This window comes from Novosphingobium pokkalii (assembly GCF_014652855.1).
GTDB classification, from domain to species: Bacteria; Pseudomonadota; Alphaproteobacteria; order Sphingomonadales; family Sphingomonadaceae; genus Novosphingobium; species Novosphingobium pokkalii.
In genome coordinates this window covers 1-56785 of sequence record NZ_BMZP01000020.1, presented here as the reverse complement: position 1 = coordinate 56785, position 56785 = coordinate 1, and the positions used below count along the sequence as shown (strand labels likewise).

The 56785-nt window shown below is 65.0% G+C and carries 51 protein-coding genes, 1 tRNA gene, 3 pseudogenes and 1 other annotated feature; of the genes and pseudogenes, 26 read left to right on the top strand and 29 right to left on the bottom strand.

The window, feature by feature from the left end; translation table 11 throughout:
* Positions 1-300: 300 nt before the first annotated feature.
* The 10 genes from IE191_RS17485 to IE191_RS17440 form a co-directional block, all read right to left on the bottom strand.
* Positions 301-1502 (bottom strand): IS3 family transposase gene (locus IE191_RS17485; RefSeq protein WP_373299328.1). Its coding sequence is split into 2 segments (ribosomal slippage): positions 301-1214 and positions 1214-1502, totalling 1203 coding nucleotides; the frame shifts between segments, so codons are not numbered across the junction.
* Positions 1099-1221: a sequence feature (AL1L pseudoknot), on the bottom strand. Its footprint overlaps the gene before it by 123 nt.
* Before the next feature lie 227 nt (positions 1503-1729).
* Entirely contained in the window at positions 1730-2281 is a 552-nt protein-coding gene (locus IE191_RS17480; protein WP_191325665.1) for a GNAT family N-acetyltransferase, read from the bottom strand.
* Positions 2271-2579 carry a type II toxin -antitoxin system TacA 1-like antitoxin gene (locus tag IE191_RS17475; protein ID WP_191325664.1) on the bottom strand — a complete coding sequence of 103 codons (309 nt, stop codon included), beginning with the start codon at positions 2577-2579 and terminating at the stop codon, positions 2271-2273. Before IE191_RS17475 ends, IE191_RS17480 begins: the two co-directional genes overlap by 11 nt.
* Before the next feature lie 184 nt (positions 2580-2763).
* Positions 2764-3504 carry a Qat anti-phage system TatD family nuclease QatD gene (qatD, locus tag IE191_RS17470; RefSeq protein ID WP_191325663.1) on the bottom strand — a complete coding sequence of 247 codons (741 nt, stop codon included), beginning with the start codon at positions 3502-3504 and terminating at the stop codon, positions 2764-2766.
* Complete coding sequence (qatC, locus tag IE191_RS17465; RefSeq protein ID WP_191325662.1) at positions 3501-4790, bottom strand: Qat anti-phage system QueC-like protein QatC; 1290 nt, start codon at positions 4788-4790, stop codon at positions 3501-3503. The genes qatD and qatC overlap by 4 nt, the downstream gene beginning before the upstream one ends.
* Positions 4787-5392, bottom strand: coding sequence for a Qat anti-phage system associated protein QatB (gene qatB / locus IE191_RS21155; protein WP_308432939.1), 606 nt, complete (start codon positions 5390-5392; stop codon positions 4787-4789). Before qatB ends, qatC begins: the two co-directional genes overlap by 4 nt.
* A gap of 223 nt (positions 5393-5615) precedes the next feature.
* Positions 5616-7484 carry a KAP family P-loop NTPase fold protein gene (locus tag IE191_RS17455; protein ID WP_191325660.1) on the bottom strand — a complete coding sequence of 623 codons (1869 nt, stop codon included), beginning with the start codon at positions 7482-7484 and terminating at the stop codon, positions 5616-5618.
* 151 nt (positions 7485-7635) lie between these two features.
* Positions 7636-8037 (bottom strand): hypothetical protein, encoded by a 402-nt coding sequence (locus tag IE191_RS17450; protein WP_191325659.1) that lies wholly within the window; start codon positions 8035-8037, stop codon positions 7636-7638.
* 1 nt (position 8038) lies between these two features.
* Positions 8039-8428, bottom strand: coding sequence for a helix-turn-helix domain-containing protein (locus IE191_RS17445; RefSeq protein WP_191325658.1), 390 nt, complete (start codon positions 8426-8428; stop codon positions 8039-8041).
* A gap of 381 nt (positions 8429-8809) precedes the next feature.
* Positions 8810-8974, bottom strand: coding sequence for a hypothetical protein (locus IE191_RS17440; RefSeq protein WP_191325657.1), 165 nt, complete (start codon positions 8972-8974; stop codon positions 8810-8812).
* A 20-nt stretch (positions 8975-8994) separates the two neighbouring features.
* Between IE191_RS17440 and IE191_RS17435 the strand changes: the two genes are divergently transcribed.
* Positions 8995-10125 (top strand): tyrosine-type recombinase/integrase, encoded by a 1131-nt coding sequence (locus IE191_RS17435; protein ID WP_191325656.1) that lies wholly within the window; start codon positions 8995-8997, stop codon positions 10123-10125.
* A 125-nt stretch (positions 10126-10250) separates the two neighbouring features.
* Here the strand turns inward: IE191_RS17435 and IE191_RS17430 are convergent.
* Positions 10251-10325 (bottom strand) — tRNA-Val (locus IE191_RS17430).
* A 112-nt stretch (positions 10326-10437) separates the two neighbouring features.
* On the opposite strand from IE191_RS17430, the gene IE191_RS17425 reads away from it, so the two are divergent.
* Complete coding sequence (locus IE191_RS17425; RefSeq protein WP_191325655.1) at positions 10438-10776, top strand: DUF3297 family protein; 339 nt, start codon at positions 10438-10440, stop codon at positions 10774-10776.
* A gap of 32 nt (positions 10777-10808) precedes the next feature.
* Here IE191_RS17425 and IE191_RS17420 read toward each other — a convergent pair whose 3' ends face one another.
* The gene (locus tag IE191_RS17420; protein ID WP_308432938.1) at positions 10809-11720 is read right to left on the bottom strand and encodes a CHAP domain-containing protein; all 912 of its coding nucleotides are present in this window, start codon (positions 11718-11720) and stop codon (positions 10809-10811) included.
* A 118-nt stretch (positions 11721-11838) separates the two neighbouring features.
* Between IE191_RS17420 and der the strand changes: the two genes are divergently transcribed.
* From der to IE191_RS17385, 7 genes are all read left to right on the top strand, one after another.
* Complete coding sequence (gene der / locus IE191_RS17415) at positions 11839-13215, top strand: ribosome biogenesis GTPase Der (protein WP_191325654.1); 1377 nt, start codon at positions 11839-11841, stop codon at positions 13213-13215.
* On the top strand, positions 13212-13646 hold the full coding sequence (locus IE191_RS17410; protein ID WP_191325653.1) for a DUF983 domain-containing protein: 435 nt from the start codon (positions 13212-13214) through the stop codon (positions 13644-13646). Before der ends, IE191_RS17410 begins: the two co-directional genes overlap by 4 nt.
* A 208-nt stretch (positions 13647-13854) precedes the next feature.
* A complete protein-coding gene (locus IE191_RS17405) occupies positions 13855-14127 on the top strand; it encodes a hypothetical protein (protein WP_191325652.1) in 273 nt (90 codons plus the stop codon).
* 55 nt (positions 14128-14182) lie between these two features.
* On the top strand, positions 14183-14920 hold the full coding sequence (locus tag IE191_RS17400) for a response regulator (protein ID WP_191325696.1): 738 nt from the start codon (positions 14183-14185) through the stop codon (positions 14918-14920).
* Positions 14921-14948: 28 nt separating this feature from the next.
* On the top strand, positions 14949-16322 hold the full coding sequence (locus IE191_RS17395) for an ATP-binding protein (protein WP_229815579.1): 1374 nt from the start codon (positions 14949-14951) through the stop codon (positions 16320-16322).
* A gap of 107 nt (positions 16323-16429) precedes the next feature.
* Entirely contained in the window at positions 16430-17125 is a 696-nt protein-coding gene (locus IE191_RS17390) for a carbonic anhydrase (protein WP_191325651.1), read from the top strand.
* Positions 17122-18663 carry a SulP family inorganic anion transporter gene (locus IE191_RS17385; protein ID WP_191325650.1) on the top strand — a complete coding sequence of 514 codons (1542 nt, stop codon included), beginning with the start codon at positions 17122-17124 and terminating at the stop codon, positions 18661-18663. Before IE191_RS17390 ends, IE191_RS17385 begins: the two co-directional genes overlap by 4 nt.
* 196 nt (positions 18664-18859) lie before the next feature.
* On the opposite strand, the gene IE191_RS17380 is transcribed toward IE191_RS17385, so the two are convergent.
* The 3 genes from IE191_RS17380 to IE191_RS17370 all read right to left on the bottom strand — a co-directional run bounded on the left by IE191_RS17380 (position 18860) and on the right by IE191_RS17370 (position 22298).
* A complete protein-coding gene (locus IE191_RS17380) occupies positions 18860-19738 on the bottom strand; it encodes a TorF family putative porin (RefSeq protein ID WP_191325649.1) in 879 nt (292 codons plus the stop codon).
* Positions 19739-19964: 226 nt separating this feature from the next.
* Positions 19965-20861 (bottom strand): pirin family protein, encoded by an 897-nt coding sequence (locus IE191_RS17375; RefSeq protein ID WP_191325648.1) that lies wholly within the window; start codon positions 20859-20861, stop codon positions 19965-19967.
* Between the two features lie 99 nt (positions 20862-20960).
* Complete coding sequence (locus IE191_RS17370; protein ID WP_229815577.1) at positions 20961-22298, bottom strand: APC family permease; 1338 nt, start codon at positions 22296-22298, stop codon at positions 20961-20963.
* 162 nt (positions 22299-22460) lie between these two features.
* On the opposite strand from IE191_RS17370, the gene IE191_RS17365 reads away from it, so the two are divergent.
* Positions 22461-24872, top strand: coding sequence for a TonB-dependent receptor plug domain-containing protein (locus tag IE191_RS17365; protein ID WP_191325647.1), 2412 nt, complete (start codon positions 22461-22463; stop codon positions 24870-24872).
* On the top strand, positions 24869-25756 hold the full coding sequence (locus IE191_RS17360) for a homocysteine S-methyltransferase family protein (protein WP_191325646.1): 888 nt from the start codon (positions 24869-24871) through the stop codon (positions 25754-25756). The genes IE191_RS17365 and IE191_RS17360 overlap by 4 nt, the downstream gene beginning before the upstream one ends.
* Positions 25757-25773: 17 nt before the next feature.
* Here IE191_RS17360 and IE191_RS17355 read toward each other — a convergent pair whose 3' ends face one another.
* The 5 genes from IE191_RS17355 to IE191_RS17335 form a co-directional block, all read right to left on the bottom strand.
* Entirely contained in the window at positions 25774-26973 is a 1200-nt protein-coding gene (locus IE191_RS17355) for a histidine-type phosphatase (RefSeq protein WP_191325645.1), read from the bottom strand.
* Positions 26973-29765 (bottom strand): TonB-dependent receptor, encoded by a 2793-nt coding sequence (locus IE191_RS17350; RefSeq protein WP_229815575.1) that lies wholly within the window; start codon positions 29763-29765, stop codon positions 26973-26975. The genes IE191_RS17355 and IE191_RS17350 overlap by 1 nt, the downstream gene beginning before the upstream one ends.
* A 113-nt stretch (positions 29766-29878) precedes the next feature.
* Positions 29879-30847 (bottom strand): FecR family protein, encoded by a 969-nt coding sequence (locus IE191_RS17345; RefSeq protein ID WP_191325644.1) that lies wholly within the window; start codon positions 30845-30847, stop codon positions 29879-29881.
* On the bottom strand, positions 30816-31427 hold the full coding sequence (locus IE191_RS17340; protein WP_229815574.1) for an RNA polymerase sigma factor: 612 nt from the start codon (positions 31425-31427) through the stop codon (positions 30816-30818). Before IE191_RS17340 ends, IE191_RS17345 begins: the two co-directional genes overlap by 32 nt.
* Before the next feature lie 65 nt (positions 31428-31492).
* Entirely contained in the window at positions 31493-32164 is a 672-nt protein-coding gene (locus IE191_RS17335; RefSeq protein WP_191325643.1) for a helix-turn-helix domain-containing protein, read from the bottom strand.
* Between the two features lie 128 nt (positions 32165-32292).
* Here IE191_RS17335 and IE191_RS17330 point away from each other — a divergent pair, with 128 nt between their 5' ends.
* Together IE191_RS17330 and IE191_RS17325 are read left to right on the top strand one after the other, a co-directional pair.
* Positions 32293-33486: a cupin domain-containing protein gene (locus tag IE191_RS17330; protein ID WP_191325642.1), complete on the top strand. Its 1194-nt coding sequence runs from the start codon at positions 32293-32295 to the stop codon at positions 33484-33486.
* Positions 33487-33495: 9 nt separating this feature from the next.
* Positions 33496-34035, top strand: a complete 540-nt coding sequence (locus IE191_RS17325) for a pseudouridine synthase (protein ID WP_191325641.1) — start codon at positions 33496-33498, stop codon at positions 34033-34035.
* Positions 34036-34218: 183 nt separating this feature from the next.
* Here IE191_RS17325 and IE191_RS17320 read toward each other — a convergent pair whose 3' ends face one another.
* The gene (locus IE191_RS17320) at positions 34219-37503 is read right to left on the bottom strand and encodes a DUF3857 domain-containing protein (RefSeq protein WP_191325640.1); all 3285 of its coding nucleotides are present in this window, start codon (positions 37501-37503) and stop codon (positions 34219-34221) included.
* A 215-nt stretch (positions 37504-37718) separates the two neighbouring features.
* On the opposite strand from IE191_RS17320, the gene IE191_RS17315 reads away from it, so the two are divergent.
* The 3 genes from IE191_RS17315 to IE191_RS17305 all read left to right on the top strand — a co-directional run bounded on the left by IE191_RS17315 (position 37719) and on the right by IE191_RS17305 (position 41440).
* Positions 37719-38354, top strand: a complete 636-nt coding sequence (locus IE191_RS17315) for a hypothetical protein (RefSeq protein WP_191325639.1) — start codon at positions 37719-37721, stop codon at positions 38352-38354.
* 364 nt (positions 38355-38718) lie between these two features.
* Complete coding sequence (locus IE191_RS17310; protein WP_191325638.1) at positions 38719-40710, top strand: SPFH domain-containing protein; 1992 nt, start codon at positions 38719-38721, stop codon at positions 40708-40710.
* 70 nt (positions 40711-40780) lie between these two features.
* On the top strand, positions 40781-41440 hold the full coding sequence (locus IE191_RS17305) for a TonB-dependent receptor domain-containing protein (RefSeq protein ID WP_191325637.1): 660 nt from the start codon (positions 40781-40783) through the stop codon (positions 41438-41440).
* Here the strand turns inward: IE191_RS17305 and IE191_RS21150 are convergent.
* The 3 genes from IE191_RS21150 to IE191_RS21325 form a co-directional block, all read right to left on the bottom strand.
* On the bottom strand, positions 41427-41639 hold the full coding sequence (locus tag IE191_RS21150; RefSeq protein WP_229815573.1) for a beta-xylosidase family glycoside hydrolase: 213 nt from the start codon (positions 41637-41639) through the stop codon (positions 41427-41429). The genes IE191_RS17305 and IE191_RS21150 overlap by 14 nt on opposite strands.
* A 174-nt stretch (positions 41640-41813) precedes the next feature.
* Positions 41814-41963: a hypothetical protein gene (locus IE191_RS17295; RefSeq protein WP_191325635.1), complete on the bottom strand. Its 150-nt coding sequence runs from the start codon at positions 41961-41963 to the stop codon at positions 41814-41816.
* 20 nt (positions 41964-41983) lie between these two features.
* Positions 41984-42592, bottom strand: coding sequence for a LacI family DNA-binding transcriptional regulator (locus IE191_RS21325; RefSeq protein WP_308432937.1), 609 nt, complete (start codon positions 42590-42592; stop codon positions 41984-41986).
* Positions 42593-42753: 161 nt separating this feature from the next.
* On the opposite strand from IE191_RS21325, the pseudogene IE191_RS21380 reads away from it, so the two are divergent.
* Positions 42754-42819: pseudogene (locus tag IE191_RS21380) on the top strand (hypothetical protein); the annotation flags it as partial.
* 105 nt (positions 42820-42924) lie between these two features.
* Here the strand turns inward: IE191_RS21380 and IE191_RS21375 are convergent.
* A pseudogene (locus IE191_RS21375) lies at positions 42925-43305 on the bottom strand (glycosyl hydrolase family 28 protein); the annotation flags it as partial.
* Positions 43306-43717: 412 nt separating this feature from the next.
* On the opposite strand from IE191_RS21375, the pseudogene IE191_RS21135 reads away from it, so the two are divergent.
* Positions 43718-44149, top strand: a pseudogene (locus tag IE191_RS21135) (transposase); the annotation flags it as partial.
* 384 nt (positions 44150-44533) lie between these two features.
* Here IE191_RS21135 and IE191_RS17275 read toward each other — a convergent pair.
* The 4 genes from IE191_RS17275 to IE191_RS17260 are packed head-to-tail and all read right to left on the bottom strand — an operon-like array spanning position 44534 to position 47760.
* A complete protein-coding gene (locus tag IE191_RS17275) occupies positions 44534-44857 on the bottom strand; it encodes a carboxymuconolactone decarboxylase family protein (RefSeq protein WP_373299323.1) in 324 nt (107 codons plus the stop codon).
* Between the two features lie 34 nt (positions 44858-44891).
* Positions 44892-46139, bottom strand: a complete 1248-nt coding sequence (locus tag IE191_RS17270; protein WP_229815572.1) for a TolC family protein — start codon at positions 46137-46139, stop codon at positions 44892-44894.
* 23 nt (positions 46140-46162) lie between these two features.
* Positions 46163-46366: a YgaP family membrane protein gene (locus IE191_RS17265; RefSeq protein ID WP_191325629.1), complete on the bottom strand. Its 204-nt coding sequence runs from the start codon at positions 46364-46366 to the stop codon at positions 46163-46165.
* Positions 46363-47760 (bottom strand): NAD(P)/FAD-dependent oxidoreductase, encoded by a 1398-nt coding sequence (locus IE191_RS17260; protein ID WP_373299322.1) that lies wholly within the window; start codon positions 47758-47760, stop codon positions 46363-46365. Before IE191_RS17260 ends, IE191_RS17265 begins: the two co-directional genes overlap by 4 nt.
* Positions 47761-47821: 61 nt before the next feature.
* Here IE191_RS17260 and IE191_RS17255 point away from each other — a divergent pair, with 61 nt between their 5' ends.
* The 8 genes from IE191_RS17255 (at position 47822) to IE191_RS17220 (ending at position 56726) form a co-directional block, all read left to right on the top strand.
* Positions 47822-48187, top strand: a complete 366-nt coding sequence (locus IE191_RS17255) for a rhodanese-like domain-containing protein (RefSeq protein ID WP_373299321.1) — start codon at positions 47822-47824, stop codon at positions 48185-48187.
* A 150-nt stretch (positions 48188-48337) separates the two neighbouring features.
* The gene (locus IE191_RS17250; RefSeq protein WP_308432936.1) at positions 48338-49261 is read left to right on the top strand and encodes an efflux RND transporter periplasmic adaptor subunit; all 924 of its coding nucleotides are present in this window, start codon (positions 48338-48340) and stop codon (positions 49259-49261) included.
* Positions 49261-52461 carry an efflux RND transporter permease subunit gene (locus IE191_RS17245; RefSeq protein ID WP_191325627.1) on the top strand — a complete coding sequence of 1067 codons (3201 nt, stop codon included), beginning with the start codon at positions 49261-49263 and terminating at the stop codon, positions 52459-52461. Before IE191_RS17250 ends, IE191_RS17245 begins: the two co-directional genes overlap by 1 nt.
* Positions 52458-52790 (top strand): ArsR/SmtB family transcription factor, encoded by a 333-nt coding sequence (locus IE191_RS17240; protein WP_191325626.1) that lies wholly within the window; start codon positions 52458-52460, stop codon positions 52788-52790. The genes IE191_RS17245 and IE191_RS17240 overlap by 4 nt, the downstream gene beginning before the upstream one ends.
* 528 nt (positions 52791-53318) lie before the next feature.
* Positions 53319-54881, top strand: coding sequence for a cytochrome ubiquinol oxidase subunit I (locus tag IE191_RS17235; protein WP_191325625.1), 1563 nt, complete (start codon positions 53319-53321; stop codon positions 54879-54881).
* 11 nt (positions 54882-54892) lie between these two features.
* The gene (gene cydB / locus IE191_RS17230) at positions 54893-56041 is read left to right on the top strand and encodes a cytochrome d ubiquinol oxidase subunit II (protein WP_191325624.1); all 1149 of its coding nucleotides are present in this window, start codon (positions 54893-54895) and stop codon (positions 56039-56041) included.
* A gap of 11 nt (positions 56042-56052) precedes the next feature.
* Positions 56053-56163: a cytochrome bd-I oxidase subunit CydX gene (cydX, locus tag IE191_RS17225; RefSeq protein WP_084391181.1), complete on the top strand. Its 111-nt coding sequence runs from the start codon at positions 56053-56055 to the stop codon at positions 56161-56163.
* Between the two features lie 86 nt (positions 56164-56249).
* The gene (locus IE191_RS17220) at positions 56250-56726 is read left to right on the top strand and encodes a DsrE family protein (protein ID WP_191325623.1); all 477 of its coding nucleotides are present in this window, start codon (positions 56250-56252) and stop codon (positions 56724-56726) included.
* Positions 56727-56785 lie beyond the last annotated feature (59 nt).

Below are 56785 nucleotides of genomic sequence, written 5' to 3'. Positions count from 1 at the left end.
GACGCGTAGCTCTGCATTTTTGTGGAGAAATCGGACGCCGTGGCTGTCATTTATGTGGCCTTTCTAGACATGCCACGTTAAAGAAAAATGCGCCAATCAAGTAGCTGAGATTGATTTTGACACTCGTGATCACTGCCTGCACCAACCGAAAGCGACAACCCAGTGCCCCTGGTTTGAGCGCAAGGTCGTTGACTGCCGGGTCAACTGAAGAGGTCGCCGAGCAGTGGGCGGAGAGGTTGCAGCAACCAGTCGTCCGGCACCTGAACCGCCCCGGCTTTCCCGGAGGCATTTTCAATTGAGTCATGCAACCATATCGAGGGTCTCTCTGGCTGCATAGTAATTTGCCTCGGCCTCGGCGGGTGGGATGTAGCCGATGGGGCCGAAAAGGCGCTGATTGTTGTACCAGTCGACCCAGCGCAGGGTAGCCATCTCGACTGCCGATGCGCTTGGCCATGACCTCTGGCGCCAGATGACCTCGGTTTTGTAGAGGCCATTGATCGTCTCGGCCAGGGCGTTGTCATAACTGTCGCCGATGCTGCCGACCGATGGCACGAGGTTGGCCTCGGCCAGGCGCTGGGTATAGTTCATGGCAAGGTATTGAACACCCCTGTCGCTGTGGTGGATCAGGCCATCTTCCGGCCCCGGCCTGCGGGCATGGATCGCCTGTTCCAAGGCATCCAAGACGAAGCCGGCGGGAGCCGAGGTGCTGACCTTCCAGCCCACGATCCGGCGGGCATAGGCGTCGATCACGAAGGCCACGTAGACGAAGCCGGCCCAGGTGTGCACGTAGGTAAAATCAACCACCCACAATGCGTTGGGCCGTTCAACGCGAAATTCGCGATTGACCTTATCCAGCGGGCACGGGGTTTTCGGATTGCTGTGCGTGGTGATCGTCGTCTTGCCACGCCGGACACCCGCCAGACCCATGGCTGCCATCAAGCGCTCCACAGTGCACCGGGCAACAGCCACGCCATCGCGCAGCAACTGGTGCCAGACCTTGCGCGCTCCGTAGAGCCCGGAACTGGCCTCGTGGACGCGCTTGATCTGCGCCTTGATCTCGTCATCACGGCGGGCACGCGCGGGGCGCCTGCCGGGATCGGCCAAGCGCCGGGCATGTTCATGGTAGGAGGACGGGGCGATTGCCAGTTCCTCGCGGTGCGCATCGATAAACGACATCACCATTTGCCTTGGCGGTCGAGCTCCGCCTGCGCAAAATATGCCGAAGCCTTGCGCAAGATCTCGTTGGCGCGGCGCAATTCCTTGACCTCGCGTTCCAACAGCTTGAGCCGAGCCTTATCATCGGCGGCCTGCGCCGCTGGTGCCGTTCGTCGGCTCGCCTCCTCACGGCACCAGCGGCGCAGCGTCTCGGCCGTGCAGCCAATCTTGCCAGCGATCGAGGTCATCGCCTCCCACTCCGAGCCGTAATCGGCGCGATGCTCGCCAACCATGCGCACCGCGCGTTCGCGGACTTCAGGCGAAAACTTGTTCCGGGTCTTGCTCATAACGAAAGCTCCTTCTCACAAATAGGAGCCTCCGGAAAAGCCGGCGCGGTTCAGGCGCTGGCTAGAAGCAATCTTAGTGTCATTGCCCAATTCCATGGATGGGCCAGGTTCGGTTATCGCTTAGGCATCATGCGAATTCATACAGGTTTTGCAAGTCTAGCAAGGCCCGGCTGTTCAATGGCCAAGCTCGGACGCGCGCAACATGTCTTCTTCAATTTTCTGTGACTTCACGCATGGGCCAGTGTTGCGCGGATGTCTGCCATGGACATGTAGACCCGGTGAGGGTTGTCAGGATCCAGCAGCGGAAGGAAGCCCAGATCGGCGTAAAATTTCCAGCGCCGGTCAAAATGCTCATCCTTGAGCACATCAAGGACAACAGCTGCGGCACCCATCTGCTCGGCAATGGCAGCGCAACGCTTGATGGCATCTACGACCAGTGCCGTGCCGATGCCTTTGCCGTGCAGGCTCTCATGTACAGCCACAGCGCGGATATAGATCACAGGGATGTCTGGCACCCGTGCGCGTTGCCAGGCCTTAGGGCCAAGATTTGCGCGAACCGCCATGGCCCCAAGCGTGTAGAAGCCCAGCACTGCGCGATCGCCCTCGGCTGTCGCGAGCCATGCCGTCACCATGCCGTCCCGCACCTGATCGGATAGGGATGATTTCAGAAAATTGTCTATGGGCGCAAAACCGCAGGAAAAGGCGCTGCGATCATGCAGCGCCTTGTCAAATTTTGCGATGATCAGCGAGACAGCTTCCGTCGACGCGTCAGCCTGCATCCTTGAGCACGCCCTTAGATGCCTTCATCGCCTGAGCCAATCCGGGCGCAACCTTGCCTGGGGCTTCAACTGCGGCTTTGAACGCTTCAAAGGCCTCCTCCGGCAGGATGGACAAAGCCATACGTTGCTCGACTTCCTGCGCCCTTAGCAATGCAGCCTGACGAATAAAGTCGGCTTCCTGCAGGCCGGTTGCCGCAGCCGCAGCCCGAATGCGCGCCTCGTCCGCACGGTGCATCCGCAATTCCTTGCGCGCCTCCATCCTGCCGGGCGTCGCGGCGATCGGTTCAAGAGCGAACATGCCGAGTCTCCTTTGATGGATTATGTACGGTAGAACGCCGGTTGTGTCAATTTTGCTTAGAGGGCACGGGGTAGGGACTTTCGCCTCGAAAGTGGTCGCTCAGCGACTCGAGATTCGTCATTGTAAGCCGTCATACGTTCACGGGGAGAATGCGTGCCAAAAATTGCGAAGCATGGTCCGCCATTTACGCGTCAGCAATTCTCCCAATTCTTCTCAGATTTTCGAGTATTTGATCTTTCGCAGTGCAATCATCCTGTTCACCCCAGAGTGTCGCCAAATCACCAAGCACATTGCTAGCTTCCCACGGCCAGACCGAACGCCCATCGATTTGTGCAAAGGGCCCATCAGACTCCGTGAGAACGCGAGCGCGTGGCATTCGTGCTACCAATTGGCGACCCTTTTCACCGCGAAGCATCGCCGGACCAACGCTGAACCAGCACCCAAGATCGATTGCACGATCCAATTCGCGGCTAGTGCCAGAAAACCAATGCAAAATCGGCGTTCCTGCATCGGGAAATGATTCAAGCGTATCAAGGACCGGTTTCGCCGCTCTGCGACTATGGAGGGACATGACACGACCACCCGCTGCCCGACAGATCGCCAACGCGTGTTCGAATACCTCAATCTGATCACCCCAATTCGCTTTGAACTCCGGCCCCCCGTCTAATCCGATTTCCCCGACGTAACGGGTTTCGCCGATCAACTGCTCGAACAGGGCCATTTCCTGCTTTCGCTGATGAGCGATCTGTGGGTGCAACCCCAGTGCAGTTCGTATTCTGGATGCCCCCTTCGCAAGAGTGGAAGTGCCCTTCCACGCTGAGGGAGTGGTCGTGACCGACAATACATAGAGACCACGATCACGGCACGCACGGGCTACCGCTTGCGGGTCCGGATAGAGATCCAAATGGCAATGAAAATCAATCAACGGACACCGTAATGTTTGTGAAGCGCTGCCAATTCATCAAGTCCGCGCTTTACCAGATCAATGATGGGTGCCGCATAGCCCATCCGTGGATATGCGAGCGCCGGACCTAACCAGGCCCTTAGACCAGCTGAGCTGACTTCCTGCACGGCCATACCCACCGAACGAACGTCGTCGAACTTGGCGTGATCCGCATCGGCTTTTCCTAGCGGTTCATACACATAGCCGGTCGTATCGAGAGACGCATCCCATGCACGAAAGGCAGCGCGGCGAACTTGGCAAGGAACACAGCGTCCGCACTGATGGTAGTTGAAGACGCGATATCGACCGCAACTGACTGATTGCGCTGCGAGGGACTTCAGGAGCGGCTGGTTCTTGCAGGAAATCAGCATCTCGCCCTTGGTGGCGTGTTCGTATGGGTTGATCAGATTTATACGCAGGCCAGCCACCGAAAGGATGCCTCTGAGGCGATTAAGAAATTCGGGGTGGACTGTGCGCGTACTAAGGCTCCCGAGCCGTGTACCTGTTAGCGGTGGGTTAATCGCGATGAAGCCATTTTCGCAAACGTAGAATGGTACCTCGGCGCCATCATGGTAATTCCTGAGAGTTGTTGCTGCGAGTACACCGAAAGCAATGAAGATCAGAGACCGGGCGCGCTGAGATTCCTCCTTACGCCATGGCGGGTTGGCGTTGTGGTTGAGCGGCAGATGCCTCAAACCTCCGCCAATTGCTTGTGCAAAGGCAACCTGATTGTCACCATCACCGCGCACAACGTTGCTGACCGCCAGCGGCTTCTTGCCCATCGCCGCAAGGTCGATCGCGCCGATCAGACTGTCGAGCCCACCCGACAGCAATACGACGCAGTCTTCCATGGGAAAAACGGTGTCTCGCGGGGGCGCCGGTTGGAACCCGCCGCCAATGAACCGCAGTCGCCATTGATCGGTAGATAGAAATTTGAGCGCGGCTTCCAGCGCAGCCGCTTGACCATTCCAGAAAACGGGATCGGCTACAGCGATTGTCAAATCGAGCTCGCGTGTCCAACCGTCAGCGCTTTCCGAACGTAATTCAGCGAGATCGGCCGTCACCACGGCCAGCGCAATCGAGAGGAAGTCCCACGCGCGCGGCGCAGCGAGAAGGCGTTCACGCAGAATATGATTCATGGCTGCCTGACCAGCACCGCCTCGTGCGGAACGCGCACCGATGGATGCTTGCGGTTGCCCATAAAGCACGACGTTCAAGGAGCCGTCCTCGGTGAAGGCGTGGTCGCCGGGTGCGCAAACCAGTTTCATTCTGCATATCCTTCGAAAACTTCGAAGGTTTCACGCAATGCGTCGCGGACGACCTCGCTGATTCTGCCTGCTGTCAACGCTCGACCCGCGTCGCGGAGCTTGCGAAACGAAGCAGCAACGGTCTCTTTGACATAGTCTCGTGCCTGTTTGAGCCGGGCCAGCCCGGTCGAAATATTCGGTGCCCGATCACGAATATTCTGGCCGACATCCAAGTCGAAACGCCGGAAGACATCGTGGGCGGCAAAGCGTTCGATCGCGAACTCCCGTTGCTCAGGCGCGAGACTCAAAAGATCTGCATCAGGGAAGCGCGTGAGCAGTTCGGCGAGCGCATCGCGGATGGCTGCACGCGATGCCTCGGCATCCTGCGTGCCATCGACCGGGCGAACTGCTTCGACGACAGCATCCATGATATCGTCGACCGAGCGTCCGGCAAGCAATGCGGGGTCGAGCGGACTGCCGCCTTCAGCCGGTTGCCCTGCAGCAAGTGCGCTCAGGGCGTTCCCGAGCGCGCCTGCTGTCGAGGCCGTGCCCGCCATACGCCGCGCTGCGGTCCTGGCGCCGCCATATCCATCGCGTACATATCGTCCGACGCCGCGTCGCATAGCTCCCGTGTCGCCGTTCGATCCATAATCCCCCAGACTCCGACGAACGCCGAGCCATCGCTTCTCAGGCGCGATCGGTGACGGCGGCGGCTTGACCCGTGCATCTGGTTGCTCCCCGTCTTGATCCTCGCCATCGCGGGCAGGGGCATCATCTCCGGAGGGAGCTTCAGGGGGTGGATTGTCAACCCAGGCTGGAACCATCGGTATTCCAGAAGCTGGACCTTTACTGGATTGCGAGGTTCCCATTCCCCCTCCGTTTCTTGATTGCCGCCTTTACAGGGGGGGCTACATCGCTTTTTTCCCATTCTCGCAGGATGTTCGCAGCCCAAGGCTGATCCCCGATCTTTGGCACGATATTCGGCTGGATCTGTGGGGCCGGTCGATCCTTAATGAAGGCCGCCAGACGTGCACCCTGCACCGGATCGGCAGCGGCCATAGCCAGACACGCTTCCAATATAGGCGGAACGCCCCATTCCTGCTCTTGGCGCGCCCGGTCGAGCAGCCGGTCCATGATTACTGTGGTCTCGGCGCGCGAAACATGCGCGAGCCGTTCCTTCAGCGAAGATGCCATATCGGGATGTTCAAGTAATGCGGTCAGAAGTTCCGCCGCCTCCGACGAGAGGCGATCTGCGGCAGTGATCAATGGAGCATGTTCACGGCTGACATAGAGTGCGCCACGTAAGTCGACTTCGGCGAGAGCCGGGGGCAGCGTGAGCCACTCTACGACGAAAGGATCGTCCCAAGGCGCTTCCAACTGAAGCGCAGCGCCCGCCATCGCCTTCGTCTCCCATTCGGCGAGGAAGGAAGGCTTTCCTGCGTCACTCGCACTGATCGCCGCGATCAATGCGGCATAGGCCTTGGGATCGCCGAGCCGCTCGAACAGGAGAAGCTTGGCCAGTACTGCTTCATCAACTCCGACACCTTGCGCCTTGGAGATCGTCATGCGGATTGCGAGCGCGTTCAGAAACCGCTTGATCAGCCTAGGATTTCCCGAAATCCCTGTCGCCCCGATCATCAGCGGGGCGAGACGGTCTGCAGTATCCAGTTTGCCGACCAACTCATCCGGAAAACTATCGTGGAGCGACTGGACGAACGCGCGATCGACCCGCTTTCCCTGCCAGGTTTGCTGAAGCTGCTTACATACGCCCGCGCGAATCTTTTCCTTCGCGTCATCGAGCAAATCGCTGTTCTCAACAAACAGCATCATCATATAGGCTCGCACTTCTTGGGTGCCCAGTGCGGGAACCCGGATAGGCACCTGGATCAGCTTGTCGAAGTAATTGGTCGCCAACTCATCGTCCACGCCGTCGAAATGTTTGCGGACGGCGTGTTTGATCATGTCAGTATCGGCCGCGATGACGAAAGCCGTATTTTTCAGGAACAGAAAGAGCCGGATTGCTTCAAGGGTCGAGATCGTTGTCGGTGGTAGGCACCTGTCGAGATCGTCGATGAGCACGACGAGCGTGACGCCGAGTTCCTCTAGCGTTTCTTCAAACGCATTACGCAACGCTTGAATCTCTTTAGGGGGCGATTTGTCGGCCTTCTCGGCAAGCAACCCGCTTGCGGCTTCGGCCGTCTCACCCACCGCCTTCTGCGTGTCGGCGATGAGCTTATTGTCCGCTCCGCTGCCGAGCGCTCGCGCGCCCAAGGAACAGATATCCCCGATCAAACCTGTAGGAGGCAGGCCGAAGGCCACGGTGGCTGCCGAGCCGGCGAAGAGCTTGAGGACGCGAAACCATTTGACTCGCTTGACCAACGCCTTTGCTTTGTCGACTGCGGTGGCGCGTTCTTCCGCCTCTTTTTCCAGCTTGTCGGCGATGACATCCATCAGAGCGGCGCGGGCATCGTCATAGCCCTGGTAGAGCCAAGCGTTGAATTCAACGAATATGAACTCACGCTCGCCCTCCTTGCGTTCACGGCCACTCAACGACGCTTCAGTCAACTTGATCATTGACGACTTACCGACGCCCCAGGCGCCAGACACGCCGATCGATATCGGACGGCCTCTGGCCTGAACGATGATTTCCGCAACCGTGTCGGAGACTCCCGAAAAGTTCAGAAAATCGCGCGTTGTCTCATTGTCTGCCCACACCGCAAGCCCCCTTTCCTAAGAGCAACCCTACTATCTTTGCGGGATCAGAACAACCGGTGAACCGACCGTCGAGAGCCATGGCATTTGCAGCAATTAAAGGGCAGCCTTTCCCTACTAACTTGCAAAAGCAGCCGTACCGGACTGTCCCCCCTTATAGATCTTCGCTGCCATCTCTATCGACATACTCCGGTCGGCCATTTCGGTGGACTATCCAGCGGCCGAATTTCGTTTCAGCCAGATCAACGATCCACAACGGCAGCAAAAGAGAAGCGAAGAGGGTTGCTGTTGTTTTGACCTCGAAGAGACCTTTGAAAAGGGCGAGGGCCAAGGCGATAAGGGCCAGGGTTGCTGCCCCAAGTGCGATGGCTTTGACGATGCCAATGTACCGTGGGATCAGGTAATGGCGGACGAGTTCTAGTTCATCCTTTGTCTGCCTCATTTCCTGCCGCAGCGCGAGGCGGTCAGCCATCAGCTTTTCTACCGGAGGGTTAACGGCCTTCATAGCGGTCAGAAGGCGTTCGTCGGCAATCGGCGGGAACTGGTTGTCGTTCATGTCAGGCGCTCAGGGCAAAAATCTTTTCGCTCATGGCAGGGCTGATCTCGCCATGCTCCAGCAGGTATTGAAACAGCGCGCCGCCGAGTTTGATAAGGGCGTCCTGTTCCACATCGTCGCCACCGCGGCTCAGGAAAGCCCATGCGGTCGCGATTGAACGGGCATAGATGCTGTCCAGGCTTTCGGCATCAGGCCGACCTTCGCCGGTCAAAAGCCAGTTTGCGCTCACACCGTAAATTTGGCTGAACGCGATGATCGCCGAGGCCGGAGGCTCACGCCCCTTTTCATAATTGACCAAGGCGCCGTGCGAGATGCCGATCGCTTCTGCGACATCGGTTTGCTTCAGCCCTTTGGCCTTGCGGATCTCCAGAAAACGCGCGCCGATGCTCATCCTGCACCCTTGCACGATTCTGCCTTGACGGAACTCACAAACATGAGTTACTCCAATAATTGTGAGTTTCTGCCAAACTCCACACACAAACTACTACAGAGGTGCTAGTCATGCAATTGCTGACACTGCCAAAGCTGGCCGCGCGCAGCGGTTGGCCGGAGTCTCGCGTCCGTCGCATGGTTGCGCGGGGACTGCTCTCCCATATTCGCGTCAACGGTCGGCTTCTGCTGCCGGAAACCGCAATCGAAGATTATGTGGCAAACCACTTCGTGGCCGCCGCAGGTCGGTCAACCCCGATGGGGCGCCTCACGTTGGCCAGTCCAGCGCAAGACCCTGATCCCAGAAACTGACCAATGAGGAGTTCTTGGAATGGCTGTCCTCTCATCCATTCTCGATTCCGGGAGGCCGCCCAGCGAATGGGTTGAGTTGCTGTCCACCCGGGGCCTTGTCATTTCCGAACGAGCATTGCGCGAGAAGGCCAACCGCATCGGTGCCTTCCACCGGCTCGGGCGGAACATGATCATTACCGCCGATCAGATCGACCAAATTCTGGAATATCGCAAACCATGCCCCTCGAACCGTTCCGCAGAGGCCCCACGTGGTGGGCGCGCGGGCGCGTCGAATATCTCGGCGCCCCCATCACCGACTACTATCGATGCAGCACTGGCGCATCTGAAGAGGCAGGCGCGTGGGACTGGTGCCGTGCCGAGGAAGAGAGGCAAATACGCCGCCACGTCCTAGGCGAGGATGCTGAGGCGCAGCCGCCAGCCAAGTTCACATTCGCTGATGCTGTGCTTCTCTATAAGCCGAGCGAGGCGGATGCTGGGTATCTCGTTCCAATCCTGACCAAGCTTGGCTCGATGGCTGTCGCAGACATTACGCCCAAGCTCGTGCGTGAACTGGGCGAGGAGCTCTATCCAGAGGCATCAACAGACACGTGGGTTCGTCATGTCGTGACGCCCGTTCGATCTGTCATCAACAATGCGCATGACCTTGGCCATTGCGCCCCGATACGCATCAAGGGCTACTCCAAAGAGGAGCGGGTCGCGCAGGATCTCAAGCGCGGTCGGAAAAGCCGGGTCAAGAAGACGCCCGGAAGCTGGGAGTGGCTGCTCAAATTCCGCCAGCACGCGCCGCGGCGTCATGCTGCTTTGGCTATGTTCATGTTCATGACGGGCGCGCGGATCAGCCAGGCCGTGGCGATGCATCCCGACCGTCATTTGAAGCTGGATCAGAACATGGTCTGCATCCCGGCGGCGAAGGGGCATGATGATCGATGGATCACGGTTCCACAGGAATTGGTCAGGGAGCTGGCTTCGCTGCCTCGACTTTATCCGCGCGGGTTCTACCGCACGCAGGACAATCTGCGTGTTTTCGGTTTCGCTGATCGATCAAGCCCTCGAAAGGGATGGGCCAAGGCCTGCAAACTGGCTGGCATCGATCTGCTGCCATTTCATGCCGCTGGGCGCCATGGCTTCGGCCAGGAAATGAACGTGCGGCAGGGCATCGACGAGAAGGCTGCGGGTGAATTCGGCGGGTGGTCTGACACCAGTCTGATGCGCAGAACTTATACCCACGCCGAGCAGACGGCCGAGAAAATTCACGAGGCGCAATTGCGTGGTCTGCGTGCTGCCGAGGAGCGGACCAAGCTGACTCTGTTCAGCGCCCGCGCCAGCAAAAAGAAGGAGAGAGTGTGATGGCCGTGTACGCGATTTGTACGGGCTCGGTGCGAAACGAGACGTTTGTTCCCGTTATTTTCCGCTTTGAAAATCTTTCCGGGAAAATCCGTTTCCATAAAATCCCCTTATTTCAGAGGGTTTTATGGTGGGCGCGGCAGGGATTGAACCTGCGACCCCACCCGTGTGAAGGGTGTGCTCTACCGCTGAGCTACGCGCCCGCCTTGAAGGCGTTCCGTGGCGGTTGTTTCCGGCCGCCCCGGGTGTGGAGGGGGCCTCTAACGGCCTTGCCCAACGTTGACAAGTGGGCATGTGAAGATATTTCGCATGGGCATGACCGATGCAATCGAAACGCCCGAAAACACGGGCCCCGAAACTGCGGATACCGCGGCCGTTCCTTCCACCGGCGCCGACGTGCCGCCCGATCGCCTGGCGATCAACCCGCGCAGCGCGTTCTTCGATGCGGAAAAGCTTGGCCGTGGCGTCGGCATCCGCTTCAAGGGCACGGTGCGCAACAACGTGGAGGAATATTGCATTTCCGAAGGTTGGGTGCGTGTCCAGGCCGGCAAGACCATGGACCGCAAGGGCAACCCGCTGACGCTCAAGCTCTCCGGCCCGGTCGAAGCCTGGTACGAAGATCTGGGTGAGAATCCGCCGGTGGCCAAGGCCTGATTCATTCAGAGTGACGCACGCGGCGCCTGCGTTCAGCGCAGGCGTCCGGCGCTGCCGCCGCTGCCCAGGCGGCTGGCGATGATGCGGCCGATGGGATCGTCAGCCAGGGCCATGGCCCCCGATCCACGCGGCGCCGGAGCCCGTCGGGCGGCAGGCGTCGGCGCATTGCGCGCCAGCGTCACGGCCGGCTTGGGCCCAACGGTTTCGCCTGCCACGCCATTGAGGAAATCCGCCCCGATCGGCTGGCGCGCGACCGCTGCCGGGGGCCGCTTGGCCATCAGCGTCTGGCGGGCCGGCAACGGTGTGGAGGCGCTGGCAAGGCGCAGCGTGGCGCCCGTTCCGAGGCTGCGCGTCCCGGTGGGCGCATGCGCGGGGCGATTGTAGATAAAGCCGTCGACCGGCCAATGGGTGGTGCCCAGATCCTGTATCGGCGCATACCATACGCGCACCGCGCTCCAGTCGTTGGCGTCCGACACGTCCACCGCGCGCACGTCGTTCTCGGTCTGGCCGCGCACGCCGTTGATCGGTGACCAGTTGGCGTGGCGCAGCAGCACGGTGCGCGAATCGATCACCCGGCTGACCATGGCGACATGGCCCAGGCGCATCGCACCATAGGGATGGAAGCTCATCACCGCGCCCGGGCGGGGGGTGAATCCGCGATCATAGCGGCCGGCGGCCTGGTCCCACCAGGTATGCGCGTCCCCATAGAGCTGGATGCCTGAAACCTGGCGCGCATAGGGCACGCATTGCAGGTAGGGCAGCGCGCCAGAGGTATCGGCCGGCGCGCCATCGCTTTGTTCGGGGCCGGGAATCAGCGCGATCGGCGCGGCCATGGCCACCCCTGGGGCATTGAGCCCGGCGATCAGGGCCGCCGCCGCGGCCAGGCCCAGGGGCCTTGTTCTTGTCCACCACACCATGGCGCGGTTGTGCCGCGAAATGGTCAATGCCCACCTGACCGGTGTGGTTAACGGTGGTTTCACACTTTGCCGCGAATTCAGGCCCGAAACCGGGCCGATGCGAACGCCCGCTTGCCTTTGGCGCCAAGCCGGGCCAACGGGGGCTATGCGTCCCCAGGTTATCATCATCGGACGGCCCAACGTGGGCAAGTCCACTCTGTTCAACCGGCTCGTCGGCAAGAAGCTGGCGCTGGTTGACGACCAGCCCGGCGTTACCCGCGATCGTCGCTTCGGCGATGCCTCGCTGCTGGGCCTTGAATTCACCATTGTCGACACCGCCGGGTGGGAAGACGAAGATCCCTCCAGCCTCCCGGGCCGGATGCGGATGCAGACCGAAGCGAGCCTCGAAGGCGCCGACGTGGCGCTGTTCGTGATCGATGCGCGCGCCGGGCTCACCCCGCTGGACGAGGAAATCGGCCGCTATCTGCGCGGGCACGATATTCCCGTGATCCTGCTGGCCAACAAGGCGGAAGGCCGCGCCGGCGACCATGGCCTGTTCGAGGCGTTCTCGCTGGGCTTTGGCGAGCCGGTGGGCGTTTCGGCCGAACACGGCGAAGGCATGGGCGACTTGTTCGAGGCGCTGCTGCCGCACATCGGCGAAAAGCAGGACGACGAGGACGAGGCGAGCGACGAGGAAGCCGAATACGATCCCAAGGCCGTGCTCAAGCTGGCGATCGTGGGCCGCCCCAACGCCGGCAAGTCCACCCTGATCAATCGCTTCCTGGGCGAAGATCGCCTGCTCACCGGGCCGGAAGCGGGCATCACCCGCGATTCGATCGCCATCGACTGGAGCTGGACCGATCCCAAGGATGGTGAAGCCCGCCCGATTCGCCTCATCGACACCGCCGGCATGCGCAAGAAGGCGCAAGTGGTCGACAAGCTGGAAAAGCTTTCGGTCGCCGATGCGCGCCGCGCCATCGACTTTGCCGAAGTGGTCGTGCTCTTGCTCGATGCCACGCGCGGGCTGGAACACCAGGATCTCAAGATCGCCTCGATGGTGCTGGAAGAAGGCCGCGCCCTGATCATCGCGATCAACAAGTGGGACGTGGCCGAAGACGCCAGCGGCCTGTTCAACGGCGTGCGCCAGGCGCTCGACGATGGCCTGGCGCAAGTGCGCGGGGTGCCGCTGGTGGCAGTTTCGGCGCGCACCGGCAAGGGGCTGGACACGCTGCTGTCCGCCGCTTTCACCCTGCGCGATGCGTGGAGCCGGCGCGTGCCGACTGCCGCGCTCAACCGCTGGTTCGACGATGCCCTGGCCGCCAATCCGCCGCCGGCGCCCGGCGGCCGCCGCATCAAGCTGCGCTATATCACCCAGGCCAAGACGCGCCCGCCCGGCTTCGTGCTGTTCGGCACGCGGCTGGACCAGTTGCCGGAAAGCTATCGCCGCTATCTGGTCAACGGCATTCGCCGCGAGCTGGGCTTTGATGCGGTGCCGATCCGGCTGACGCTGCGCAGCCCCAAGAATCCGTTCGCCAAATCATGATGCAGCCGCCCCCGCGCAGCCTGGGCCAGGCCCTGTGGCGCGGGGCGCGGGGCCATTGTCCGCGTTGCGAGGGCGCGCGGTTGTTTGCCGCATGGTTGCGACCGGTGCCGCAGTGCCCGGCTTGCGGGCAGGACTGGCGCGGCCACCGTGCCGACGATTTCCCGCCCTATCTGGCGATCCTGGTCACCGGGCACGTGATGGCGCCGGTGATCATCGAGCTCGGCCTGCACACCGCGCTGTCGTGGCCGGTGATGATGGCTCTGTGCCTGGCCATGACGGTCACGCTGGTGCTGGGCCTGCTGCAACCTGCCAAGGGCGCGGTGATCGCGCTGCAATGGTGGCTGGGCCTCCACGGCTTTGCCGCCGCGCCGGGCAAGGCGCTGCGGGCGAGCGAGCCGCCCGCACAGACACGGCCGCGCAACGAAACGTAATCGCGCACGGCCTGCCCTGGCCCTGCGCCGGGCGAGGCGGATGCCGAGGTTTTCGGCACATCGCCACGGCCGCGCCGTGACGGCAGACACGCAGGCGCAATCTTTTCTTGCGCAGCAACACTTCCTCACGAAGCCGCACCCATCGCGCAAAGGGGGCGATGGTACCCGGGACATCAGAATTATGAACGCCCCATCAGGAGTGTCCTCTATGCTGATTGCCTCGATTCTCGCGCCCGTCATCGCCCTTGCCCAACCGGTGGCCGCCGCTGCCCCGGCGCCCGTGTGCCAGGGCGCGCCTGGTCGGCCCGCGCTGTGCCGTCCGGCTGCGGCCGTGCAGCCCGCAGCAGCCTCGGCCGAGCGCGTCGCCATGGTTGCCTGCCATCCCGATCCCAGCCGCAACCGGGGCTGCTTCCGCCCGCTTCACCAAAAGAGCAACGCCGCTCTTGCCCAGGCTGCCCCGGTGCGCGAGGATGCGCGCTGAGGGACAAGGAATGACCGAGCCCGGAACCAAAGGAGCGCATCTGCGTAGCACAGCCATGCTGGCCACCCGTCTTGCCCCCTCCATCGTGCTTGTCGAAGATGACGGCCCGCTGCGCACGCTGACCGCCCGCGCCCTGCGCGAGCATGGCTATGAAGTGCGCCCGGCGGCCACCGGCGCGGAAATGTGGGTGCTGCTCGATAGCGCACCGGCCGACCTCGTGGTGCTCGACATCATGCTGCCGGGCACCAATGGCATCGAGCTGTTCCGCAAGCTGCGCCGGTTGAGCGACGTGCCGATCATCTTCATTTCCGCGCGCGGCAGCGAGGAAGATCGCGTGCTCGGGCTGGAACTGGGCGCGGACGACTATCTCGCCAAGCCGTTCGGCACGCGCGAACTGGTGGCGCGCGTCGGCGCCGTGCTGCGCCGGGGCGGGCAGGGTGCCGATGGCGTGGCGGCGGCTGAACCGGGCGAGCGCGCCAGCGAAATCCGCTTCGATGGCTGGACCCTGTCGCTCGCGCGCCGCGAACTGCATGCGCCGGGTGGGGTGATGGTCGATCTGACCGGCGCCGAATTCGATCTTCTCGCCACGTTCGTGGCCCAGCCGCAGCGCGTGCTGGGGCGCGAGCGCCTGATCGAATTGTCGCGCACCCGCCTGGGCGACAGTTCCGACCGCAGCATCGACGTGCTGGTCTCGCGCCTGCGCCGCAAGCTGACTGCGGCGGGCGGCGAAGCCCCGATCACCACGGTGCGCGGGGTGGGCTATATGTTCAAGGCGCAGGTTACCCGCACCTGATGCGGGATTGCCCGATGAGTCGCCCGGCATGATGCCGCGTCGTGCCCTCTGGCTGCGCCGGGCGATGAACCGCTTCGGCCTGCCCGAGCGGCTCCTGGCGATCCTGGTGCTGATGGCAGCGATCGATTTCGGCGCCAACGCGGTGCTGTTCGATCGCGCCAGCAACTTTGCCCTGCGCAGCGACGATGCCGCGCGCATTGCCGAAAACCTGGTGATCGCGAGCCGCGCGCTGGAAGCCGAAGACGTGGCGGATCGCCCCGCACTGGCCGAGCGGCTTTCGTCCCCGCGCTTTTCCCTGGCGTGGAAGCCGCGCCTGGCCCACGCCGACGATGCCCTGCCGCTCGACCGGCTGCGCGCCCAGGTGCTCGACGCCGCGCCCGAACTGGCCTCGGGCGATCCGCGCTTTTCGCTGCGTTCGCTGGCCTCGCCGGGATCGGTCAACGGCGCCATGCTGCTCAGGGATGGCTCGGGCGTGGTGTTCCGTACCCAGGCGAGCGAGGCCTGGACGCTCAATGCCGGGCGGCTGGCCGTGCTGCTGGTGCCCACGCCCTTGCTGGTGGTTTTGGCCTGGGTGCTGTTTCGCGCCACGATCCGCCCATTGAAAGCCCTGGTTTCGGCCACCAGCCGGGTGGGGGCCGGCCCGCCCGAGCCGCTCACCGAGCGCGGTCCGGACGAAGTGCGCCGGCTGATCCGCGCGTTCAACCGCATGCAGAGCCGCATCTATCGCCAGATGCTGGACCGCACCCAGTCGATGCTGGCGATCGGCCACGATCTGCGCACCCCGCTCGCCCGGCTGCGGCTGCGGCTCGACGACGCCGGGCTCGATCGCGCCACCCAGGCAGACATGGTCCACGATATCGACGAGATGATGCACCTGCTCGCCTCGCTCCAGACCTATGTCGAAGGGGAAGGGCGGCAGATTCCGGCCGAACCGGTGGACCTGGCCGCGATGGCCATGACCTTGGTCGACAATGCCTATGACCAGGGCGGTGACGCGCGTTACGAAGGCGAGGATCGCCTGGTGATCCATGCCCGCGCCATTTCGCTGCGCCGCGCGCTGGGCAACCTTGTCGAAAACGCGCTGCACTATGCCGGGCAAGTGGAGGTGACGGTGCGCCGCGATGGCGACTGGGCCGAAGTGGTGGTGGCCGACAACGGCCCCGGCATTCCCCCCGACCGGCTGGACGAAGTGACGCAGCCTTTCGTGCGGCTCGATGCCGCGCGCGGGCGCGACACGCCGGGCATGGGGCTGGGGCTGGCGATCGTGAAGCGCGCGATCCGCGCCGAAGGCGGCACGCTCATTCTCGCCAACCGCCGTGCCGAAGCCGGGCAGACCGGCCTTGTGGCAACGGTTCGTCTGCCGCTCAAGGCCGGCCAGCCCGCCCTTCCGGCGCGGAAATAGTTCCTTACAGTTCCGTCCGAAGCGGGCAAAGACGTTCCCGTACCTCGTTGAATCAAGAGCCCCGGCATGCGCCGTGGGCGCAAAAATTCAAGAGGAGGTACCTCCCCATGAACGAACTGATCGGTCGCGTCTTCAGTTTCGAGAAGACCGTCTTTCCGAAGAGCAGCGAGCTCTACGGCCAGCTTTCCACCCACGGCCAGGCGCCCAAGGCACTGATGATTTCCTGCGCCGATTCGCGCATCGTGCCCGAACAGATCATGCAGGCGCAGCCCGGCGACCTGTTCGTGTGCCGCAACGCCGGCAACATGGTGCCGGCCTATTCCACCATGAACGGTGGCGTGTCTTCCACCGTGGAATATGCCGTTGTCGCCCTCGGCGTGCGTGACATCATCGTCTGCGGCCACTCCGACTGCGGCGCGATGAAGGCACTGGCCGCCCCCGAAGCGCCCGAGGGCATGCCCAACGTGGTGGCCTGGCTGCGCCATGGTGCCGCTGCCGAGCATGTCGTGTCGACCTGCTCGCCCCATCTCCATGGCCATGATCGCGTGCGCGCGGTCAGCTTGCAGAACATCATCGCCCAGATCGACCACCTGCGTACGCATCCCTCGGTCTCGGCGGCCATCGCGCGTGGCGAAATGTCGCTGCACGGCTGGTTCGTGGATATCAGCGCCGGCCAGGTGCTGGGCCTCGACGGCGATACCGGCGAATTCGTGCCGCTGCGCGAAGATCGCCCGATGCCGGTGGCCCTGGCCGCCGCGCCCCGTTTCGCGCGCGAACCCGCGCTGGCGGAGGCGGCCGAATGAGCCACGCAGCCGCCGCTGCATCGCCCGAGGCTGCCCCCGTGAGGGGCGGCCTCGTTCGCGATTTCACCGCGTCGATCGTGGTGTTCCTGGTGGCCATGCCGCTGTGCATGGGCATTGCCATCGCTTCGGGCGTGCCGCCGGAAAAGGGCCTGGTGACGGGCATCATCGGCGGCATCGTGGTCGGCCTGCTGGCCGGATCGCCCTTGCAGGTCTCCGGCCCGGCCGCTGGCCTTGCCGTGATCGTGTTCGAATTCGTGCGTGACAACGGCCTTTCCGCGCTCGGCCCGGTGCTGCTGGTGGCGGGCCTGATCCAGTTGGTTGCCGGCGTCGCGCGACTGGGCGGCGTGTTCCGCGCCATCTCGCCTGCCGTGGTCCACGGCATGCTGGCCGGGATCGGCGCGCTGATCGTGGTCGGCCAGTTCCATATCCTGTTCGATGCCAAGCCGATGTCCAATGGCCTGGCCAACCTTTCGATGATCCCCGCCCGCGTGCTGGGCCTGTCGCCGTTCGACTGGCGCGCCAGCGAAATGGCGCTGATGCTCGGGCTGGTGACGATCGTGGGCATGATCGGCTGGGAAAAGCTCAAGCCCAAGGCGCTCGCCCTGGTGCCGGGCGCGCTGATCGGGGTGATTGCCGCCACCGTGCTGGCGGCCGTGCTTGGCTTGCCCGTGGCGCGCATCGCCGTGCCGGATTCGCTCAGCGCCGCGTTTGCCGTGCCGGGCGGGGCGTTTCTCGATCCACTGATGGCCAAGCCCGCGCTGCTGGTCTCGGCCGTGGCGATCGCGTTCATCGCCAGCGCCGAAACCCTGCTGTCGGCCGCCGCGGTCGATCGCATGCACAATGGCGTGCGCACCGATTACAACAAGGAACTGCGCGCGCAGGGCGTGGGCAACCTGCTCTGCGGCATGGTTGGCGCGCTGCCGATGACCGGGGTGATCGTGCGTTCGTCGGCCAACGTCCAGGCTGGCGCGCAGAGCCGCTGGTCGGCCGTGCTGCACGGGGTGTGGATTCTGGGCTTCGTTGCCCTGCTGCCCTGGCTGCTGCGCGAAGTGCCGATGGCGGCGCTGGGCGGCGTGCTGGTGGTGACCGGCTGGAAGCTGGTCAGCCTCAAGCACGTCAAGCACCTGTTCGCCAACTATGGCCCGCTGCCGGCGGCCATCTGGGCGGTGACCTTCGCGCTCGTCGTCTCGACCGATCTTCTGACCGGCGTGCTGGTGGGCATGGCACTGTCGCTGGTGGAACTGCTGCCGCACGTGAAGCACCTCAATCTGGGCGTCCATGCGCAGGAACACGAAGATGCAACGCGGGTGGAACTGAAAGGCGCGGCCACCTTCCTGCGCCTGACCAAGCTCAACGCCGTGCTGGAAGACCTGCCGGCCGATCGCCGCGTCCACCTCGATCTCGGCCGGGTCAAGGCGATCGACCACACCACTGCCGAAACCCTGGGCGAATGGCTGGCACGCCGTCGCCAGCAGGGCAACGCGGTGACCGTCTCCGGCCCCGAGCCGATCCTGCGGGCGGTGCCTCACACCGCCTGAACCTCCAAATCCTCGCGCCCGTGTCCCCATCCCCGGCGCGGGGCCGGCGCCAGGCGCCCGCTGCCCCCACTGGCCCCGTCCGGCCGGTGGGGGCAGTTTCGTTGCGGGGTGTGCGTCCGCCAATCCACAACAAAAAAATCCCCCGCCAGTATGTGCTGGCGGGGGACAGTGGTGCGTACCTGGTTGAAAGGTGTCTTCAGAAGTTGACGGTGGCCGAGAGCACCACGCGCGAGGACGAGATCGAGGCGCCGTCCTGGGTCTGGAACTTGGTGAAGTTGGGACGCAGGTAGGCCGCGTCCGCATCGCTGATGTTGGTGTCGATATAGGCCACGCCCAGCACGACCTTGCCTAGCGCCAGGTCGGCGCCCAGCAGCCAGTCGGCATAGGAGCCGGTCGGCGCCACGCTGGTGCCGTTGGGGCCAAGGCCGGGATTGCCCTTGGAATAGCCAAGGTGCGCCTTGAGCGTGACCGGGGTGGAGGGGATCGCCCCGCTCACGTCACCCCAGACATAGAGGTTGTCGTTCTTGGCACCGGGGTGATCGGGCGTGCCTTCCACATAGCTGGCACCCGAATCATACCACTGGCCCAGCGCCTGCTGCTTGGGCGCATAGGCCACGCCGGCCAGCGCCGAGACCGGGCCGACGGTGCCCGAGAGCTTCACGAAGGGTTCGGCAAAGTCGGTCTTGGCCGCGCCGCCCGGATACATGTACCAGGTGAGGCCGACATCGAGCGTGGCCGGGCCGAAAGTCTTCTTGAAGCCGCCGATCGCATCGAGTTCCAGGTTGGGGCCGCCGAACGTGCCCCAGCCGGCCAGGTTGGACCCCCAGGTGCCGACATAGAAGCCGCTTTCGTGGGCGATGGTCACGCCGGCCTGGAGCGCGAAGCCGTTGTTGGACTGGGAAACACCGCGCAGGCGATAGTCGGTGACCACGGCGGCGCTGCCCGAAATGGTGATCGGCGAAGGCGGTGCGGTGTCTTGCGCCTGGGCGGCGCTCGCCAGGGCCAGCGAGGCACCGGCCAGTGCGGTGGCCAGGCACAGGCGGCGAGCCTGGCGGCGTGCGGAGCGTTGAATCATCGGAACTGTCCTTCCCTCACGGTCATCGAGAAAACGGTTCCGCCTGCGTGTCGGCGCCTGTCCGTCTCGGGAAGCGAGGGGAGACCCCCCAGTCGTTCCCGGCAGCAGGTTGCGCCGACAGGACCGGGGTTAGGCTGCGATGCTGTCTGTTCCTTGTCCGATGTGCAACGAAGTATTGCTGTGTTTCCGGCGTGGCTTTCGTGCCACAGTCTTCACTCGGGCGTCTTCACTCGGGAAGGGGAATGAACTCGTGCTCGCCGGGCACGTGGGCAAAGCGGTCGTCCTTCCAGTCGGCCTTGGCCTGCTCCAGCCGATCGGGCCGGGACGAGACGAAGTTCCAGAAGATGTGGCGCTTTTCGGGAAACGGTTCGCCGCCCATCAGCATCACGCGCGCGCCGTCGGTGCTCTCGATCACCACTTCGGCGCCGGGCTTGAGCACGATCAGCTCGTTGGTGGCGAACTGGCCGGTCTGCCCGCCCACGGTAATCTCGCCGCTCACCACGTAAAGCGCCCGCTCCACATGCTCGGCTGCCACGCGATAGCGGCCGCCCGGGGCGATCACCAGTTCGGCATAGACCAGGTCCGACAGGGTCTTGACCGGGGAAGACAGGCCATCGACCTGCCCGGCAATCAGCGTCAGGCGCGTGCCGTCCTGCTCCACGCTGGGGATTTCATCGGCCTTGTGATGGGCAAAGGCGGGATCGGTTTCCTCGGCATGGGCGGGCAGCGCCACCCAGGCCTGGAGGCCGAACAGCGGCCCGCCGCTGGCGCGCATGTCCGGGCCGGTGCGCTCGGAATGGGTAATGCCGCGCCCGGCGGTCATCCAGTTGACCTCGCCGGGGCGGATCGCCTGGACCGAGCCGAGCGAATCGCGGTGGAGGATCTCGCCCTCGACCAGATAGGTCACCGTGGCGAGGCCGATGTGCGGGTGCGGGCGAACGTCCAGCCCTTCGCCACCGGCAAAGGCGGCCGGGCCCATCTGGTCGAAGAAGATGAACGGGCCAACCATGCGGCGATGGGCCGAAGGCAGTGCGCGGCGCACCTTGAAGCCTTCACCCAGATCGCGGACCGGGGGCAGAAGGGCAAATTCGATGCCCGGCACATCGGGCGTGCGGATGGTCATGGCGGTGTTCCTGCATGTGGCGCCCGTTGCGGGCCTGACACATAGCGTTTTACGCGCCGCAGCCGTTCCACGAAATCCCGATAAGGCCGGTCAAATCGTTCAGCTTTGTTGGACGGTTTGCGGCGGCTGCCGCTCGCGCCGCGCCAGTTGCCCCAGCACCAGGCCCAGCGCCAGCACCGCCGCGCCAGCCAGCGCGCCCGGCCCCAGTTGCGTGAGCGAGGACCACAGCATCGCCGCCGACAGGGCCATGAACGCCAGCGGAAACAGCGGGAACAGCGGGGTCCGCACCGGCCAGTCATGTTCGGGCAGGCGGCGGCGCAGGCGGATCAGCGCGGCCATGCCCAGGATCACGAACAGCCAGTAGACGGGCGTCATGTAGTCCACCATCGCGCCAAAGCCGCTTTGCGACAGGCCCGAAACCGCCGTCAACAGCAGGGAGAACCCGCCCACGGCCAGCGTCGCCCGCGCCGGGGTGCCGCGCCGGTCGTGCCAGTTGCCCAAGGCCGCCAGCGCGGGCAGGTCGCGCGCGGCCGAGGCGGTGACGCGCGAACAGACGATGAGCGTGGAATTGATGCTGCTGATCGCGGAAATCGCCACAATGCTCACGGTCAACCAGGCGCCCACCGGGCCGAACGCGCTGCGCGCCAGATCGGCCCCCGGCGCAGTGCTGGCGGCCAGGCCGGCCAGGCCCAGCCCGCGCAGCAGCGCCCAGTTCATCAGGCAGTAGATCGTCATCAGCAGCGCCAGCGCGCCGATCACCACGGCCAGCATGGCCCGCCGCCCGCCACGCACTTCGCCCGAAAGCGTCGCCATGTCGCTCCACCCGCCATAGGCCAGGAAGACATAGATCAGCGCCACGCCCACGCTGCCCCCGGTGGGCAGGGGCGCGGCAGCGGTGGGGGCGGGCACCAGCAGCCCGGCGGCGGTAACACAGGCAAACCCGGCCGCCACCAGCGCCACCAGCAACGCTTGCGTGAGGAAGCCCAGTCGCACGTGCACGAGGTTGAGCCCGGTCAGCGCGGCCACGATGGCCAGGGCCAGCCCGGTGCGCTCGGCATGGCCCAGCGGCCAGAGCGCGCTGGCATAGTCGGCCAGAAGGTGCGCCATCAGCGCGATCCAGCCGGTGTGCATGATGGCAAAGCGCGACCAGGCATAGAGCGCGGCCAGGCGCCCGCCCCAGGCGCGCCGCAGGAAGCTGTATTCCCCGCCGGAATCGGGAAAGGCGGCCGCCATTTCGACATAGCACAGCGCGCCGACCATGGTGACGAGCGCGCCCGCCACCCACAGCAGCAAAACATGTCCGCCCGGCGCGTTGGCCGCCACGGTGGGCGCGGTCTTGAGGCTGTCGGTGGACATCACCATGCCCAGGGCGACCAGCATGGCCTGGCCGATGCCGAGATGGGCGCGCGGGCCGCGCGAGGAGGACGAGACGGTCAAACAGGTACTTTCCGAAGGCTGGGGGCCAAGGGTGTCGGCGGTCCTAGTGCGCGATTGCCACAGTCCGTGCAAGGATTGGCATGTTTTGAACTGCTCATTTGACCGAATAATACTCAAGTCATTAGGTGGATTTTTCTGGCGTCCTATCCATCCGGGGTTCTCGTGGCAGTTTCCGTCGTTTCCTCTCGCGCGCCGCTGCGGCTGGCGCTGGTTTCCCTTGGCCTTTCGGTGAGCGCGAGCGCGCTGGCCGCGCCCCAGGCCCAAGCTCCCCAGGCCCCAGTTCCCCAGGCAGAGGCGCCCACGGCTGCCGACAGCGGCACCAGCGGCGATGCGATCATCGTCACCGGCACCCGCGAAAGTGGCCGCCTGGCGCGGCAGAGCGCCACCCCGATCGACGTGGTCAAGGCCGATACGCTAACCGCCACCGGCCAGTCGAACCTGGTCGATTCGCTGCGCAGCGTGCTGCCCTCGTTCAACGCGCCGGCTGTTGGCTATGACGTGGGCGCCCTGGCGCGCACCTTTGCGCTGCGCGGGCTTTCGCCCAGCCAGACGCTGATCCTGGTCAACGGCAAGCGCCGCCACCTTTCGTCCAGCATCTATGCCGACAGCGATCCTTCGCAAGGCTCGAACGTCGTCGATCTCGACATGATTCCCCAGGCGGCGGTCGGCCGCGTGGAAGTGCTGCGCGATGGCGCGGCGGCGCAATATGGCTCCGACGCGATCGCCGGGGTGATCAACGTGATCCTCAAGGACGATGCCAATTCGGGCAGCGTCTCGGTGCAGGGCGGCAAGTATTACGCGGGCGACGGCGCCGCGATCCAGGCCAATGCCGACAAGGGCGTGAGCCTGAAGGACGGCGGCGTGCTGCATCTTTCGGCCGGCTATCGCTATCAGGATTTCACCAACCGCAGCGGCGACAGCGGCGGCGTGCAGCCGGCCAAGGTGCAGGGCATGCCGCGCTCGGTGGTGCTGAGCGGTGGCTATGACTATACCCGGCCGCTGGGCGAAGTGGCCGATTTCTACAGCTTCGGCACGTATGCCTGGCGCAAGGCGCGCGCGAACGAGAACCCGCGCCAGCCCGGCTGGTTTTCCGATGCGGTGGACGCGATCTATCCCAACGGATTCACCCCGCAGGAAACCCTGAACGAGCACGATTTCAGCGTGACCGGCGGGATCAGGACTCACGGGGAGTGGGCGGTGGACCTGTCCAGCACCTATGGCCGCGACGTGGTCAAGCTGCGCAACATCACCACGATCAACCCCGATCTGCTGGCCGATACTGGCAATGCCCAGACCGATTTCAACGTCGGCGGCTTTGCCGCGTCGGAATGGACCAGCAACATCGATGTGAAGCGCCAGTTCGACGTGGGCCTGGCCGGCCCGGCCACATTCGCGTTCGGCGCGGAAAACCGTTATGAAACCTATGAAATCCGCGCCGGCGAGCCGACCTCGTATTATTCCGGCGGGCCGCAGGCTTTCCCCGGCTTCCGCCCCAGTGACGCGGCCGATGTGCATCGCAACAGCGTGGCCGGCTATGCCGACCTGACGCTGCGCCCGGTCAAGGCGTGGGAGCTTTCGGGCGCCTTGCGCTGGGAGCATTACAACGGCGTGGGCAGCCGCCTCAACGGCAAGCTGGCCAGCCGCTATGACGTGACCGACCGCTTCGCCCTGCGCGGCAGCGTCAGCACCGGGTTCCACGCGCCCACCCTGGCGCAGCAGAACTATTCGGCCACCACGGTGACCACCGGCTATGCCTCGATCCAGTTGCCGCTCGGCTCGCCCGGCGCCAACCTGCTCGGCGCGCCTTCGCTCAAGCCGGAAACCTCCACCAGCGCCAGCCTGGGCTTCGTGGCCGAGCCGCTGCGCGGGCTGTCGATCACGGTCGATGCCTATCGCATCGACGTGAAGAACCGGATCATCGAAAGCGCCTATCTCTATGGCGACCTGGCCCAGGCGGCGATCGCCGCCAACGGCACCACGATTCCCGCCGGGCTTTCCGCCGACAATGTCAGCGCGGTGTTCTTCACCAATGGCGTCGACACCCGCACGCAAGGGGTGGACGTGACGGCAAGCTGGACCACGCCGGTGGCCCTGCTCGGCGCGCTGCGCTGGGATGCCGGGCTGGCCTATGTCGATACCACGATCCGCCGCGTCCATGCCGCGCCCGCCGTGCTGGCCGATGCCGGGCTCACCCTGGTCGATGCGGTGCAGCGCACCAACCTGACCACGGCGACGCCTTCGTGGAAGGCCTCGCTCGCCACGGCATGGAACCACGGCGGCTGGGACGTCACCTTGCGCAACACGTTCTACAGCAATGCGCGCCAGGCGCAGGGCTATGCCGAACCCTATTACATCATCGACACCGGCAGCCGCGTGATCACCGATCTCGACGTGGGCTATCGCATCAACCCGCAAGTGCGGGTGGGCGTGGGCGCCACCAACCTGTTCGACGTGCACCCGCGCGCCATTCCCACCGAGATCGGCCAGGCGCTCAACTATGACCGCTATTCCCACGTCGCGCCCTACGGCATCAACGGCGGCGCCTATTACGCGCGCCTGACGGTGAGCCTGTGAGCGGCGTGGTCATCCTCGACGGCGGCACCGGGCGTGAACTGGCGCGCAGCGGTGCGCCGTTCCGCCAGCCCGAATGGTCGGCGCTGGCGCTGATCGAGGCGCCGCACTTCGTGGCGCAGGTCCACCAGCGCTATGTCGAGGCCGGGGCCGACGTGATCACCACCAACAGCTATGCCGTGGTGCCGTTCCACATCGGGCAGGACCGGTTCGACGCCCATGGCGCGCAATGGGCCGCGCTCGCCGGGCGCCTGGCCCGCGACGTGGCCGATGCCGCGCCGCGCAAGGTGGCGGTGGCCGGATCGCTGCCGCCGGTCTCGGGCTCCTACCGGCCCGACCTGATCGACCTGGCGCGCAGCCGCGCGGTGCTGGCCGTGCTGGTGGAAGCGCTGGCGCCCCATGTCGATCACTGGCAGGCCGAAACGCTGTCGGCCATTGCCGAGGCGGAACTGGTGGCAGACCTCGTCGCCCCCACGGGCAAGCCGCTGTGGCTTTCCTTCACCCTGGCCGATGAAGACCCCGCCGCCGCGCCGCAACTGCGCTCGGGCGAGAGCGTGGCCGAAGCCGCCGCTGCCGCACTGCGGCTGGGTGCCAGAGCGCTGCTGTTCAATTGCAGCCAGCCCGAAGTGATGGCCGCCGCCGTTGCCGAGGCGAAAGCGGCGCTGGCCGGCACCGACGTGGCAATCGGCGTCTATGCCAATGCCTTCCCGCCGCAGGGTGCCGATGCCGAGGCCAACAACGGCCTCAGCCCGATCCGCGCGGACCTGACGCCCGAAGGCTATGCCGCCTTTGCCCGCGCCTGGGCAGCCGAAGGTGCCACGATCCTGGGCGGATGCTGCGGCATCGGGCCGGAGCATATCGCCACGTTGCGGCACGATCTTGCCTGATCAAGCCGCGCCGGTTCCTATCCCAGCAGGGCGAGGAACCGGTCCAGCGGGCAGATGGTCGGCTGGCCCGGTAGCGCGCAGCCGGGCAGCGGCACGGCCACGCTGACCGGCGGGCGCGGGGCCAGGGTGCGGATCGCATCGAGCGTCTGCGCGCGATAGCGCACCCGCACCAGGCGCGCGCCACCCGCGCCGCGCAGCCGCTCGATCACGAAGGCACCGCCCGGTGCCGGATCGTCAGCGGCAAAGCCGGGTACCTGCCAGTGCGCATCGAGCAGCCCGGCGAGGTTGGCGATGTTCGTGTCGTGGCCCGAGATCATCGTGACCTTGGCCGTTCCGGTCAGCCCCTGGCGCACGATCGGCGCCAGCCCGGCAAAGTTTGCGCGGGCCACCGGGCGCGGCCGGGCGACGAGTGCGAACTCCAGGGCATGAAAGGCCGAAAGCGCGGTCACGTCGGCCGCACTGGCGCGGCCCCAGCCAACCTCGCGCGCCGGCTTGCCCTCGGCATATTCCAGCAGCAGGACCTGCGCGGCAGTGGAGGCGCGATCGAGCGTCCCGGCAAGCTTGGGCTTCTGCCCCGGCACGGCCGGCGCGATCGTGGTGGGCTTGTGGTCCACGCCGCAATCGCTGCGGGCCGGGCCGCACAGGATGGCGTTGAGCCGCACGGTCAGCGGCTGCATCCGCGCGTCCTGCGCAGGCAGGCCACCGGGGCCGACCGCTGCGGCCACTGCTGCATCGACTGCGGCCGGGTCATAGGGTGCCAGCCCATGGGCAATGCCGTTGAAGCGCGGGTCTTCCACGTCCTGCGCCAGATGATCGATCGGCAGCGCGCAGCCCGGCGCCAGGCTGCGGGTCCAGGCCTGCGCGGTGGCAATCGTGCGCTGGTCGCTGTCGGCCACCACCACAACCTGCCCGCGTGCCGGGCAGCCGCGCGCGGGCAACAGCCGTTGCGCGCGGAACGCGCGGCCATCGGCGCTGCCGAGCCGGGCCACCGCCTGCGCGCCGTGCGGGGTCAGCCAGCCGGGCGCCACCGGCCAGGCTGGCCAGGGCTGGCTGGCAAAGCCGGCCGGCATGGCCGGGTCCTTGGTGGGCGGGCGCACGCCATGGCGCATCACCACCACCACTTGTTCCACCACCGGCCCCACCACCGGCGCGCCTTGCGCCATGGCCGGGGCGGAAGCGGCAGTCAGGGCAAGGCCCGCCAGCAGCCGGGCGCGCATCAGAAGTGCACCTGCACGCCGCCGCGCACCATCGATCCATAGTGCTCGCGCTCGATCAACTGGCTCTTGATCCCTTCATAGCGGCGCCAGGGCGCGTCGGTCAGGTTGGTGGCATCGCCGAACACGGTGAACTGCGGCTTGATCTGATAGGCCACATGCACGTCGAGCTGGGCATTGCCGTCGGTATACTGGTCGGTCGCCGCGCTGCTGCCCAGGGTATCGAGATAGGCCGAGCGATAGTTGAACGCCACGCGGGCCGAGAGGCCGTACTTTTCGTAGAACACCTGCACGTTGCCGACATCGCGCGATTGATAGGCCAGCGGGATCGCCCCGTCGCGCACCTGCACGCCATGGGCATCGCCCCACACGTGGGTGTAGTTGGCCGAAATCCCGAAGCCGGCGAGCAGGCCCGGCAGGCGGGTGAACTGGTACTGCACGTTGAATTCCACGCCGGAAAGCTGCTCGCGGTCCACGTTGATCGGCTGCGTGACCTGCGCGGAGGGATAATACGTGCCGCCCAGCGTCACCCCGGTTTCGGTCTGGCCGAAGCTGTAGATCGGGTTGCGGATGTCCTTGTGGAAATAGCCGGCGGACAGGATCGCGCCAGGCGCCGGGTAATATTCCACGCCCGCGTCATAGTTGATCGCGCGATAGGGTTGCAGGTCGGCATTGCCGATCGAGACGGCAGGGATCGTGCCGCTGGTATCGGCGATCACGTAGGGCGCCAGATCGGGATAGTTGGGCCGCCCGATCGAAGTGGTCACCGCGCCACGGAGCAGCAGGCCGCGCGCCGCATCGATCCGCGCGGTCAGGCCGGGGAAGAAGTCGGTATAGGCCGCGCGGCCATAGCTGTTGTAGCCATCGGTCAGCGTCGAGGCGGCGTTGACGATCTTGGCAAAGGCCTTGTCCACGGTGTGCTCCATGCGCACGCCAGGCACCAGGGTCAGCGCCCCGGTCTTGATCGTTGCCATGGCGTAGGCGGCGACGATGTCTTCCTTCACGCGATAGTCGCTCGACAGGCTGTCTGACAGCGTGCCGCTGGCATCGAGCGCATATTGCGTGGGGTTGGCATCGAACCAGGCCTTGGCACTGGCATAGTCGATCCGTGAGCCCATGGCGAACTGGCCGCCCATGAAGCTGGTATCGCCCACATAGTCCACATCGCCCAGCGCGCCGCCCGTCTTCCCGATCTTGCCGGTGGTCTTGTAGTCCAGCCGGTCATGGTCGTCGGTCTTGTCGCGCGAGAGCAGCTTGGCGCCCACGGCAAAGGTGGAATCGCCGCCCAGCGGGTGGCTGTAGTCGATCCGGCCCTGCCAGATCTGCTCGGCGGCATGGCGGGTCTCGAAATTCACCTTGCTGAACGTGAAGGCCGAAGGCGTGTTGAAAATGTCGGTCGTTGCCGCCAGCGTGTAGGGATAGGTGCCGCCGTTGTAGGTGGTGGTCACGCCGCCCTTGGCGGTGGAATAGGTGAATTCGCTGCGCAGCGGGTCTTTCTTTTCCGCACGGGTCCACCCGCCCGAAACCGACAGGGTGCCGCCCGCCACGTCGGAAAACTCGCCGCCCAGCGTGGCCGACTTGGTGTTGTCGTTCTCGATCCGGCGGCGCACCAGCACCGTGGCGGTCGCGGCCATCGTGGTGGCGTTGGTGATCGCCAGGCGGTTCTGGTCGCGGGTCTCGTTGTCCTTGTATTCGCTATAGCTGGTGCGCAGGTAGATCTTGGCGGTTGGCGAGGGATGCCAGTCGAAATTGCCGACCACGCCCAGCCGGGTGCGCGTCAGGTTGTAGTCGCGGATGCCGTTGCCATCGGGCAGGCCATTGGCCCAGTTGCTCGAACCCTGGTAGTTCTCGCTCTCGATGTTGCGCTTGGAATAGTTGACCGAAACCACCGCGCCGAACTGCTCGTCGGCGCCAAAGCGGCCGCCCACGGTGCCGTCGGCTTCCCACGCGGTCTTGTGGTTCAGGCTATAGCGCCCGATCGCGCCGCGCGCGTCGAAGGTGAAAGGCGCCTTGCTGTCGAACGCGGTGCGGGTGCGGATCGCCACTTCGCCGGCAATCGCGTTGGCATCCTGGTTGGGCAGCACCGACTTGGTCACGGTCACGGCCTGGATCATCGCCGAGGGCAGGTCGTCCAGCTTCACCTGGCGGCCATCGGGCTCGGGCGCGGGCAGGGTCTGGCCATTGAGCGTCACGTTGAGCAGGCCGGGATCGATGCCGCGCACGATGGCATAGCGGCCTTCGCCCTGGTCGTTGGCGACGGACAGGCCGGGCAGGCGCTTGATCGCTTCGGCCACGTTCTGGTCGGGCAGCTTGCCCACGTCGTTGGCGCGCAGGGTTTCGGTCACGTTGAGCGCGTCACGCTTTTCGGCGGCGGCCTGTTCCTGCGCCTCGCGTACGCCGGTCACGATAATGGAGCCTTCCGGGGCTTGCGCGCCCGGCTCGGCTTGCGCAGCGGCAGGCGCCAGCGCGCCTTTTTCGGCGACGATCACGAACACGCCCGGCCCGGTGCTGCGCGCGACCAGCCCGGTCTGGCCGAGCATGCGGGCGAGCGCTGCCGACACGTCCATCGTGCCGTCCACCGCCACGCTGCGATGGCCGCGCGCGATGCTGCCCGAAACCACGATCTGGACATGGGCCTGGGCGGCGAACTGGTGCACGGCGTCGGCCACGGCCTGGGCCGGCACATGCACGGTGACGGCCGCAGGCACGATCATGCCCTGCGCGGCGGCGGGAATGGCGGAAAGCCCGGCCACGGCCAGGGCAAGCGTCGAGACGGAGCGAAACGGCGCGAACATTTGCAAAAACCCCTCATACGATCCCGCTCTCGGCAGGGACACCGGGGTGACGAAGGGCCTGGGGGCTTTCCTTAGCGCGCCGCACAAAAAAATGCGCCAGCGCCCCGAAGCATCTAACGCTCAATCACCAAGCCATCGGCAGTTTGCCGCGTGCGAGCGCCCACGCTGGCGGCCACGGCCTGGGCAAAGGCGGTGGGATCGTTGAGGCGGAATGCACCATAGAGCGGTTCGCCGGCCAGCGCCGGCGTGGCCAGCGCGATCTGCAACTGGTTGTGCCGGTTCATCTCGGCCATGGCTTCGCCCAGGGTCTCGCCATCCAGGTCGAGCCGCCCTTCGGTCCAGCCGAGCGTGCGCGCCAGGGTGGCACTGTCCACCGCGCGGGCGGCGGGCAGCGGTCCGCGCGCGGCAAAGCGGGCGCGTTGGCCCGCCACCAGCAGGCGGGCGCCCTGCGGCGTGGCCACGCGCACCGCGCCTTCGCTCACGATCACGTCCACGGTGCCGGCCTCTTCATCGCGGGTCACTTCAAACACGGTGCCCACGTCGGTGATCGTCACGGCGCCAGCCACCACCTGAAACGGATGGGCGGCATCGTGCGTCACGCGGAACAGGGCGCGACCGGCCTCCATCGCCACTTCGCGCCGCCCACCGCGCGCCACGTCCACGTGCAGGCTGGAGCGGGCATCCACCGCCAGGGCAGAACCGTCTGCCAGGCCCAGCCGGCGCACTTCACCCACGCCCGTGGTCACCGCCAGCCCCCCGCGCGGCAGCAGCGCCAGCGCCAGGGCTGCCGCCACGGCACCCACCCCGCCCAGCAGCGCAATGGTGCGCCGGGGCCGTTGCGTCTTTGCCGGTTGCGGGAGCTGCGGTTGGGCCTCTGGCTCAGCCTTGGCGCCCGGCGCAAACATCGCCAGCGTGGCGCGCGCGCGCAGCAATGCGCCGGCGTGGCGCGGATCGGCGGCCAGCCAGGTGGCAAGATCGGGATCGTGTGCGGATCGGGGCTCTGCGTCGATGCGGGCAGCCCAGTGGGCCGCCCAATGGGCGGTGCCGTCTTCAACCGGTTGTTCTGGCCCGCCCTTGCTCAAGTCCTGTCCATTCCTTGCCCGCCGGCTCCGCGATGGCCCGTTGCATCGCCTTCAGCCCTTTCTGCACATCGTTTTCCACGATGCTTTCGCTCACGCCAAGCTGGGCGGCGATGGCCTTTTGCGACAGGCCCTCGATCCGCTTCAACCGGAAAATCGTGGCGCAGCGCTCGGGCAGGCTGGCGAGCAGGCGCTCCACCAGCCGCAGTTGCATCCGCGCCGCCACCACCGCTTCCACGCCGTGTGCTTCTTCGGTGACGAACAGCGCGGCACTTTCCGTAATGTCTTCAAATTTCACCACGGCGGCGCGGCGCAGGGCATCGCGGCGCAGGTTCTTGACCATGGTCATGAAATAGGCGCCCGGCTCGGCGATGTGGTCCACCTCGGCCATCGCGGCAAAGCGGCAATAGGCTTCCTGCACCAGGTCGTCGGCATCGGCCGGGCTGACCCCGGCACGATAGAGCGCTGCCCGCACGCGCGGCTCGGCCGGCACCACATGCCGCGCCACCCAGGCCACGACGTGCGAGGGCGTAAGCGCCATGGCGGCTTGGCCAGGCTGGGGATGGGCGAGCTGGGTGGGCACGGGGGGCGGTCCTTCCGTGCCGGGTGGCTAAGCTCCCTTCAAGACAGCTTCGTGACAGGTCATTCTCACCCGCCCGCCTGGCCGCGCGGATAGACGATGATCGAGAGATAGCGGATCGTGCCCGCGCCAAAGCTTTGCGGCCCGTGCTGGGCTTGGCTGTCGAACAGCAGGGTGTCGCCCGGCGCCAGGTCATAGCGGCGATCGCCGTGGCGATACGACAGCGTGCCTTCCAGCATGTGGATCAGCTCCGTTCCCGCGTGGGAAAAGCTGGTATAGGGGCTGGCCCCGTCCGACAGGGTGATCAGGTAGGGTTCGATCACCAGGTCGCCGCGCATCAGGTGGCCCAGCAATTGATAGACATGGCCCGACTTGGTGCCGCGCCGGTCGATCTTCACGCCTTCGCCTGCCGCCACGAACGAGCAGTCCTGCCGTTCCTCGGCCAGCGCGAACAGCGACGAGATCGGCGCGCTCAGCGCCTGCGCCAGCGAATGGATCGAGGTGAGCGAGGCGGAAATCTGCCCATTCTCGATCTTGGACAGCATGCCGGTGGAAAGCCCCGCCGCCGCCGCCAAATCGGCCACCGACAAGTCCTGCTGCCGGCGCAACTGGCGAATGCGCAGGCCCAGCGCCTTTTCCAGCGCGCGCGGATCGTTGCTGGGCGCCCCCGATACGGTGGTGAGCTGTTCGATAACCGCCTCGGCTGGCGCGGCTGCTTCTGTTTTTGCGCGTTTGGGCATGTTTTCTCCTGCCGTTTCTGCATGGAACGGCGATGGCGCAAATTCAAGTGCGCCGCCAACGGCAGAGGCGTGAACCGGTCCCGCACACTGCTTTGACAAAGCCGGCCTCACCGGCGCATGAGCCGGCGATGCATCTTGCCCGTTTCGACATCGCCCGGTTTCTTGCCACCGCGTGGCAAAAGCAGCCCCTGCTGATCCGCAACCCTTGGGCGCAGTGGGACAATCCGCTCGAACCCGATGAACTGGCGGGCCTGGCGTGCGAGGCGGGCGTCGAATCGCGGCTGATCGTGCGGGGGGGCGATGGCCTCACGCTGGAACACGGGCCGCTGGCCGAAGATCGCTTTGCCGGGCTGGGCGCCGATCCCTGGACGCTGCTGGTCCAGGCGGTGGACCAGCATGCGCCACAGGTGGCCGCGTTGATCGAACCGTTCCGCTTCGTGCCCGATTGGCGGATCGACGATGTGATGATCAGCTATGCCACCGACGGGGCCGGGGTCGGCCCGCATTACGATCAGTATGACGTGTTCCTGATCCAGGGGCTGGGCCGCCGCCGCTGGCGGGTGGGGCCGCGCTGCGATGCCGCCACGCCGCGCCAGCCCCATGCCGATCTGGCCCTGATCGCCGATTTCGCGGCAACCGATGAATGGGTGCTGGAACCGGGCGACATTCTCTATGTGCCGCCCGGCTTTGCCCACGATGGCGTGGCGCTGGGCGATGATTGCATGACTTATTCGATCGGCTTTCGCGCCCCTTCGCGCGCCGAGCTGGTCGAAGGCTGGGGCGCGCATGTGGCCGATGCGCTGGAGGACGCGGTCGATGCGCAGGCCGATCGCTATGCCGATCCCGACCTCGCCTTGCAGGACCACCCCGGCGAGATCACGGTCCAGGCGCTCGACCGGTTGCACGCCATGGCGCTGGAGGCGCTGGCCGATCGCGCTGCCTTTGCCCGCTGGTTCGGCCAGATGAACACCTGTGCCAAGTATCCGGACACCGACTGGCGCCCCGAAGCGCCGGCCGATCCGCAGGACGTGGCGCAGGCGCTTGCGCAGGGCCTGCCGCTGCGCCGCAATCCCGCGCACCGCCTGGCGTTCATGGCCGAGGGCGAGGCGCAGGCCCTGCTGTTTGCCGATGGCCAGTGCCACGCCGGCGTTGCCCGTCCCCTGGCCGAGGCATTGTGCGGCGGGGCGGACGTGCTGCTCGATCCTGCGCTGGCCGGGGCGCCAGGCACCGCCGCGCTCGTCACCGCGCTGATCGACCAGGGCACGCTCGCCTTCGACGACGGCAGCGAGGACGATGATGATGACGATGATTGGGCAGACTGAGCCGCCATCATGCTGATTGCGCTGAACAAGCCCTATGACGTGCTGTGCCAGTTCACCGACGAGGCGGCTGGCCCGCCGCGCCAGACCCTGGCCGATTTCGTCACCGTGCCCGGCGTCTATCCCGCCGGGCGGCTCGATCGCGACAGCGAGGGCCTGCTGCTGCTGACCGACGATGGCCGGCTCCAGGCGCGGATTGCCGACCCCCGGTTCAAGGCGCCCAAGACTTATCTGGTGCAGGTGGAGGGCGAGCCGGACGAAGCCGCGCTGGCCGCGCTGCGGCGCGGGGTGCGCCTCAAGGACGGGATGACGCTGCCGGCGGGCGCGCGTCGCATCGATCCGCCCGCGCTGTGGCCGCGCGTGCCGCCGGTGCGCTTTCGCAAGACCGTGCCCGATTGCTGGATCGAACTGACCTTGCGCGAAGGCCGCAACCGCCAGGTCCGCCGCATGACCGCCGCCGTCGGCCACCCCACGCTGCGCCTGGTGCGTTGGGCCATCGGAGATTGGACGCTGGATGGCCTGGCGCCGGGGCAATGGCGCCGGATCGATTAGGGTGCTTTGCGGCGGGCCGTGATCGGGCAGACCGTCGAGCAGGGCCCCGGATCAAGTCCGGGGCGACGTTAAGATGACGGGATAACGCACTTTTCCCGTCGCCCCGGACTTGATCCGGGGCCCTGCTCAGGCGTCGAGAGCGAAAATCTGACGTCCGCAACCGGGCACCACCGCCGACGACGCTCAAAATCCCGGCGGCGGGCTCAGGCCATAGCCGGCCCAGGTCTTGTCCACATCGGGTGACAGGCTGCGCGCGCGGGACAGGTCGGCCAGGGCGCGGTCGCGTTCGCCCAGGCGGGCATAGGCCAGGCCCCGGCCATAGAGCGAAGCGATCAGGGCCGGGGCGATGCGCAGGGCGCTGTCGTAATCGGCGATCGCGCCTTTGCTGTCGCCCTGGCGCAGGCGCAGGAAGCCCCGGCTGTCGAGGAAATCGGGGCGGCCGGGGGCCAGGCGCAGCGCTGCTTCGCAATCGCCGCCCGCGCTGTCCAGCGCCAGGCCATGCGTGGCCTTGAACCAGCAGACCAGGTTGTGCGCTTCGGCATCCTGGGCATGGCCGGCCAGGGTGGCGGCGGCCAGTTGCAGCGCGCGGTCGCTCTGGCCCTGCGCCGCCATCAGGTCCATCTGCGCGGCGGCCACCTTGAGCGATCCGGGCGCCAGCTTGGCGGCGCGGGCCACGTCCAGTGACGCTGCGTCCAGCGCCTTGTCCTCTTGCTCCAGCGCGGCGCGCAGCAGCAGGGCATCGACATGGCCGGGATCGAGCCGCAGCGCGGCATTGGCGTCGGCCAGGCGCCCGGCCTTGTCACCGCGCGGGCGCATCTGCGCCTGGCTCACGTAATCCGCCGCCGTGCCGCCATGGCTGACCAGCCAGCCAGTGTCGGCCATGGCGCCGGCCTGGTCGCCATCCTCTGCGCGCAGCGCGGCGCGCATCCGCCGCATGTCGCGCGAATCGGGTGTGGCGGCAAGCAGCGCGTCGACCGCTTCCAGTGCTTCGGCGCGGCGGCCCAGCATCGAGAGCGCCACCACGCGGATCGGGCGCAGCGGCAGATCAGGCGCCAGCGCCAGGGCGGCGTCGGTATCGGCCAGGGCCGGTGCATAGTGCCCCAGCGCCAGGTGCGCGCTGGCGCGCCCGGCCAGGGTGCGCGGGTTGCGCGGATCGAGCGCGATGGCCTTGTCATAGGCGGCCAGGGCCTCGGGCATCTTCTTGGCTTTCAGCGCCACCAGCCCCTTGGCGGCCCAGGCCATGTCCTGCTTGTCGTCGGCGGCCAGCGCTGCGTCGGCTTCGGCACCGGCCAGGGCATCCCCCTGGCTGGCATAGGCAAAGGCCAGCAGGGCATGGGCTGGTGCCTGCCTGGGATCGATCGCCAGCGTGGCTTTCAGCCCGGTGATCGCGCCGGGCATGTCGCCCCGATCGAACGCGGCGGCCCCGCGCACCAGCCAGGCACGGGCCAGCGCCGGCTTGTCGTCTGCCAGCGCGGCCAGATCGCCGTCGGTCGCTTCATACATCGCCGGCAGGCGGATGAACTGGCCGTGGTTGCCCAGCTCCGCCATGCGATCACGCACTTTGGGCGCATCGGCGGCGGGCAATTCGGCCTTGAGCGCGCGGGTGTCGTTTTCCATCGTCACCGTGTCGCCGTTCAGCGTCACTTTGCGATGGAAGGTGTAGAGCCCGCCCACCGTTTCATCCACGTCATTGGCCTGGAGCGCGAAATCCTTGCCGCCGCGCGGAAGGCGCACGGTCTCACGGTTGGCCCACCAATCGGGATAGTCGAAGGCGAACGGCGCATCGGCCAGCAGCGTGCCGTCGCGCTCGACATTGGGCTTCCACCCCACACGGGCGCGGTCCAGTTCGTACCAGCGGGTCGAGCCGCTCGATGTCCATTCCATCCGGGCACTGCCGGTCATGCTCAGCACATAGTCGCCGCTGGCTTCGTCCAGCGTGGCGGCCACGGTCTGCGGCGTGATGAAATCATACGTGTCGCGCCACAGCTTGCGCAATTGCCGCTCGCGCTCCGCCGGGGCCAGCCCGGCATATTTCATCCGCCAGGATGCCGCCGTATCGCCCCGCGCGCGCATTTCCGCCTTGGCCGGGGCGGGCACGTCCACCCCGCCGCTGGCATCGAGGTCCAGACGGGTTTCCACCATCGGCGCGCGCGGCGCAGTCGGCACCAGCGCCACCAGCTCGCTGCCCTGCGCGGTGGCGGGCAGGCCGCTGTGATAGTCGGGCACTTCCAGCCGATCGAGGCGGGTATCGCCCTGGCGCGTGCCGTCCAGCCAATAGCTGCGCCCGCCGATCTGCGCCTCCACCAGCACGTGATCGAACAGGTTCATCGCCGGCAGGCGCCGCGCCACGGCATCGCCGCTGTCGGTATCGACGAAGACCGGCCGCGCCGCGATGCCCAGCCCCTTGAGCAGCGCCACCAGCAGCGCGGTCTTGCCCTTGCAATCGCCAAAGCGGCGCTGCCAGGTGAGATCGGCCGGCGCAGGCACGAAGCCGCCGTCGTTCATGCCGATGAACAGATAGCGCACTTGTTCCTGCACCAGTGCCAGCGCCAGTTCGGCGCGGCGCACCGGATCGGGCGTGGCCGCGGCGATGCGCGCGATTTCCGCCTTGAGCGGGCTGTCGGCCTTGAGCGTCTCGGCGGTTTCGAACAGGCCATGGGCATTGCGCGAAACGGCCGGCCAATCGGCGAATTCGGCCAGTTCCACCAGGTTGACCAGGCCATAGCGCGCCGGTGCCCCGGTCGGCGCGCGCTCGGTGATGAAATTGCTGCGCTCGGCCACCAGTTCCATGGTCTCGCCCTGGCGACTCAGCCGGGGCTGCACCACGCCGGGCCAGGCGCGCCACTGCACCGGGCGGGTGGCGGGCCACGACATGCGCAGGCGATAGTGGCCCAGCGGAAAGCCATCGGGCGGCCCCAGCACCAGTTCGGCGCGGCCGCCGATCGCCGGATCGCGCCGGGTGCGGGTATAGGCCACTTCGATCACGTCGCCCACGCGCACGTCGTCGGGCTGGAGCGAGGCGGTCAGCTTGCCGTCCAGCATCGCGTTTTCCAGGTTCTTTTCCCGCCGCACGACCGACAGCGCGCTGCCATCGCCCAGCAGGTCGATCACCGTGCCGCCGCGCCGGATGCGGTAGTGGTGCAGCGTCAAGGTTTCCAGGCTGGGGTCCCAGCTCAGTTGCAGGGCGGCATCGTCCAGCCCCTGCGTGGTGGCGATGCGGAACTGGTTGGCGCGATAGACGCTGCTGCCGCCCGGAATCAGCCGGGCCTGCTCGTCGATCATCAGGTCCACCGTACCCGCGCCCTGCGCGCCATCGGGCTCCACCGGGGCGAGCGCGGGCAAGACCCAGCTTTCGGCCGGCGCAATCACCGGGCGCGCCAGGGCGGCATTGGCCGGGGCGGCGCGTTCGGTCTCGGGCGCGGCCAGAACTGGCGCGGCAAGCGGGGCTGCGAGCGCGGCGAGAGCCATGAACGGCCGGGGAGAGGCTGCGGCGAGCGCCGCAACTGCACGAATGAAGCCCAAGAAAACCCCCGCAGAACAACGGCAAACCTGCCCCTGTTACGGTTGGTATCCTGTGCCTCATGAGGCGTCCAGCCGGCGTTGGCATGAAATTGCTTCGAATTTCGCGGCGATCGGGCGTAGAGCAGCGGCCGCACTGCTGCACCTGCAAGGAACCTTGGCTGATGGCCGCACAACCTTCGGTGATTTCCGCAGATCCTTCGGTGATTTCCGCGCTGGGCCGTGCCGGGCCGATCCGCCGCAGTCGCCTGGTGGCGGGCATCGCCCTGCATTTCCTGGTGCCGAGCTATGCCCTCGTGCTGGTCGGCGATGCCGCGCTGGGCAATGCGCCGCATGCCTGGGCGGCCTGGCTGCCCCACGCGCTGGGGCTGGGCGGCTGGTTCCTGGCGGCCTATGGCGGGGCAACCGTGCTGGCCAGTGGCGTGGCGGCGCTGGCCGATCGCCGCCGCCTGCCTGCCGCAAACGCTTCACCGGCTCTGGCCACGGCGCTGAAAGCGGCAAGCGGGCGATTCGGCGCGGCGGCCGATGTCCAGCTCGATCGCCTGGCCACGCTGGCGGCGCCCGACGAAAGCGGCCCGATCGCGCAGGATGTGCTGCGCCTGCTGACCGCCAGCGCGGCCGCGCCAGGCGACGATCCTGCGCTCCAGGCCCAGACCGCGCAGGCCCTGGCCACCCTGGCCGATGCGCTGGAACAGGCGCAGCGGGACAAGGCCGGGAATGCGCAGGATCAGGCGCTGGTCATGGCCCGCTACATCGATCTCAAGTATCGGCCCGAAAACAGCGCGCAGGATACTTTGTGACATGACGATTTCGATGGATTTCGGTTTTGAAAAGGCCTAAATAGCGTCTTGGCCGCATCGAGCGGCTTTTATCAGGGCAACAGCACCCATGGGTGTGCACTTCTTCCCGCAGGCCTGGCGCATCGACCGGCCCACCACTGCCAAGCGCAAGTTCGCCAAGCACAAGTTCGAAAGCCCCGGCAAGCGGCCATAGCGCCGTCGCACCGGTGCGAACCGCACCACGGCAGACGTCACCACATCGCAGGCTTTTCCGCATGCCGGCAGGCTTTGTCGGCGGTTGACGCGCGCGTCCGGTCCCTGAAGCGCCCGGCGATGCGCGCGCGGCGTGGCCTGTCCTCCATCCCAGACACCACAGGATATTCCCATGTTCGATCCCGTCATGCTCGGCTCGGCAGCCGTGCTGGTCCTTTTCGTGTTCGTGCTGTTCGTGGCCTCGCGCTGCGTGCGCTACGTCGGCAACAACCGCGTCGCCGTGGTCGAGAAGCTGTGGAGCGGCGCCGGCTCGATCACCGATGGCCTGATCGCCCTGCGCGGCGAGGCCGGCTTCCAGCCCGAAGTGCTGCGCGGCGGCTACCACTTCTTCTTCCCGTTCCAGTATCGCGTGCACAGCCAGTCGCTGGTGACCATTCCCCAGGGGCAGATCGGCTATGTCTTTGCCCGTGATGGCGCGCCGCTTGGCCCCACGCAGACGCTGGCGAGCAATGCCCGCACTGCCGATTTCCTCGATGTGCGCGCGTTTCTTTCGGGCGGCGGGCAAAAGGGGCCCCAGCGCACGATCCTGCGCGAAGGCACCTATGCCATCAACACCGCGCAGTTCGTGATCATCACGCGCGATCGCATCCACGGCCTGATGCTCAATGCCAACGATGGCGATCTGTTCGATCAGATGCAGACGCTGATTGCCGCGCGCGGCGGCTTTGAATCGGTGGTGATCAAGGATTCGGCCGACCAGATCGGCATCGTCACGGTGCACGATGGCCCGGCGCTCAACGCCGATCACATCATCGCGCCCGAAGTGGGCACCGACCAGGCGGACGCGACCACGTTCCACAACTCGTTCCAGGATCCGGAAAAGTTCATCACCGCCGGTGGCCGGCGCGGGCGCCAGCTCCAGGTGCTGGTGGAAGGCAGCTATTACATCAACCGCCTGTTCGCCACGGTGGAAATGGTCGCCAAGACGGTGATCGAAGTGGGCCATGTCGGCGTGGTGATCAGCTATACCGGCAACGACACCGCCGATACCTCGGGCGATGACTATCGCCATGGCGAACTCGTCGCGCGCGGATCGCGCGGGGTGTGGAGCGCACCGCTGCTGCCGGGCAAATATGCGTTCAACACTTATGCCGGCAAGATCCTGATGGTGCCGACCACCAACTTCATCCTGAAGTGGGAAAGCGACACGATCGGCCAGCACAAGTTCGACGAGAACCTGTCCGAAGTCTCGCTGATCACGCGCGATGCGTTCGAACCCACGCTGCCGCTCTCGGTGGTGGTGCATATCGATTACCGCAAGGCGCCGCTGGTGGTGCAGCGCTTTGGCGATATCAAGAAGCTCGTCGAACAGACGCTCGATCCGATGGTCTCGGCCTATTTCAAGAACATCGCCCAGAAGAAGACGCTGATCGAACTGCTCCAGGAACGCAGCGACATCCAGCAGCAGGCCGGCGAGGAAATGCGCGCCAAGTTTTCCGCCTATAACCTGGAAATGCAGGAAGTGCTGATCGGCACCCCGCGCGCCAGCGACGGCAACCAGCAGATCGAGAAAGTGCTGCAACAGTTGCGCGAACGCCAGGTCGCCGAAGAGCGCGTGACGACCTACGAAAAGCAGCGCATCGCCGCCGAGGGCGAAAAGGCCCTGCGTGAGGCGGAAGCGCGCGCCAACCAGCAGACCGCGATCACCCAGTCGGAGCTGTCGATCATCGTGCGCGAAAACGAAGGCAAGGCGGCGCTGCGCCAGGCGACGCAGCAGGCCGAGCAGACCCGCACCCTGGCCAAGGCGGAAAGCGAGCGCGTGCGCATCTTGGGCGAAGGCGAGGCGGCGCGCATGATCGCCCTGGCCGCCGCCGATGCCGAGCGTATCACCAAGACCGGCCTCGCCACGGCCGAAACCATCGCGCGCCAGGCCGAAGCCTCCGGCGGGGCGCACAACCAGCTCACCCGCCAGATCGTGGAGCGGCTGGCCGAAGCGCTGGAAAAGTCGGGCGTGGACATCGTGCCCCGCATCCAGATCAGCACCGGCGGCGACAACCCGGCGGCCGGCGGCCCGCTCGCCGCGCTGATCGGCATGATGCTGGGCGAAAAGGGCAAGGACATGCTGGCAGCAGAAGCACCGAGCGAACCGGCCCAGACGCATTGATCAGAAACTGGCGGCCCCCGCTTCCGAAAAACGGAACGGGGCCGTTCCATTTCGATCAGCCGTCGATCACATGGGGCACGAAGCCGTCCCGGTTACCGGTGATCCGCTCGTCCTCGCGCAGGCCGATGCCCGTGGCCGCGCTCTCGACGCCACGGGCATCGAACTGGCGGCGCAGACCTTCTTCGACTACGATTTTCTGCCCCCGGCATTGCACAACTTCGGGGTGCACGGGGCATTCACGTTCGTCGACACCAAGAACCCGCTCACGTTGAATGGTGTGGCGGTGGACACGGTCCAGCCCCTGACATCGAAATACAACTATTCTCTCACCGGGATGTATGAAGACAAGGTCGTTTCGGCGCGTGTGGTCTACACGTGGCGTTCCAAGGCAGTGCTGTTCGACTATTCGAACAATCCCATCGACGGGCGTTACATCTCGGCATTTGGCCTGCTCGACGCCTGGGTAAACTTCAAGCTGCCCTATAAATTTTCCCTGTCGATCACCGCTTCGAATATCACCAATGCCGCCGCCAACCGCTATGTCGGTGAGCCCGGCTTCGAAACGGAGATCGAGCGGCAGCACTTCGTCAATGGGCGCAATTTCGGGGCCACGCCGCCTAGCGAACCCTCCCTGGCCCCTCTTCACCAAAGTGGAGAGGGGTTCTTTTGTGACGCGCCGGCGCAGCATGGCCCCATGCCTGCGCGGGCCGGGATGCTCAGGGTTTGGTGATGCGGAACCAGTCAAACTCGGCGTGGCCCACCGTGGTGGCTGTTGCCGCTGGCGTGCCATATGGCGCCTGGGCGAAAAGTCCGATGCGTGCGCCCACCCAGCGCCTGGGCAAAGCGCCAAAATCCGGGCCGAGCGGCGTAAAGGTCAGGCCATCAAGGCTGTAGGACAGCGTTACTTCGGCCCGCTCCTCGCGCAGCATCGCGGGCCAATAGGGCGTGAAGCCTGGCGGTGGCACGGCAACGGTGCGCGGCCGCACCGTGAGCCGTGACCACCCGCCATCGCCGCTTGACGCGGGGCCTTCGCTTGTGCGGAGCGGCGCGCCAGGCACGGGATCGGTCTTGTCCGCCCGCACCACGTGCGGACCATCTGCGCGCTAGCTGGCAAAGAAGGCTGCGACCGCGGCGAATGTCTCGTCGGGCGTGCGGGTGGGGATGACGGCCGTGGCTCGCGAGCCGTGCCCGGCGGAGCCGATGCCGCAGACGAACTTGGTGCCGCCAGCCTCGATTGCGCCAAAAAGCGTCATGGTGGCTCCGGGAGAAATGGTCAGGAAGGCGGAAATGGTGCAGGCCCGGTCGAGGCGCGCTGCACCAGGGTGAGCATTTCGCGTAGGTGCGATACCTTGGGCGGCGCGCCGCTGCGCGCTGTGCGGATCTGTTCGTTCAGCAGCGTGACGGCTCGGGCCGCCATCACCGCGATCGGCTGGCGCAAGGTGGTCAATTCCGGCCAGATCGTGGCGGCGATGGCGGCATCGTCAAACCCGGCGATCGCTTCTTGCTCGCTGACCCCGGGTTCGATCTGAAACTGGCAGCCGCTGACCCCGCTTTCACGAAACGCGCCCATCAGGAACGTGCCCAGGTTGGACGAGGCAGGATTGGAATAGAGCGCGCCGATCCGGATAGCGCTGGAAAAGCTGCGCGCGGTAAGGTTGGGAGAATAGTTGAGCGCTGCGATTGCGGCATTGACGCGCTCGCGCGTGTCCTCGCTCACGTGGCGCTTGCCGTTGATCACCCGCGACACCGTCATCGAGGAAACCCCGGCATGGCGGGCGACATCATGGATGGTCACCACTGAGCGATGTGCATCGAGGGCCACGTCGAGGATGGCACTGGGCGAGACTCGCTGGCTGTGATCGTCGCCCTTGTCCGCGGTCACTTTTGCACTCTCCCGCTTGTCATGCTGCGCCAGCCGCATCGCGGGCCGATAATTCGTACGATATCGATAACAGTTCGTCGAAGGATGCCGTGGCTCTGCCCGCGTCGCGCAATTATCTAGCTCTAAGTGGCTTTCTTTTCTGCTTTTTCTTTGCGCAAGCGATGGCCATGTCGTTGCTGTCGATCTGGCTGAGTCGCACCCTTGGGCTGGGCGGAATGGCGGTCGGTACCGTGTTTGCCGCCAATTCGGTGGGCGCGATGTGTGCGCAGCCGCTTTACGGCTTCGCGGCATTCCGGGTCATCTTCATCGTGTTCCAGCACGTCGATGCGCCGAAATGCGATGTTCTCGATCACTTCGGGCGCGGTTTCCCCGCCGCCATGCAGCCCGATGTTGATCGGGTGGGCCACGCCGGCCCAGAGAATGGCGTCGGTGATCGTGATGTTGCGGGCATCGCCTGCAAAATTCCAGCGGTGGCCATAGATCGCCACGGAATCGTCGGACGTGCGCAGAAACACATTGTTCACGCGCACGTCAGCGCAGCTCATCATGTCGGTCCCGTCGGCCCAGGGCGCGGCGCTGAACGTGTTCAGATCATGGATCGTGATGTCGCTGGAATAGGTTATTTCAAACCCGCGCTCGGGCTGGTCGATGATGCCGTGGCCCAGGATCTGCACATCGGTGACGCGATCGAGCGCGACCTTGCCGCGCAACACGGCGCGCGGCTCCAGCAGCACCGTGGTGTGTGACGGGAAAGCGAACACTGCCCCGGGCTGATCGGGTGGAACATGAATCCCCGGCGCAAAGCGCACCACGTTGCGCCCGGCGGGGACTGTCGGTGCCGCGCCGGCCGGGCTGGCGAACAGGTGCAGGTTGTGCAGGCGATCGCCATCGAATTCGATCGACAGCTTGGCGGGCCGCGTCAGCCTGAAACGGGCGACATTGCCGGCGAGCACCGGAACCACGCCGGCACGCGCCGGCCGGGAGTCCGCCGCTCTTGCCCCCGATCATCGTGGCGCCGGGCCAGACGATCCCCGTACCTTGAGTTCAAACGGCATAACATGGTGGCGCGCTGCTGGTTCTTCGCTTCCCGCGGTGCGGCGTTGGCGTAGCGTATCGGTCACGATCGGCGCCGAATTGTGGCGGCGGCTGAAAGCATGTGGTTTTGGCGGTTCGTTACGCGTGCTCAGCGAATGGGCCACCCGCCGGCGTCGCGACGAGAAACTCGGCCACACCGGCTCGGCTCAGACATCTCTGATCAACGCGGTAATCGAAAAGGCTGTGCCGGCGCTGATAACCGCACGCCAGGCTCTCGACCGCTTCCACGCGATGATGCGCTCGAAAGACAAGGCACGGCTCGATCCATGGATCGCCATGGCGGCCAAGAGCAAGCTTGCGGCATTCGCCGCCGGCGTCGAGACCGACAGGGATGCCGTTGCTGCCGCGATCTCAACGCCGTGGTCCAGCGGCCAGGTCGAGGGCAAGGTCAACCGCTTGAAAGCAATCAAGCGACAGATGTATGGGCGCGCCAAAATCGATCTGCTCAAGGCCCGGGTGATGCACCCGCATGATCCGAATTGCACGGAATCTGACTCAGACCCCCTTTTGCACGCCGGCCCACAGTTCCCAGGGCTCGGTTCATGCTGGAGCTTTCGAACTGGTCTGGTTGCAGGCTGGGCGAATAAGTTCTTCGCGTTCTGCAGGATCAGGAGCGCCAAACGTCTGCATGGTTCCGACCAACAGGCCGGGAGCCTCTTCAAAGCCCAGCGTGACTGCTGCGGCATCGCTGCGTGCCATTAGGTGGGCGACCCTGGGGGCATGAATAGCAAGATCGGCAGGCGTGGGAGACGTGTGCATCATCGCGGCAGCAGATACCGTGGTCAGATGGAGGCCGGTTTGCATGGCTGCTCTTTAACGCATTCTACTGATGAATGCCGTCGTCAATCATGCGGCAGCGAACTGATCGTAGGCTTCCACCGCTTGAGCTGCATACATCAGGCTTGGCCCGGCGCCCATGTAGATGGCCAGACCCATGGCATCCATCACTTCCTCGCGGGTAGCACCATGTTTGACGGCGGCCTGAGCGTGGAAAGCCACGCAACCATCACAGCGGATCGCGACGGCAATGCCCAGTGCGATCAGTTCCTTGGTCTTGCTGTCCAGCGCACCGTTGGCTGTGGCGGCGCTGGCCATGGCAGAGAAGTTGTTCATCACATCAGGCGCGCCAAGGCGGACTTCCTTGATAGCGCCTGACAGTTCCTTGGCCATCTGCGGCCAGTCCTTGTGCATGGTCAGTCTCTTGTCAGGGGGTGATCTGGCCGGCCAGCGCATTCAATTGCCACGCGGCTACCATGCGCTGTCCCTCGGCTTCGATCGCCGCGGCGTCGGCGGCTGCGGCCTCACGCTCGGCGTCCAGAACGGCAAGGGTTGGCTTGGCGCCCACTTTGGCTTCCAATTGCACGCTGCGTAACGCCTGCGCCGTGGCGGCGGATCGGGCGGCGCTGGCCTCCACCATGAGGTTCGCGGTTTTCAAGTTCGTCCATGCGGAGATGACCGCAGCATCGATCTGTTCGCGGGCCTCGCGGGCGCGGGCTTCGCTTGCATCCAGCGTGGCATCGGCTTCGTGAATTTTGGCGGCTGTGCGCCCACCGGCGAACAAGGTCCAGCGGCCCCTGACACCTACGGCCATCGCATCGGCGCGGTAATCGGGGAAGAACTGGTCGCGGCTGCGGGTCGCCTCGGCAAAGGCGCCGATGGTGGGCAGGCTTTCGGCCTTTGCGCCGCGCAACCCGGCGCGCGCAATGTCGATGCCCTTTTCAGCCTGAGCCAACATTGGATTGCTGTGTTGGGCGCCGTCGAGCGCCTCATCCAGCGTGGGCGGTGTTACGGGCAGGGCGGGCAAGGGGGCAAGCGCACCAGCCTCGTGGCCGGTCATGCGGCTATATTGTGCCTCGGCGGTGATGCGGCGTCCCTGTGCGGCGGCAAGCCCGGCCTCGCCCTCGGCCCGGCGCGCGGTGGCGGCTGCAAGGTCGGAGGCGGGGATTTCGCCCGCCTGAAAGCGCAGCTTCGCCTGCCGCTCGACTTCGGCCAGTTCGCTGGCCAATTGCTGATAGCGGGCCTCTATGCGTCGGGCGGCCAAAACCTCGGCATGGGCCGCGACCGCGCCCACCATCACCCTTGAGCGCGCATCAGCCAGCGCCAGCGCGGCCACGGCCTGCCCGCCTCGCGCCTGGTCTATGGCGGCGGCCACCCGGCCCCCGGCATAAAGCGGCATTTCGGCCCCCGCACGCAAGGCCAACGGGGTGACATTGCGGGCGGTGAAGCCAAAGAAGACACCGTTGTCGATACGGCCTGCGCCGATTTGCCCCTCGACACTCAGCATCGGGTTCCCCTGCGCCTTGGCGCCATCGAGCCTCGCTTGGGCCTGCGCTTCCCCGGCTTGCGCCTCGGCAAGGACCGGGGCGTGGGCCAAGGCATCGGCGATGGTGGCGTCAAGGTCTTGGCCCTGCGCCCACGCCGGGGCGGCGGCCAGCAAGGGCAGAAGCATCATCAGACGGCGCATGGCATCAGCCTTTATTTGAACGTGCAGCCAGGTTTCACGCCCATGGCGCGGAACAGAATGGCGGCGGGGCAAAAGCCGGTCACGCTGGCCTGAAGCATGTTGGCCCCGGCAAACATGGTGAGGTAAATCCACGCCGGGTTCACAAAATGGGCGGCCAAAGCGCTGCCCAGAACAACAGTGCCCGCAAAGCGCATCACAGCGGTATCGAGGCTCATCGCACATCCTCCTTGGTGGTTTCTTTCAGCTTGTTGATGCCCAGCACTTGCAGGGCCAGCTTTTCATAGAAGGGCTCGCTGACGCCCGAACGGACCTTCTTGAGGAAGTATTTTTCAAAGCCGACCTTGGCCAAATGCACCCATTTGCCATGCGACGACCAATTGACATTGCGCGGCGGGATCTGGGGCTGGGCGACAAAGGCCACGCCGCCATCGCCGAAATCGGCAAGGCATACCGCGTTCCAGCTTGGAACTTCGTTGGGTTGGCGCCCATCGAGTTCGGCGGCGATGTTATGGGCAACGGCGGTTACCATGCTCTCGATCATGAAGCCGGTCTTGGGCACGCCTACGGGCACGGGCGTTGGCCCCAAGGGCGGGATCGCCACGCAGACACCCAGCGAATAGACGTTCTTGAAGGTGGGATTGCGTTGGTGCTTGTCGGCCAGGATGAAGCCGCGCGGGTTGGTCAGGCCCTCAATACCGTAAACCGCCTTGATGCCGCGAAAAGCGGGTAGCAGCATCGAGAAGCCGAAGGGCAGATCGTGGGTCTTTTTGACCGCGCCGTCCTCGCCCACTTCCTCGACATGGGCCATGCCATCCTCAAAGCTGGTGACGCGGGCGTTGGTGACCCATTTGATGTGCCGCTCACGCAACTGGCTTTCCAGCAACCCCTTGGTGTCGCCCACACCATCAAGGCCGAGATGCCCGATATAGGGTTCGCTGGTGACGAAGGTCATCGGCACCTGGTCACGGATCTTGCGGCGGCGCAATTCGGTGTCGAGGATCAATGCGTATTCATAGGCAGGGCCAAAGCAGGAGGCACCCTGCGCCGCTCCAACAACGATGGGTCGCTGGCCTGAATCGGATAGACCTTTGCAGAATTCATCGAAGGCATCGGCGGCGTGAGCAGCATGATCGGTCTTGCAGACAGAGACCGTATGCCCATCGGGCCCGAAACCGGGAATTTCGTCAAAGGCCAAGTCTGGCCCGGTGGCGATTACCAGCCAGTCATAATGCATGGATGAGCCATCGCGCAGTTCCACGCGGTTTTCCGTGGGGTGAACCCGCGTGGCGCCCACGCTGGTAAAGCCGATGCCCTTTTTTGCCATCACCGGGGCGAGGGGAACGCGAATCGCGTCCGGCTCACGCCAGCGCACCGCCACCCATGGGTTTGACGGCACAAACCAGTAATCCTCGCTGTCCGACACAACGGTGACTTCGGCGCGGCCCTTGGTGGCGTCGCGGATTTCGTAAGCCGCGATTGTGCCGCCAAGACCAGCGCCGAGGACCAGAATGCGGGGCAAGGTGTTTGCAGGCTTGGACATGGATCTGCTCTCCCAAACGGTGCGCCCCCGTTGGCTGGTTGGATGAGGGGGACTCGATAGCCGTTTCAATCTTGCTTGACTAATATGACCATCTTGCAATATAAGCAAGTCATGTTTTTCTGGCGCCCTCGTGCGCTGCCTGTTTGGAGTTGGGATGATGGTCTTTGGCCTTGGAAAATCAGCGAAACACCGGGAGATCAGCGCTTCGGAACTGGCCGCGATGGTGCAGGCGAATCAGGCTCTTGTGGTCGATGTGCGTGAAATCGATGAGTTCGCGGGAGGTCATATTCCCGGCGCGATCAACATGCCCCTGTCCACCTTCCAGCCCAGCAGGTTGCCCGATCCCAATGGCAAGCAACTGGTGCTGACCTGCCTTGGCGGCAAGCGTTCGGGCATGGCGCTCGACAAATGCGTGGCGGCGCAAGCCAGTGTGGACACGCATCTTGCCGGTGGCTTTGGTGCTTGGGCCAAAGCTGGCTTGCCGGTTGAACGCTAAGAACAACGGCCAGGGGCGGGACGGGAGATGACGATGCGTAAAGGTATGCAGGCCAAGGCTTTGTTGGCCCTGGTTATGGCGGCATCGCTGCAAGGGTGCGGGCAGGACAACCCCGCCCCCGAAGCCACCGTATCCGCCAGGGGACCGCGCTTGACTGCCGCAGCCAGTGACACGCCTGATTGGCAAAGCGTCTCCGCCGAGGTCACCAGTCAGGATCAAGCGCAAGTTCTGGCGCGCATTCCGGGCATCCTGACCACCCTGTCGGTGCGCGCTGGGGACAGCGTGCACAAAGGGCAGCTACTGGGCCGCATTGCCGACAGCCAGTTGACCTATCAATCTGCCGCCTACGGCGCGCAGGCCGCCGCCGCACAGGCACAGGCCGCACAGGCCAAGGCTGAGCTGGACCGTGTCAAATTCCTCGCCGCCAACGGTGTCTATGCCAAGGCACGGCTTGAGCAGGCCGAAGCGGGCGCCAGCGCCGCGGCCGCCCAGACACAGGCCGCTCGTGCCCAGCAGGCCAGTGTTCGCGCGATGGCGGGCAATGGTGCGGTGATCGCCCCCGCCACGGGGCGCGTCTTGCGCGCCGACGTTCCCGCCGGATCGCCTGTCGCGCCGGGCATGGTGGTGGCGGTGGTCACCTCCGGCCCGGTGGTGCTGCGGCTTGATTTGCCCGAAGCACTGGCGGCCAAGGTCAAGCCCGGCGCCCGCGTGCGAATTGAGGGCATGAGCGGCGAGGGCAGCGTCACGCGCATATACCCGGCAGTAACCGCAGGACAGGTCAGCGCCGATGTCGCCATGGCCGGGTTGGATGCCAGCCTGATCGGGCGGCGCCTGGCGGCGCAATTGGCGGTCGGAACCCATCGCGCGATGATCGTCCCGCGTGGCTTTGTCATGACGCGCTACGGGCTCGATTACGTGCAGGTGGTGGGCAAATCTGGTCGGGTGATGCAGGTGCCGGTGCAGACCGCACCCGCCGCCGACAGCAAGAGCGTGGAAATTCTTTCGGGCGTCAATGCCGGTGATGTGCTGGTTGCCGCCGCCCAGGGCGCGAATCTTCCTGCGGGAGCGCGCTGATGAACCTTGGCATTTCCGGACGCATCACCCGCGCCACCATCGCCTCGCCGCTGACACCGCTGTTCCTGCTGGCGGCCATTCTGGTCGGGCTGATCGCCACCATCACCATCCCGCGTGAAGAAGAGCCGCAGATCAAGGTGCCGATGGTTGATATCCGCGTTGCCGCACCGGGCCTTTCGGCAGCGGATAGCGTGGAACTGGCGGGCAAGCCGCTCGAGCAGATCGTCAAGAGCATCGATGGCGTCGAGCACGTCTATACGCAGGCGCAGGACAATGGCGTCATGGTGACGGCGCGCTTCAACGTCGGGCAGGATCCCGAGGCTGCCGCCACCCGCGTCGACGAGAAGATCAAGGCGAACATCGACAAAATCCCGGCGGGCGTTTTGCCCCCGCAGATCACGGTACGCGGCATTTCCGACGTGCCGATCGTGGTGCTGACGCTGACACCAAAGGGCGCCGGCTGGGACGAGCGCAGCCTCTACACGCTGGCCACCAAATTGCGCGCCGAAGTGGCCAAGGTCGATGATGTTGGCCTGACTTTCATCACCGGCGGACAGCGCGAGGCGATCCGGGTGATTCCCGATCCGGCCAGGCTGGCCGCAGCGCGCGTGCCCTTGTCGAGCGTGATCGACGCGATTCGCCAAGGTGGGCGCAGCTTCCCGGCTGGGTCCGTGCGCGAGGACGGGGCAGCGCTTTTGGTGACCGCTGGGGAGCCTTTGGCGAGCGCAGATGATGTGCGACGACTGACGATACGGTCGGTGTCCGGGGCACCGGTGTTGCTGGGCGACGTGGCGCGGATCGAGCAGGGCGCAGCACAGGATCAGGCTCATGCCTGGCGCTGGGCACGCGATGGTGATTCATGGCGCACGGCGCCCGCCGTCTCGATCGCGATTGCCAAGCGCAATGGCGCCAATGCGGTCGATGTGTCCAAGGGCATCGTCGCGCGGGTCGAGGCGCTCAAGGGCAATCTCATCCCCGACAGCGTGGCCGTCAACGTGACGCGCAACTATGGCCAGAGCGCCGATGAAAAAGCCAATGAACTGATCTTCCATCTTGCGCTGGCGACGGTCTCGATCGTCATCCTGATCGGATTTGCCGTAGGTTGGCGGGAGGCGGGCGTGACCGCCATCGTCATTCCCACGACCATCATGCTAACCATGTTTGCAGCACGCATCATGGGCTTTTCGATCAATCGCGTTTCTCTGTTCGCGCTGATCTTTTCCATCGGCATTCTGGTCGATGACGCTATCGTGATGATCGAGAACATTGCGCGGCATTGGGGGATGAAGGATGGTCGCACCCGCCAGCAGGCCGCCATCGAGGCCGTGGCCGAGGTCGGCAACCCCACCATCGTTGCCACGTTGACGGTTGTGGCGGCTCTGCTCCCGATGCTGTTCGTGTCGGGTCTGATGGGCCCTTATATGGCGCCAATCCCGATCAATGCCTCGGCGGCGATGGTGTTCAGCTTCTTCGTGGCCGTGGTGATTGCACCGTGGTTGATGATCCGCTTCGCTCGGAAGACACTGTCAGAGGGCCATGGGCACGAGGATGGTGGCAAGCTGGGCGCGATTTATGCCCGCTATGCGGCCCGCGTGATCGCCACGCGGGGCAGCGCCAAGCGCTTTCTCGCCGGCGTGGGCGTGGCGACGCTGGTGGCTTGCTCGATGTTCTATTTCAAGGCGGTCACCGTCAAACTGCTGCCCTTCGACAACAAGAGCGAAGTGCAACTCGTCGTGGATCTGCCGAAGGGCACCTCGCTTGAGCAGACCGGTCGCGTGCTGGAACAGGCCAGCGCCATCGCTCGCCAGATTCCCGAAGTGACGGCGATGGAGGCCTATGCCGGCACAGCCGCGCCCTTCAACTTCAACGGGTTGGTACGGCACTATTTCCTGCGTGCCGAACCCGAGATGGGTGATGTCATGGTCAGCCTGTTGCCCAAGGACGAACGCAACCGGTCGAGCCATGCGGTTGCCGTGGATCTGCGCGACAGGCTCAAGGCGGTGCGCCTGCCAGAAGGTGGCGTCATCAAGGTGGTCGAAACGCCGCCAGGGCCGCCGGTGCTGGCGACGCTGCTGGCGGAAGTCTACGGACCTGACGAGGCTACGCGCCAGAAGACCGCTACGGTTCTGGAGCAGATCTTCAAATCGGTGCCCTTCATCGTCGATACCGACAATTCTTTCGGCCTGCCACGGCCGACGCTGCGCCTTGCGCCCGATCGCGACAAGCTGGATCACTATGGTGTCGCGCAAGGCCAAGTGCTCGATTCGATCGGCGCTTTGATGGGCAGCCAGACGCTGACCTATGTGCCTCGCGGCCCAGACCGCGATCCGCTGCCGGTCGAGATCGGCCTCGACCAGGCGCAGCGCCAATATAGCGGGGCGCTGGCGGCAACGCCGGTGGCTGCCAGCGCCTCGGGCCAGTTGCTCAGCCTTGGTGAACTGGTCGATGCGAAGCGCGAGCTTGGCGGCCAGACGATCTTCCGGCGCGACGGGCGCGGGGCGACCATGGTGATGGCCGACATGGCGGGGCGTTATGAAGCGCCGATCTATGGACTGCTGGCGGTCGACAAGGCTGTCGATGCCTATGATTGGGCGGGCCATGGCCTCATCAAACCAGAGATCCTGATGCATGGCCAGCCCGACGACGAGAGCCGCCCCTCGATCCTTTGGGACGGCGAATGGGAGATTACCTGGGTCACGTTCCGCGACATGGGCGGAGCCTTCATGGTGGCCTTGCTGGCGATCTATGTGCTGGTCGTGGGGCAATTCGGCAGCTTCAAGCTGCCACTCGTGATCCTCACGCCCGTGCCCTTGACGCTGATCGGGATTGTGGCCGGGCATATGCTGTTTGGTGCGCCGTTTACCGCCACCAGCATGATCGGCTTTATCGCGCTGGCCGGGATTATCGTGCGCAATTCGATCCTGCTGGTCGATTTTATCCGTCACTCCTCCACACCGGGCAAGCCATTGCGCCAGGTGTTGATCGATGCCGGGCGTATCCGCGTCAAACCGATCGCGCTGACTGCTGCTGCTGCGATGATCGGCGCCAGTGTTATCCTTACCGATCCGATCTTCCAGGGGCTGGCGATCTCGCTGCTGTTTGGTCTGGCATCCTCCACCTTGCTCACGCTTTTGGTGATCCCGGCGATCTACGTGACCTTGCGCGATGACGGGATTGCCCTATCTGGAGAGGCATCATGAAACCGACCGACCTTTCCGAATTGAAGGCAAACGCTACGCATATGGCGGCAAGGCTCAAATTGATGAGCCATCCCGAGCGCCTGCTCATGCTGTGCCGTATGGATGAGGGTGAGGTCAGCGTGAACGAATTGGTGGCGATGACCGGCCTTTCGCAGTCAGCCGTTTCGCAGCACCTAGCCATGCTCCGCACCGAGGATGTCGTCAACGTGCGTATCGATGCCCAAGTGCGTTGGTACAGCCTGAAGGATCCGGTGGTTTCAGGCGTGATCCATGCCATGTGTGCGCTTTGCGATGCGGGCACCGTGGCTGTAAAAGCCAAGGTGTGTTGAAGGCTCCGTTTGGATGCTGAAGGCGCGATCGGTCAGGGCCAACGTGGCAAAGCCGCAAGAGACCGCCACCAATCCGACGCACAGCGCGGAAAGACAGCTTCAGGATCGCGCCTGAGGCAAGCGAGCGGGCGGCAAAACCGCCCTGCAATGCGCTGCGCACGCATGCTGGCGGTTCTCCCGGTAATCTGCGCCTGCCCCTGAGCCATGGTCCGCACCACACCCCCGGCCAACATTGCGACCAGCTCTTCAAACGATAGTTGATGCCCTTTTGGCTCTGCCTGCGATGATATTGGCCCCCAACGATGGGCACAATGGCGCCGCAGGTATCAACAACCTATCAAAGGCTTGCGCGACGATCCGGTCGAGTGCGAGGGAGGTAAAGTGACTTGACAATATTACCATTACATCATATTAGAAATATCTGCAATTAGCGGGTGAGTCTGCCCCGGGGGCAAACCATCTGTTGCATACCGCCTGCGATTGCCTGCGTTGCGCAAGAAGCGCAGCCTTTCCAAGGGGACATGTCCGATGGATATGGCGGTTGTCGAATTATCCCGGCTGCAGTTCGCGCTGACGGCCATGTATCACTTCCTGTTCGTGCCCCTCACGCTGGGGCTGTCTTTCATGCTGGTGATCATGGAGAGCATCTATGTGATCACCAAGCGCCCGATCTGGCGGATCATCACCCGCTTCTGGGGCAAGCTGTTCGGCATCAATTTCGTGCTGGGCGTGGCCACGGGCCTCACCATGGAATTCGAGTTCGGCACCAACTGGGCCTATTACGCGCACTATGTCGGCGATATCTTCGGGGCGCCGCTGGCGATCGAAGGGCTGATGGCGTTCTTTCTGGAAGCGACCATGGTGGGGGTGATGTTCTTCGGCTGGGACCGGCTGAGCCGGCGCCAGCATCTGGCCGTCACGTTCCTAGTCGCGCTGGGCACCAATCTTTCCGCGTTGTGGATCCTGATCGCCAACGGCTGGATGCAGAACCCGGTCGGCGCGACTTTCAATCCCGATACGATGCGCATGGAAGTGACCGACTTTTCGGCCGTGCTGTTCAATCCGGTGGCCCAGGCCAAGTTCGTCCACACGGTCAGCGCCGGCTATGTCTGCGCCGCCACGTTCGTGATGGGCGTTTCGGCGCTTTATCTGCTGCGCGGCAAATACACCAACATTGCCCGCCGCTCGATGATGGTGGCATCCGCCTTTGGGCTCGCCTCGGCGCTGTCGGTGGTCGTGCTGGGCGATGAAAGCGGCTATGCGCTGACCGACAACCAGAAGATGAAGCTCGCCGCGATCGAGGCCATGTGGGAGACCGAAGAGGCGCCCGCCGCAATCACGCTGGTGGGCTTGCCCGATGTGGCGGCGCGCAAGACCCATGGCGCAATCAAGCTGCCCTATGTGATGGGCATCATCGGGACGCGCAGCCTGTCGGGCAAGATCGACGGGATCGAGGAACTGGTGTTGCGCGCTGATGAGCGTATCCACAGCGGTATCATCGCCTATGACGCAGTGGAGACGTTGAAGGCAGACCGCGCCAATGTGCCCGCACGCGCCGCCTTTGAGGCGCACAAGCGCGACATCGGCTATGCCATGCTGCTCAAGCGCTATGTCGCCGATCCGCGCAAGGCTGACGACCAGCTGATTCTGAAGGCGGCATGGGATACGGTGCCCAACGTGCCGGTGATGTTTTTCCTGTTCCGCGGCATGGCGGCGCTGGGCTTTGGCTTCATCGCCTTCTTCGCCATGGCTTTCTATTGCGCTTCGGCGTGCCAGTTCTCCAAGCGCTGGTTCCTGAAACTGGCGGTGGTGATGATCCCGCTGCCGTGGATCGCGATTGAATCGGGCTGGGTGCTGGCTGAAATTGGGCGTCAGCCATGGGCTGTCGATGGCGTCTTGCCGACCTTCCTTGGTGCATCTTCATTGACGGTGCCGCAGGTGTGGGCGACGATTTTCGGCTTTACCGCGCTCTATGGCACACTGGCCGTAATCGAGATTCGACTGATGATCGCGGCGATCCGCAAAGGGCCCATCGAACACCATGAGCCTGCAATCGCCGTGCAGGGCTTTGCCCCGCTGCCCGCCGAGTAAGGGGACAGGACATGCATATTCCTCTTGATTATGAAACACTGCGGGTGATCTGGTGGGCGCTGTTGGGCGTGCTGCTGATCGGTTTTGCGCTGACCGATGGTTATGATCTGGGCGTGGGGGCATTGTTGCCCTTTGTCGGGCGCACCGATCAGGAACGCCGCCTGGTCATCAACGCCATCGCCCCGCATTGGGAAGGCCACCAAGTGTGGTTCATCCTTGGCGGCGGCGCGATATTTGCCGCATGGCCTTTCGTCTATGCGGTCAGCTTTTCGGGCTTCTATCTTGCCATGTTCCTGGTGCTCGCGGCGCTGATCCTGCGGCCGGTGGCGTTCAAGTATCGTTCCAAACATGCCGATCCTGCATGGCGCAATCGCTGGGATTGGGCACTATTCGTGGGCGGCTTCGTCCCTGCGCTGGTGTTCGGCGTGGCAGTGGGCAATGTGCTGGTGGGCGCGCCCTTCCGCTTCGATAGCAATCTGCGCATGACCTATGAGGGCACATTGCTGGGCCTCTTCACACCCTTCACGCTGCTCACCGGCCTGCTGTCAGTGGCGACGCTTGCGCTGCATGGTGCCGGTTGGCTGGCTGTGAAGATCGAGGATGGGCCGGTGCTGACCCGCACCCGCGCCATCGCCCGCATTGCCGCGCTGGCCAGCATCGTGCTGTTCCTGATCGGCGGGGTGATGGTGGCCAAGGGCGGCATGGGGCTGGCGCTGACCGGCGCGGTCGATACCCGAGGGCCGTCGAACCCGCTGATGTCGGCCAGTGTTGCCGCGCCTGGTGGCTGGCTGGCAAATTATGGCGCCCATCCATGGATGGTGCTTGCGCCCGCTTTGGGCCTGTTGGGGCCGCTGGTGGCGCTCGCTGGGATTGCCAAGCGTTCCGGGGCGATCAACCTGATCGGCACTGCGTTGGCCACTACAGGGATCATCGCCACGGTTGGCCTCTCGATGTTCCCCTTCATTCTGCCATCCTCCATCGATCCGCGCTCCAGCCTCACGGTCTGGAATGCCTCCTCCAGCCACATGACGCTGTTCATCATGCTGATTGTGACGGTCATCTTCCTGCCTGTGGTGCTGGGCTACACGGCCTGGGTGATGAAGATGTTGGGCGGGCGCATCACCTTGCGCGATGTTCAGACCAACCCTGATTTCTACTGAAAGGAAAAGCCATGTGGTATTTTACCTGGGTACTGGGTTTGGGCCTTGCGGTAGGCTTCGGCATCATCAACGGGCTGTGGCATGAGTTCAACTCGCCGATAGACGATGATCCTGCGGTCTGATCCTTCACGGTAAAGCCCATCAGGACGCAGCGGCGCTGGCCCTTCCTGCCGGCGCCGTTTTGCATGGTATTTGAAAGCGAACCAAAATGAACACGATTTCTCGCTTCATTGTTTTGGGCATGATTGGGGTTGGTCTGGGGCTCCCTGGGCTCGCCATGGGCAAAGCGCGGCAAGCACCTGCAACGCAGCCTTATTATGTTTTCCAAAGGGTCGTCTATCAGAACGATGGCGGATGGCCTGATGACAAGGCCTATTTCAACCGCCTGTTGCACCATATCGGCGCCCATATTGCCGCTACCGACGGCAAGGTTGAAATCAGCGTTGTCAATTTCGCCGCTGGGGTAAAGCTTTTCGTCATGGCCAAGGAGGATGCCGACCTGGCCAAGGCCATCGACGGATTGCGGGCTAAGGGCGTGCGCTTCCTGATCTGCAACAATACGCTGCAAGGCATGAAGTTGACCCCGGCCGATCTTTATGGGGTAAAGCCCGATGATGTCGTGCCCAGTGGTGTCGCTGAAATCGCCCGGTTGCAGGGCAAGGGCTATGTCTATCTTCATCCCTAGCACTACTTTGGCAGAAGTGTGATTTTTGGGATTCCCAAGGCGTAAAATCGCTGATTCAT

Excerpts from the sequence above, each read along its gene's own strand:
- IE191_RS17400 (WP_191325696.1), top strand. The coding sequence starts at position 14,183 with ATGCTGGCCACCCGTCTTGCCCCCTCCATCGTGCTTGTCGAAGATGAC.
- IE191_RS17395 (WP_229815579.1), top strand. The coding sequence starts at position 14,949 with ATGATGCCGCGTCGTGCCCTCTGGCTGCGCCGGGCGATGAACCGCTTC.
- IE191_RS17240 (WP_191325626.1), top strand. The coding sequence starts at position 52,458 with ATGAAACCGACCGACCTTTCCGAATTGAAGGCAAACGCTACGCATATG.
- IE191_RS17335 (WP_191325643.1), bottom strand. The coding sequence starts at position 32,164 with ATGCCCAAACGCGCAAAAACAGAAGCAGCCGCGCCAGCCGAGGCGGTT.
- IE191_RS17265 (WP_191325629.1), bottom strand. The coding sequence starts at position 46,366 with ATGAGCCTCGATACCGCTGTGATGCGCTTTGCGGGCACTGTTGTTCTG.
- IE191_RS17220 (WP_191325623.1), top strand. The coding sequence starts at position 56,250 with ATGAACACGATTTCTCGCTTCATTGTTTTGGGCATGATTGGGGTTGGT.
- IE191_RS17310 (WP_191325638.1), top strand. The coding sequence starts at position 38,719 with ATGTTCGATCCCGTCATGCTCGGCTCGGCAGCCGTGCTGGTCCTTTTC.
- IE191_RS17235 (WP_191325625.1), top strand. The coding sequence starts at position 53,319 with ATGGATATGGCGGTTGTCGAATTATCCCGGCTGCAGTTCGCGCTGACG.
- IE191_RS17375 (WP_191325648.1), bottom strand. The coding sequence starts at position 20,861 with ATGACCATCCGCACGCCCGATGTGCCGGGCATCGAATTTGCCCTTCTG.
- IE191_RS17425 (WP_191325655.1), top strand. The coding sequence starts at position 10,438 with ATGACCGATGCAATCGAAACGCCCGAAAACACGGGCCCCGAAACTGCG.
- IE191_RS17320 (WP_191325640.1), bottom strand. The coding sequence starts at position 37,503 with ATGGCTCTCGCCGCGCTCGCAGCCCCGCTTGCCGCGCCAGTTCTGGCC.
- IE191_RS17295 (WP_191325635.1), bottom strand. The coding sequence starts at position 41,963 with ATGACGCTTTTTGGCGCAATCGAGGCTGGCGGCACCAAGTTCGTCTGC.
- IE191_RS17325 (WP_191325641.1), top strand. The coding sequence starts at position 33,496 with ATGCTGATTGCGCTGAACAAGCCCTATGACGTGCTGTGCCAGTTCACC.
- IE191_RS17380 (WP_191325649.1), bottom strand. The coding sequence starts at position 19,738 with ATGATTCAACGCTCCGCACGCCGCCAGGCTCGCCGCCTGTGCCTGGCC.
- IE191_RS17350 (WP_229815575.1), bottom strand. The coding sequence starts at position 29,765 with ATGTTCGCGCCGTTTCGCTCCGTCTCGACGCTTGCCCTGGCCGTGGCC.
- IE191_RS17390 (WP_191325651.1), top strand. The coding sequence starts at position 16,430 with ATGAACGAACTGATCGGTCGCGTCTTCAGTTTCGAGAAGACCGTCTTT.
- IE191_RS17405 (WP_191325652.1), top strand. The coding sequence starts at position 13,855 with ATGCTGATTGCCTCGATTCTCGCGCCCGTCATCGCCCTTGCCCAACCG.
- IE191_RS17450 (WP_191325659.1), bottom strand. The coding sequence starts at position 8,037 with ATGAACGACAACCAGTTCCCGCCGATTGCCGACGAACGCCTTCTGACC.
- IE191_RS17445 (WP_191325658.1), bottom strand. The coding sequence starts at position 8,428 with ATGAGCATCGGCGCGCGTTTTCTGGAGATCCGCAAGGCCAAAGGGCTG.
- IE191_RS17315 (WP_191325639.1), top strand. The coding sequence starts at position 37,719 with ATGGCCGCACAACCTTCGGTGATTTCCGCAGATCCTTCGGTGATTTCC.
- IE191_RS17245 (WP_191325627.1), top strand. The coding sequence starts at position 49,261 with ATGAACCTTGGCATTTCCGGACGCATCACCCGCGCCACCATCGCCTCG.
- cydX (WP_084391181.1), top strand. The coding sequence starts at position 56,053 with ATGTGGTATTTTACCTGGGTACTGGGTTTGGGCCTTGCGGTAGGCTTC.
- IE191_RS17270 (WP_229815572.1), bottom strand. The coding sequence starts at position 46,139 with ATGATGCTTCTGCCCTTGCTGGCCGCCGCCCCGGCGTGGGCGCAGGGC.
- der (WP_191325654.1), top strand. The coding sequence starts at position 11,839 with ATGCGTCCCCAGGTTATCATCATCGGACGGCCCAACGTGGGCAAGTCC.
- IE191_RS17480 (WP_191325665.1), bottom strand. The coding sequence starts at position 2,281 with ATGCAGGCTGACGCGTCGACGGAAGCTGTCTCGCTGATCATCGCAAAA.
- IE191_RS17475 (WP_191325664.1), bottom strand. The coding sequence starts at position 2,579 with ATGTTCGCTCTTGAACCGATCGCCGCGACGCCCGGCAGGATGGAGGCG.
- IE191_RS17330 (WP_191325642.1), top strand. The coding sequence starts at position 32,293 with ATGCATCTTGCCCGTTTCGACATCGCCCGGTTTCTTGCCACCGCGTGG.
- IE191_RS17305 (WP_191325637.1), top strand. The coding sequence starts at position 40,781 with ATGGGGCACGAAGCCGTCCCGGTTACCGGTGATCCGCTCGTCCTCGCG.
- IE191_RS17410 (WP_191325653.1), top strand. The coding sequence starts at position 13,212 with ATGATGCAGCCGCCCCCGCGCAGCCTGGGCCAGGCCCTGTGGCGCGGG.
- IE191_RS17385 (WP_191325650.1), top strand. The coding sequence starts at position 17,122 with ATGAGCCACGCAGCCGCCGCTGCATCGCCCGAGGCTGCCCCCGTGAGG.
- qatB (WP_308432939.1), bottom strand. The coding sequence starts at position 5,392 with ATGCGACGCGGCGTCGGACGATATGTACGCGATGGATATGGCGGCGCC.
- IE191_RS17435 (WP_191325656.1), top strand. The coding sequence starts at position 8,995 with ATGCCCCTCGAACCGTTCCGCAGAGGCCCCACGTGGTGGGCGCGCGGG.
- IE191_RS21150 (WP_229815573.1), bottom strand. The coding sequence starts at position 41,639 with ATGCTGCGCGAGGAGCGGGCCGAAGTAACGCTGTCCTACAGCCTTGAT.
- IE191_RS17355 (WP_191325645.1), bottom strand. The coding sequence starts at position 26,973 with ATGCGCGCCCGGCTGCTGGCGGGCCTTGCCCTGACTGCCGCTTCCGCC.
- qatC (WP_191325662.1), bottom strand. The coding sequence starts at position 4,790 with ATGAAACTGGTTTGCGCACCCGGCGACCACGCCTTCACCGAGGACGGC.
- cydB (WP_191325624.1), top strand. The coding sequence starts at position 54,893 with ATGCATATTCCTCTTGATTATGAAACACTGCGGGTGATCTGGTGGGCG.
- IE191_RS17275 (WP_373299323.1), bottom strand. The coding sequence starts at position 44,857 with ATGGCCAAGGAACTGTCAGGCGCTATCAAGGAAGTCCGCCTTGGCGCG.